Annotated in this window: 53 protein-coding genes (2 of these 53 only partly in view); 22 read left to right on the forward strand and 31 right to left on the reverse strand. The window is 69.0% G+C overall.

Features of this window, described 5'->3' with window-relative positions; translation table 11 throughout:
• The 6 genes in view from HUA75_RS29445 to HUA75_RS29470 are tightly spaced (at most 45 nt apart) and all read right to left on the reverse strand, a layout consistent with a single transcriptional unit that may run on beyond the window.
• Window positions 1-23 carry the 5' portion of a phosphotransferase gene (locus tag HUA75_RS29445; protein ID WP_174488259.1) on the reverse strand. Its footprint begins 1,030 nt before the window's first position, so only the first 23 of its 1,053 coding nucleotides appear in the window; it begins with the start codon at window positions 21-23; the stop codon falls past the left edge of the window.
• Window positions 20-895 (reverse strand): SDR family oxidoreductase, encoded by an 876-nt coding sequence (locus HUA75_RS29450; protein ID WP_141641860.1) that lies wholly within the window; start codon window positions 893-895, stop codon window positions 20-22. The genes HUA75_RS29445 and HUA75_RS29450 overlap by 4 nt, the downstream gene beginning before the upstream one ends.
• Before the next feature lie 27 nt (window positions 896-922).
• Window positions 923-1,861 (reverse strand): carbohydrate kinase family protein, encoded by a 939-nt coding sequence (locus tag HUA75_RS29455; RefSeq protein WP_174488260.1) that lies wholly within the window; start codon window positions 1,859-1,861, stop codon window positions 923-925.
• Between the two features lie 45 nt (window positions 1,862-1,906).
• Entirely contained in the window at window positions 1,907-2,551 is a 645-nt protein-coding gene (locus HUA75_RS29460) for a hypothetical protein (protein ID WP_174488261.1), read from the reverse strand.
• 18 nt (window positions 2,552-2,569) lie between these two features.
• Entirely contained in the window at window positions 2,570-3,607 is a 1,038-nt protein-coding gene (locus tag HUA75_RS29465) for a zinc-binding dehydrogenase (RefSeq protein WP_174488262.1), read from the reverse strand.
• Window positions 3,608-3,629: 22 nt separating this feature from the next.
• Window positions 3,630-4,943 (reverse strand): aspartate aminotransferase family protein, encoded by a 1,314-nt coding sequence (locus HUA75_RS29470; RefSeq protein ID WP_217439248.1) that lies wholly within the window; start codon window positions 4,941-4,943, stop codon window positions 3,630-3,632.
• A gap of 144 nt (window positions 4,944-5,087) precedes the next feature.
• Here HUA75_RS29470 and HUA75_RS29475 point away from each other — a divergent pair, with 144 nt between their 5' ends.
• Window positions 5,088-5,864, forward strand: a complete 777-nt coding sequence (locus tag HUA75_RS29475; RefSeq protein ID WP_174488263.1) for an HAD family phosphatase — start codon at window positions 5,088-5,090, stop codon at window positions 5,862-5,864.
• 114 nt (window positions 5,865-5,978) lie between these two features.
• Entirely contained in the window at window positions 5,979-7,073 is a 1,095-nt protein-coding gene (gene fba / locus HUA75_RS29480) for a class II fructose-bisphosphate aldolase (protein WP_141641855.1), read from the forward strand.
• A gap of 78 nt (window positions 7,074-7,151) precedes the next feature.
• On the opposite strand, the gene HUA75_RS29485 is transcribed toward fba, so the two are convergent.
• Window positions 7,152-7,637: a hypothetical protein gene (locus HUA75_RS29485; RefSeq protein ID WP_174488264.1), complete on the reverse strand. Its 486-nt coding sequence runs from the start codon at window positions 7,635-7,637 to the stop codon at window positions 7,152-7,154.
• A 289-nt stretch (window positions 7,638-7,926) separates the two neighbouring features.
• Here HUA75_RS29485 and HUA75_RS29490 point away from each other — a divergent pair, with 289 nt between their 5' ends.
• The 3 genes from HUA75_RS29490 to HUA75_RS29500 all read left to right on the forward strand — a co-directional run bounded on the left by HUA75_RS29490 (window position 7,927) and on the right by HUA75_RS29500 (window position 12,257).
• Window positions 7,927-8,904, forward strand: a complete 978-nt coding sequence (locus tag HUA75_RS29490; RefSeq protein WP_174460333.1) for an NYN domain-containing protein — start codon at window positions 7,927-7,929, stop codon at window positions 8,902-8,904.
• Between the two features lie 6 nt (window positions 8,905-8,910).
• A complete protein-coding gene (locus tag HUA75_RS29495) occupies window positions 8,911-9,129 on the forward strand; it encodes a hypothetical protein (protein WP_174488265.1) in 219 nt (72 codons plus the stop codon).
• A gap of 164 nt (window positions 9,130-9,293) precedes the next feature.
• Window positions 9,294-12,257 carry a M36 family metallopeptidase gene (locus HUA75_RS29500; protein ID WP_254627809.1) on the forward strand — a complete coding sequence of 988 codons (2,964 nt, stop codon included), beginning with the start codon at window positions 9,294-9,296 and terminating at the stop codon, window positions 12,255-12,257.
• Between the two features lie 109 nt (window positions 12,258-12,366).
• Here HUA75_RS29500 and HUA75_RS29505 read toward each other — a convergent pair whose 3' ends face one another.
• Both HUA75_RS29505 and HUA75_RS29510 read right to left on the reverse strand, forming a co-directional pair.
• Window positions 12,367-14,409 (reverse strand): PilZ domain-containing protein, encoded by a 2,043-nt coding sequence (locus HUA75_RS29505; RefSeq protein WP_141641851.1) that lies wholly within the window; start codon window positions 14,407-14,409, stop codon window positions 12,367-12,369.
• Between the two features lie 183 nt (window positions 14,410-14,592).
• Entirely contained in the window at window positions 14,593-16,158 is a 1,566-nt protein-coding gene (locus tag HUA75_RS29510; RefSeq protein ID WP_174488266.1) for a hypothetical protein, read from the reverse strand.
• 355 nt (window positions 16,159-16,513) lie between these two features.
• On the opposite strand from HUA75_RS29510, the gene HUA75_RS29515 reads away from it, so the two are divergent.
• Together HUA75_RS29515 and HUA75_RS29520 are read left to right on the forward strand one after the other, a co-directional pair.
• Entirely contained in the window at window positions 16,514-17,008 is a 495-nt protein-coding gene (locus tag HUA75_RS29515; protein ID WP_141641849.1) for a YkgJ family cysteine cluster protein, read from the forward strand.
• Between the two features lie 115 nt (window positions 17,009-17,123).
• On the forward strand, window positions 17,124-17,858 hold the full coding sequence (locus tag HUA75_RS29520; protein ID WP_174460335.1) for a hypothetical protein: 735 nt from the start codon (window positions 17,124-17,126) through the stop codon (window positions 17,856-17,858).
• Between the two features lie 6 nt (window positions 17,859-17,864).
• On the opposite strand, the gene HUA75_RS29525 is transcribed toward HUA75_RS29520, so the two are convergent.
• From HUA75_RS29525 to HUA75_RS29535, 3 genes are all read right to left on the reverse strand, one after another.
• A complete protein-coding gene (locus HUA75_RS29525; RefSeq protein WP_174488267.1) occupies window positions 17,865-19,793 on the reverse strand; it encodes a tetratricopeptide repeat protein in 1,929 nt (642 codons plus the stop codon).
• Between the two features lie 85 nt (window positions 19,794-19,878).
• A complete protein-coding gene (locus HUA75_RS29530; RefSeq protein ID WP_141641846.1) occupies window positions 19,879-21,777 on the reverse strand; it encodes a ribonuclease R family protein in 1,899 nt (632 codons plus the stop codon).
• Window positions 21,778-21,961: 184 nt separating this feature from the next.
• A complete protein-coding gene (locus tag HUA75_RS29535; protein ID WP_174488268.1) occupies window positions 21,962-22,372 on the reverse strand; it encodes a hypothetical protein in 411 nt (136 codons plus the stop codon).
• Between the two features lie 195 nt (window positions 22,373-22,567).
• On the opposite strand from HUA75_RS29535, the gene HUA75_RS29540 reads away from it, so the two are divergent.
• The 6 genes from HUA75_RS29540 (at window position 22,568) to HUA75_RS29565 (ending at window position 31,406) form a co-directional block, all read left to right on the forward strand.
• Complete coding sequence (locus tag HUA75_RS29540) at window positions 22,568-22,966, forward strand: helix-turn-helix transcriptional regulator (protein WP_174456071.1); 399 nt, start codon at window positions 22,568-22,570, stop codon at window positions 22,964-22,966.
• Between the two features lie 105 nt (window positions 22,967-23,071).
• Window positions 23,072-25,555 carry a serine/threonine-protein kinase gene (locus HUA75_RS29545; protein WP_174488269.1) on the forward strand — a complete coding sequence of 828 codons (2,484 nt, stop codon included), beginning with the start codon at window positions 23,072-23,074 and terminating at the stop codon, window positions 25,553-25,555.
• An 87-nt stretch (window positions 25,556-25,642) separates the two neighbouring features.
• A complete protein-coding gene (locus tag HUA75_RS29550; RefSeq protein WP_141647146.1) occupies window positions 25,643-26,356 on the forward strand; it encodes a head GIN domain-containing protein in 714 nt (237 codons plus the stop codon).
• 153 nt (window positions 26,357-26,509) lie between these two features.
• Window positions 26,510-27,946: a lipopolysaccharide assembly protein LapB gene (locus tag HUA75_RS29555; protein ID WP_174488270.1), complete on the forward strand. Its 1,437-nt coding sequence runs from the start codon at window positions 26,510-26,512 to the stop codon at window positions 27,944-27,946.
• 641 nt (window positions 27,947-28,587) lie between these two features.
• Window positions 28,588-29,769, forward strand: a complete 1,182-nt coding sequence (locus tag HUA75_RS29560) for an SRPBCC family protein (RefSeq protein WP_174488271.1) — start codon at window positions 28,588-28,590, stop codon at window positions 29,767-29,769.
• Window positions 29,766-31,406: a DUF4166 domain-containing protein gene (locus HUA75_RS29565; protein WP_174488272.1), complete on the forward strand. Its 1,641-nt coding sequence runs from the start codon at window positions 29,766-29,768 to the stop codon at window positions 31,404-31,406. The genes HUA75_RS29560 and HUA75_RS29565 overlap by 4 nt, the downstream gene beginning before the upstream one ends.
• A 7-nt stretch (window positions 31,407-31,413) precedes the next feature.
• Here HUA75_RS29565 and HUA75_RS29570 read toward each other — a convergent pair whose 3' ends face one another.
• Together HUA75_RS29570 and HUA75_RS29575 are read right to left on the reverse strand one after the other, a co-directional pair.
• Window positions 31,414-31,872, reverse strand: a complete 459-nt coding sequence (locus HUA75_RS29570; RefSeq protein ID WP_141647150.1) for a VOC family protein — start codon at window positions 31,870-31,872, stop codon at window positions 31,414-31,416.
• Window positions 31,873-31,996: 124 nt separating this feature from the next.
• A complete protein-coding gene (locus HUA75_RS29575) occupies window positions 31,997-34,186 on the reverse strand; it encodes a tenascin-X (protein WP_174488273.1) in 2,190 nt (729 codons plus the stop codon).
• 179 nt (window positions 34,187-34,365) lie between these two features.
• Between HUA75_RS29575 and HUA75_RS29580 the strand changes: the two genes are divergently transcribed.
• The 3 genes from HUA75_RS29580 to HUA75_RS29590 all read left to right on the forward strand — a co-directional run bounded on the left by HUA75_RS29580 (window position 34,366) and on the right by HUA75_RS29590 (window position 36,169).
• Complete coding sequence (locus HUA75_RS29580) at window positions 34,366-35,280, forward strand: hypothetical protein (protein WP_174456078.1); 915 nt, start codon at window positions 34,366-34,368, stop codon at window positions 35,278-35,280.
• Window positions 35,281-35,559: 279 nt separating this feature from the next.
• Window positions 35,560-35,850 (forward strand): hypothetical protein, encoded by a 291-nt coding sequence (locus HUA75_RS29585; RefSeq protein ID WP_174488274.1) that lies wholly within the window; start codon window positions 35,560-35,562, stop codon window positions 35,848-35,850.
• Between the two features lie 22 nt (window positions 35,851-35,872).
• Complete coding sequence (locus HUA75_RS29590; protein ID WP_141647154.1) at window positions 35,873-36,169, forward strand: hypothetical protein; 297 nt, start codon at window positions 35,873-35,875, stop codon at window positions 36,167-36,169.
• A 10-nt stretch (window positions 36,170-36,179) separates the two neighbouring features.
• Here the strand turns inward: HUA75_RS29590 and HUA75_RS29595 are convergent, their stop codons facing one another.
• On the reverse strand, window positions 36,180-37,076 hold the full coding sequence (locus HUA75_RS29595) for a hypothetical protein (RefSeq protein WP_174488275.1): 897 nt from the start codon (window positions 37,074-37,076) through the stop codon (window positions 36,180-36,182).
• Window positions 37,073-37,891: a hypothetical protein gene (locus HUA75_RS29600; protein ID WP_174460343.1), complete on the reverse strand. Its 819-nt coding sequence runs from the start codon at window positions 37,889-37,891 to the stop codon at window positions 37,073-37,075. Before HUA75_RS29600 ends, HUA75_RS29595 begins: the two co-directional genes overlap by 4 nt.
• 389 nt (window positions 37,892-38,280) lie before the next feature.
• Here HUA75_RS29600 and HUA75_RS29605 point away from each other — a divergent pair, with 389 nt between their 5' ends.
• From HUA75_RS29605 to HUA75_RS29615, 3 genes are all read left to right on the forward strand, one after another.
• Window positions 38,281-39,990, forward strand: coding sequence for a serine/threonine-protein kinase (locus HUA75_RS29605; protein WP_281291550.1), 1,710 nt, complete (start codon window positions 38,281-38,283; stop codon window positions 39,988-39,990).
• Between the two features lie 96 nt (window positions 39,991-40,086).
• Complete coding sequence (gene gshB, locus HUA75_RS29610) at window positions 40,087-41,052, forward strand: glutathione synthase (RefSeq protein WP_174488276.1); 966 nt, start codon at window positions 40,087-40,089, stop codon at window positions 41,050-41,052.
• Between the two features lie 433 nt (window positions 41,053-41,485).
• A complete protein-coding gene (locus HUA75_RS29615; protein WP_174488277.1) occupies window positions 41,486-43,366 on the forward strand; it encodes a PHB depolymerase family esterase in 1,881 nt (626 codons plus the stop codon).
• Between the two features lie 53 nt (window positions 43,367-43,419).
• Here the strand turns inward: HUA75_RS29615 and HUA75_RS29620 are convergent, their stop codons facing one another.
• Both HUA75_RS29620 and HUA75_RS29625 read right to left on the reverse strand, forming a co-directional pair.
• On the reverse strand, window positions 43,420-44,733 hold the full coding sequence (locus HUA75_RS29620; protein WP_174488278.1) for a TIGR02270 family protein: 1,314 nt from the start codon (window positions 44,731-44,733) through the stop codon (window positions 43,420-43,422).
• Window positions 44,730-45,194 (reverse strand): DUF4150 domain-containing protein, encoded by a 465-nt coding sequence (locus HUA75_RS29625; protein WP_174456084.1) that lies wholly within the window; start codon window positions 45,192-45,194, stop codon window positions 44,730-44,732. Before HUA75_RS29625 ends, HUA75_RS29620 begins: the two co-directional genes overlap by 4 nt.
• Before the next feature lie 145 nt (window positions 45,195-45,339).
• On the opposite strand from HUA75_RS29625, the gene HUA75_RS29630 reads away from it, so the two are divergent.
• On the forward strand, window positions 45,340-46,446 hold the full coding sequence (locus HUA75_RS29630; RefSeq protein ID WP_174488279.1) for a hypothetical protein: 1,107 nt from the start codon (window positions 45,340-45,342) through the stop codon (window positions 46,444-46,446).
• 7 nt (window positions 46,447-46,453) lie between these two features.
• Here the strand turns inward: HUA75_RS29630 and HUA75_RS29635 are convergent, their stop codons facing one another.
• The 7 genes from HUA75_RS29635 to HUA75_RS47025 form a co-directional block, all read right to left on the reverse strand.
• Entirely contained in the window at window positions 46,454-47,038 is a 585-nt protein-coding gene (locus tag HUA75_RS29635; protein WP_174460348.1) for an imm11 family protein, read from the reverse strand.
• A 25-nt stretch (window positions 47,039-47,063) separates the two neighbouring features.
• Window positions 47,064-47,411 carry a hypothetical protein gene (locus HUA75_RS29640; RefSeq protein WP_174488280.1) on the reverse strand — a complete coding sequence of 116 codons (348 nt, stop codon included), beginning with the start codon at window positions 47,409-47,411 and terminating at the stop codon, window positions 47,064-47,066.
• A 6-nt stretch (window positions 47,412-47,417) separates the two neighbouring features.
• Entirely contained in the window at window positions 47,418-48,002 is a 585-nt protein-coding gene (locus tag HUA75_RS29645) for an imm11 family protein (RefSeq protein WP_174488281.1), read from the reverse strand.
• Between the two features lie 26 nt (window positions 48,003-48,028).
• On the reverse strand, window positions 48,029-48,613 hold the full coding sequence (locus HUA75_RS29650) for an imm11 family protein (protein ID WP_174488282.1): 585 nt from the start codon (window positions 48,611-48,613) through the stop codon (window positions 48,029-48,031).
• 30 nt (window positions 48,614-48,643) lie between these two features.
• Window positions 48,644-49,228: an imm11 family protein gene (locus tag HUA75_RS29655; RefSeq protein ID WP_174488283.1), complete on the reverse strand. Its 585-nt coding sequence runs from the start codon at window positions 49,226-49,228 to the stop codon at window positions 48,644-48,646.
• A gap of 16 nt (window positions 49,229-49,244) precedes the next feature.
• Entirely contained in the window at window positions 49,245-50,117 is an 873-nt protein-coding gene (locus HUA75_RS29660; protein WP_174488284.1) for an AHH domain-containing protein, read from the reverse strand.
• 141 nt (window positions 50,118-50,258) lie between these two features.
• Window positions 50,259-50,471, reverse strand: coding sequence for a hypothetical protein (locus tag HUA75_RS47025; protein ID WP_254627811.1), 213 nt, complete (start codon window positions 50,469-50,471; stop codon window positions 50,259-50,261).
• A gap of 27 nt (window positions 50,472-50,498) precedes the next feature.
• On the opposite strand from HUA75_RS47025, the gene HUA75_RS47030 reads away from it, so the two are divergent.
• Entirely contained in the window at window positions 50,499-51,014 is a 516-nt protein-coding gene (locus HUA75_RS47030) for a hypothetical protein (RefSeq protein ID WP_254627812.1), read from the forward strand.
• A 261-nt stretch (window positions 51,015-51,275) separates the two neighbouring features.
• On the opposite strand, the gene HUA75_RS29670 is transcribed toward HUA75_RS47030, so the two are convergent.
• Complete coding sequence (locus tag HUA75_RS29670; RefSeq protein WP_174488286.1) at window positions 51,276-52,340, reverse strand: DUF2169 domain-containing protein; 1,065 nt, start codon at window positions 52,338-52,340, stop codon at window positions 51,276-51,278.
• Window positions 52,341-52,415: 75 nt separating this feature from the next.
• Between HUA75_RS29670 and HUA75_RS29675 the strand changes: the two genes are divergently transcribed.
• Window positions 52,416-53,240, forward strand: coding sequence for a methyltransferase (locus HUA75_RS29675; protein WP_174488287.1), 825 nt, complete (start codon window positions 52,416-52,418; stop codon window positions 53,238-53,240).
• Window positions 53,241-53,244: 4 nt separating this feature from the next.
• On the opposite strand, the gene arsN2 is transcribed toward HUA75_RS29675, so the two are convergent.
• The 5 genes from arsN2 to HUA75_RS29700 form a co-directional block, all read right to left on the reverse strand.
• Window positions 53,245-53,691 (reverse strand): arsenic resistance N-acetyltransferase ArsN2, encoded by a 447-nt coding sequence (arsN2, locus tag HUA75_RS29680; RefSeq protein WP_174488288.1) that lies wholly within the window; start codon window positions 53,689-53,691, stop codon window positions 53,245-53,247.
• On the reverse strand, window positions 53,688-54,089 hold the full coding sequence (locus HUA75_RS29685; RefSeq protein WP_174477475.1) for an arsenate reductase ArsC: 402 nt from the start codon (window positions 54,087-54,089) through the stop codon (window positions 53,688-53,690). Before HUA75_RS29685 ends, arsN2 begins: the two co-directional genes overlap by 4 nt.
• Window positions 54,086-55,156, reverse strand: coding sequence for an ACR3 family arsenite efflux transporter (gene arsB / locus HUA75_RS29690; RefSeq protein WP_217446307.1), 1,071 nt, complete (start codon window positions 55,154-55,156; stop codon window positions 54,086-54,088). Before arsB ends, HUA75_RS29685 begins: the two co-directional genes overlap by 4 nt.
• A 7-nt stretch (window positions 55,157-55,163) precedes the next feature.
• Complete coding sequence (locus HUA75_RS29695; RefSeq protein ID WP_174488290.1) at window positions 55,164-55,529, reverse strand: metalloregulator ArsR/SmtB family transcription factor; 366 nt, start codon at window positions 55,527-55,529, stop codon at window positions 55,164-55,166.
• Window positions 55,530-55,625: 96 nt separating this feature from the next.
• Window positions 55,626-56,297, reverse strand: the 3' portion of a protein-coding gene (locus HUA75_RS29700; protein ID WP_174488291.1) for a hypothetical protein. 285 nt of this gene lie beyond the right edge of the window; the window shows 672 of its 957 coding nt (coding positions 286-957); its start codon lies off the right edge, out of view; its stop codon occupies window positions 55,626-55,628.

The raw sequence follows: 56,297 nt of genomic DNA on the forward strand, positions 1-56,297 counted from the left end.
CCCTCGGCTCGCGCGCCGCTCACAGGCCCGCCTCCCGCTGGTGCCGGAGGACATCCAGTCCCTCGGAGAGCGAAAACGGCGTCTTCAGTCCCAGCGCCGTCAGTCGCGTGGACACCAGGCGGTTGTCCCGAGGCCGCACCGCGAGCGACGACTCCTTGCGCGCGCGCACCAGCGACACATCCAGGTTGAAGGCATGGGCCAGCCTCCGGGCCCACGCGTACTTGGTGGTGGCCTCGGCGCCGCTGAAGTGCAGCACGCCGCGCACGCCGCCGCCCGCGAGCCGCGCCAGCAGTCCCGCCACCTCGTCCACCAGCACCGGGTAGCGCACCTGCTCGCCGTCCACGTACACGGGCAGGCCCGTTGACAGCTGCTCCAGCGTGGACGTGACGAAGGTGGACTTCTCGTCCGGGCCGGTGAGGCCGTAGAGCAACGGCACGCGCAGCACCAGCGCGTCCTCCAGCGTCAGCGCCAGCAATTCCCCCTCGCGCTTGGTGACGCCGTAGTGCTGGAGCGGCCGGGGTGCGTCCGTCTCCACGTACGTGCGAGCGGGGGCACCGTCGAAGACATGGTCGGTGGACACGTAGAGCAGCCGCGTGCGCGTGCGTCGGCACGCCTCCACCACGTGGCCCGTGCCTCCCACGTTGATGCTCGTCGCGGCGGACCGGTGACGCTCGCAGTCGTCCAGGTTGCAGCGCGCCGCCGCGTGGATGCACACGTCGAAGCCGCCCTCCACGAAGGCCGCGTCCACGGCGCGTGCGTCGGTGATGTCCAGGCGCATGAGCCCCTGGCGCGGCGTCGTGCTCCAGGTCCCCTGGGCCTGGACGCCCTCCATCAACAGCGCGCGCATCACCCTGCGCCCCAGAAATCCGCTCGCCCCCGTGACGATGACCTTCATGGCCAGTCCCCCGTGTCCCCGCCGCCGCTAGAGCAGCGACAGAGACGCGCCCCCGCTCGTGCCCAGTCCCACGCCCAGCAGCGCCAGCCGGTCCACTCCCGCGCGCGGCCCCGGGACTCCGCACTTCACCGCCGCCACCTTCGTCGCGAAGCGCAGCGCCTCACCAAAGCCATGCCCCGCCTGCACCGCCGCGATGTAGCCCGCGTGGAACGCGTCCCCCGCCCCCGTCGTGTCCACCACCTCGCAGCGCTCCGCCGCGACGCGGTGGTGCTCACCCTGCGCCGTCCAGCCCTCGCAGCCCTCCGCGCCCAGCGTCCCCACCACCACGCGCAGTCCCCCGGCCAGCAGCGTGCGCGCGGCGGCGGACAGCTCGCGCTCCCCCGTCAGCTCGCGCAGCACCTTGCCCGGCGCGACCAGGCTCGTGAGGTACGGCAAGAGCGGCCGTGCCTCCTCCGCCACCTCCGCGTCCGCCAGCACCGGCAGCCCCTGGGCCCGCGCGCGCTTCGCCAGCGCCCGCGAGAAGGCGGGCTCGTGCCCGTCCAGGTACACCAGCCCGCACTGCTCCAGCGGCGCGGCGTCCGCGGGGATGCCGTCCATGCGCAGCCGCGCGTCCTTGTGCATCACCAGCGAGCGCGTGCCGTGCGTGGTGTCCACGATGATGGCGGCCGAGTGCTGCGGACAGTCCGCCACCGTGAGGCTGCCCTCCACCACCACGCCGGACTCCACCAGCGAGCCACGCGCCAGCCGCCCGAAGTCCCCGCCCCCGAAGACGCCGAAGTAGCGCGTGCGTACGCCCAGCGCGCCCAGCATCGCCGCGACGTTGGCGCCCTGCCCGCCGCCGAAGAAGCGCAGCCCGTCCGCCTGCACCTTGCCGTCCGTCACCAGCGCGTCGCGCGTGGAGAAGACGATGTCCACCGTGTTGTTGCCGATGACGAGCACTTCCATGGTGCCTTCCCGTGCCTGCATTGCCTGTCCTTTCCTGGCGCTGCGCCGCTCCCCCGCCCTGGCCACCTAGCGAGCCACCACCGGCCGCACCTGCGCCGGGGCCTCCGCATGCAGTCGGCGCAGCACGTCCGTCGCGATGCGCTCCGCCACCTGCTCCGGCCGCAGCTCGCTGGTGTCCACCACCGTCCAGCGCTCCTCCGCGGGCAGCAGCGACACGAGGTACTCGTCGTAGGCCTGGTGCCGCTCCGGGTTGTCGCGCAGGTACGTGTCACGCACCGACTTGGAGGGACGCAGCAGCGCCCGCTCCCGCTTCGCCTTCGGCGTGGACGTCAGGTAGTAGTTGAACGCGAACGGCAGGTGCTCATCCCAGATGAGCTGGCTGGGCAGCCCCGGCACATCTGGATGGAAGAAGCGGTTGCGCCCCACCTGGCTGAGCCAGTGTCTGTCCTGGACGAGGAAGCCCGACGGCAACCCTCGGTGACAGCGCGCCAGGTCGAGCAGGATGTTCGCCGAGTAGAACCAGTCAATCTCAAGCAGGTCCGGCGTGCGCTTCGCCTCGGCCAGGAAGTGGTCGAGGATGGGCATGTCGAACACGTAGCAATGCCCCAGCCGCGCCGGCAGTCCCGCCGCCGACAGGCGCGCACCCAACAGCTTGCACACCGTCGTCTTGCCCGCGTAGTCCGTGCCTTCAATCAGCAGTCCGTGAATCATGTGCGCCTCGCTCGGGCTTCAGGGTTGGAGGACGACCTTTAGAGCGCCGGCGGGAGGGCCCTGACGCCGGGCGCCCACGTCACAGCCCACCAGCGCCAGTCCCTCGCGGAACGACGCCAGCGGCAGGCGGTGCGACACCAGCCGACGCGCGGGCACCACGCCCGAGGCGATGAGGTGCAACGCGGTGGCGAAGCTGCCATCCAGCGAATCGATGGAGCCCTGCACGGACAGGCTGCGGTCCGCGATTCCACCCACGTCCAGCGCCACCTCGTGTCGCTTGAGGCCCACCAGCAACAGCTGCCCGCCGCGCGACAGCTTCGTCAGCGCCTCACCGGCCAGTCGCCCCGTGGTGTCCACCACCACGTCGAGCGGCGTCGCATCCGAGGCGTGGCGCGCGCAGACCTCGTCCAGTGACTCCGCCACCGTCCAGCGCCGGTCCACCACTTCGCGACACAGCTCCCGCCGCGCGGCCGAGCGCTCCACCAACGTGCCCGTCAACCCCAGGCCCGCCAGCACCCACGCGTACAACACGCCCATGGGCCCACCACCGAGCACCACCGTGCGCAGCGACGGACGCAGGCGCAGTTGGTTGGCGCCCGTGACGGCGCAGCTCAGCGGCTCGGTGAGGCTGGCCTCCTCGAAGCCCACGTGCGCGGGCAGCGTGTAGAGGAAGCGCTCCGTCGTCTTGTGCAGCGGCGCCATGGTGCCGTCGGCGCTGACGCCCGTCTCCGTCTCACCCTTGCGCTGGCAGTGGTTCTGCCGTCCGGTGCGGCACAGCCGGCACTGGCCGCAGTGGAAGGTCGGGTCGATGACGACGCGGTCCCCCACCTGGACATGGCGCACGGTGGGGCCCACGGCGACGACTTCGCCCGCGGACTCGTGGCCCAGCACCACGCCGGGCTTCGCCGCGTACTCGCCGCCGATGATGCCCAGGTCCGTGCCGCAGATGCCGGTGGCGCGAACGCGCACCATCACCTCGTCGTGCACGGGCGCGGACGGCTCGGCACGCTCGCGCAGCTCCAGCTCCCAGGCTGTCGTGTACACCACTGCCCTCATGTGCTCCCCCTCGAGTCCCGACTCAGCCCACGTCCGCGAGCGCGCGTGACAGCCGCGCGACGATTTCTTCCAGGTCGTCCTGCGTCGCGATGAGCGGAGGCCGCACCTTCACCACGTTGCCGAAGCTGTAGCGGGAGCCGCGCAGCACCAACTGGTGTCGCTCACCCGCCACGCGGATGAGCGCCAGCGTCTTCTCCACGTCCGGCGAGCCATCCGCGCGCACGATTTCCAGGCCCCACATGTACCCAAGGCCCCGCACGTCGCCGATGCACGGGTAGCGCGTGGCGAGCTGCCCCAGCAGCTCTCCCAACACGATTCCGTTGCGCCGCACGTTGGCCAGCAGGTGGCCGGACGTCATCGCCTTCAACGTCGCGGACGCCGCGGTGAGCGCCAGCGGATTGCACCCCGAGGTGAAGGAGTGCTCGTGGCTCTCCATCACATCCAGCGCGCCCTCGAAGAGCACCGCCGCCACGGGGATGCCGATGCCGCCCAGGCCCTTGGCCAGCGTGACGATGTTCGGCTTGAAGCCGAGCGCCTCCGACGCGAACAGGTGCCCGGTGCGCCCCATCCCCGTCTGCACCTCGTCCGCGATGAGGAGGATGCCCTTCTCTTCACAGAGCTTGTTGAGCGCCTGGAAGTAGCCGGGGGGAGGCACCACGTTGCCGCCGTTGCCCAGCACGGGCTCCACCAGCATGCACGCCACCGAGCCGCTGCTCGCGTACTCGACGAAGTCGCTGATGCGCTCCACGCACAGCATCCCGCAGCCGGGGTACTTCGCCTTGTAGAAGCAGCGATAACAGTACGGCGCCGGCACCTTCACCGAGTGCGGTGACACCGACTCCGGGAAGCCCTTGCGACGAAACGCGTTGCCCGAAATCGCCGTGGTGAACTGCGTCTGTCCATGATGGGAGAGAAAGAGGCTGAGGATGTCCGTCTTCCCCGTGGCCTTCTGCGCCACCTGCACCGCGCACTCGTTGGCGGTGGAGCCGGTGATGTCTCGCATCCACCCGGCCGTCAGGTGCGCGGGCGCATGCGCGAGCAGCTCCGAGAGCACCTGCTTCGCCTGCCCCGCCATCAACGAGGAGCTGGCGTGCGCCATGCGCCGCAGCTGCTCCATGACGGCGTTCGTCACCTCCGGATGGTCGTAACCCAGAGGCACGTTGAAGGTGCCGGAGGCCGCGTCGAGGAAGGCCGTGCCATCCTCGCGGATCAACCGGATGCCCCGCCCCCGGACGAACTCCTCCCCCGAGCGAGCCCCTCCTGACGCGACTTCGGACGCACCCTCTCGTACATCCGGCCCTTCCCCAGAAAGGACCTTCAGGTTGAGATTGGACAAGCGTGTTCCCCCAACGGCGTGAAACGTCCCCCCTTGGACGTTTCAATTCCCCGCGCTGCTGGAGAGTGAACGGAGCCTCGAAAAATCCTTCGGTGAATCAACGGGGGTTGGCCACGCGAAGGCGTCCGGCCAGGATGTCACGCCATGAAGATGGAGCACGTGGAGCAGACGCTGGAGCGCATCGCTCGCGAGGCGCGGGCCACGCCGGGGGGCCTCCTGGCGTTCGACGGAGACGGCACGCTGTGGAGCGGTGACGTCGGGGACGACTTGTTCATGGCCGTGACGGGACGCGACGCCGTGCGCGACGCGGCCCGCCCCCGGATGGAGCAGGTGGCCGCCGCGCACGGCCTGGAGCGGGAGGGCAGCAACAGCACGCTGGCCCGCAGGCTGTTCACCGCCTTCCAGGCCGGCCGCATCGCCGAGCACGACATCTGCGAGATGGCGACGTGGCTGTTCGCCGGCTGGGAGGTGGAGGAGCTGCGCGCCTTCGCTCGCGGCGTGGTGGAGTCACACGGCGTGGCCGAGCGCGTCCACCCGGAGGTGCGCCGCGTGGTGGACTGGGCCCGTGAGAACGACATCCCCTGTTACGTGGTGAGCGCCTCGCCGTTCGCCGTCGTGGAGGCCGCCGCGCGCGTGGTGGGCATCCCCTCCGAGCACGTCATCGCCAGCACCCCCCAGTCCTCGGGCGGCACGGTGCTGCCGGACGTCATCGCCCCCATCCCCTACGGCCCCGGGAAGGTGACGTGTCTGAGGGCGCGCACCGAGCGGCCCCTGTATGCCGCCTTCGGGGACAACGTGTTCGATTTGGAGCTGCTCACCGAGTCCCGGGTGCCTGTCGCGGTGCGTCCCAAGCCCCGCCTGCTGGAGCGCGCGGACCGCCTGCCCCCGCTGGTCCAATTGCACCCGGTGACCGCCCGCTGACAGCGTCGGCTGGGGAACGCGTCCGGCGAGCTTTTGGCGGCGCCCTCGGGCGCGTCCGTGCTAACTGGAGGCGCCTTCACTTACTCGAAACAACCGCCACGGAGAGACACAGTCATGCCGCTCATCGCCCTGCGTCCCCTGCTCGACTACGCCGCCGCCAACAACTTCGGGGTCGCCGCGCTCAACGTCAACAACATGGAGCAGATCCAGGCCATCATGGAGGCCGCTCGCGCCACCCAGAGCCCGGCCATCATCCAGGCGTCGCGCGGGGCGCGGAAGTACACCAACGACTTGTTCCTGCGCAACCTGATGCAGGCCGCGGTGGAGCTCTACCCGGAGATTCCGGTGGTCATGCACCAGGACCACGGCAACTCGCCGGAGACCTGCATCAGCGCCATCCGCATGGGCTTCACCAGCGTGATGATGGACGGCTCGCTGGAAGATGACGGCAAGACGCCCTCCAGCTACGAGTACAACGTCGCCGTCACGCGTGAAGTCGTGAACGTGGCGCACCGCTTCGGCGTGTCGGTGGAAGGTGAGCTGGGCGTGCTGGGCTCGCTGGAGCACGGCATGGGCGAGAAGGAAGATGGCCACGGCGCCGAGGGCAAGCTCACGCTGGACCAGCTGCTCACGGACCCGGACCAGGCGGTGGACTTCGTCAACCGCACGGGCATCGACGCGCTCGCCGTCGCCATGGGCACCAGCCACGGCGCCTACAAGTTCTCCCGCAAGCCCAGCGGCGACGTGCTCGCCATGAGCCGCATCGAGGAGATCCACAAGAAGATCCCCAACTGCCACCTGGTGATGCACGGCTCCAGCTCCGTGCCCAAGGAGCTGTGCGACATCATCAACGCCAACGGCGGTCGCATCAAGGAGACCTACGGCGTGCCGGTGGAGGAGATTCAGCGCGGCATCCGCGCGGGCGTGCGCAAAATCAACGTCGACACCGACAACCGGCTCGCCATCACCGGCGCCATCCGCAAGGCCTTCTTCGCCAAGCCGGAGGAGTTCGACCCGCGCTACTACCTGACCCCCGCGCGCGCGGCGATGCAGGCCATCTGCGAGGAGCGGATGAAGCAGTTCGGCCAGGCCGGCCACGCGAAGAAGGTGCCGCACGTCACGCTGGAGCAGATGGCGCGCGACTACACGGCCGGCAAGTTCGGCGAGAACGCGCGGCCCGACACCGTCGTCGGCGCCCAGAAGAAGTAGTTCAACGCGTCGGGAGCTTCGGGGGAGGACCGCCTGCCGTGGCGGCTCCCCCGAGCTGCTTCATGAGGCGACCGAGGCTCACTTCTTCTCGCCCGCGAGCGCCGTCGCCATGTTCTGCGTCTCGTTCTCCACCTGGTAGTCGGCAATCACACGCCGGCCCTCCTCGGGAGTCTGCTTCAGCCTGAGTGCCTCCAGGCTCAGGGGCACCACCGCGCCCTCGTCGGGTTGGACGTAGAGGACGCTGCCCTCCAGCGCCACGACGTCGCCCTCAATCTGACGGGTGCGCTTGGGGTCTGGCGTCAGGTCCACGTCGGGCCCCTGGACGATGCGGGTCATGCCCTGGGTGGGCGTGACGTCGGCGCCAATCATGCCGCCCACGTTGAGCGGGGGGACGTTGCCGGCGAGGTTGCCCGTGCGGTCCAAATCTATCTCCAACCGCTCCTGTTCCGCCGTGTTCTGCTGGGGGTCCCTCGCCAGACCCGCGGTGGGCGCCGCCAGTGCCGCCAACACCGGGGCGGCCAGGGCGATGCGCTTCCACCGGCTGGACATCGTTCTTCGCGTCATGACTCGTACTCCGGCTGGGGGTCCTTGGACCCGTCTCCCCCGAAGGTAGGCCACGACGTGACGCTCACGCCTGGACCGTGCCCCGGCCACCTCCCAGCGAGGCGGGCCACCGCTCCCGCCGAGTGTTCAGCCGTCGAACGCCACCGCCCCAGGGGGCCGGGAACAGGCTAGGGTGCACCCGCAGGGCCCGGCGGGCGCCCTCCTGACGGAGGAAGCGCCGGGGCTCCATCCGCGCCGCACATCGGCGCCCTATCGCGCCGTACACCGGCGCCTATCGCAGAGGCCGCACGTGAACGGTCGCACCAACGAGCACCGCATCGCCCTTTTTCTCGACTTCGAGAACCTCGTCACCAACACCGGTATCAGCGCTTCCAACTTCGACCTCCAGCCCTCGCTCGACCGGCTGCTGGAGAAGGGGAAGGTGGTCTTCCGTCGCGCCTACTGCGACTGGTCCCGCTTCAACGAAGCGAAGATGGGCCTGCACCGGTTCGGCGTGGAGCTCATCGACGTGCCCCCCTCCACCCGCGCGGGGAAGAACGGCGCGGACATGCGCCTGGTCATCGACGCGCTGGAGCTGTGCTACGCGCGCGAGAGCATCGACACGTTCGTCATCGCCTCCGGCGACAGCGACTTCTGCCCGCTCGCCTACAAGCTGCGTGAGAACGGGCGCACCGTCATCGGGTTGGCGGTGAAGGAGTCCACCTCCCCCCTCTTCGTCAACGCGTGCGACGAGTTCATCTACCTGCGCACCACGCGCCAGCGCTCGGAGAAGGGCGACAAGGGCCGTCATGGCGCGGCGGCCGAGGAAGCGGGGCATGGCAAGCGGGGCCGCCATGGCCGCGATGCGACGGGCAAGGCCGGCAAGGCCGAGGTGGAGAAGGCCGCGCCCTCGGGTGGCAAGGGCCACTCCAAGACGGAGGTCCCCGAGATTGCCCGCGAGGTGGTGCAGAACCTGATTGCCCGCGCCACCGGCCCGGTCAATCCCTCGCTCATCAAGGAGACCATCGTCCGCAAGGAGCCGGACTTCGACGAGCGCGAGCACGGCTTCCCCACGTTCGCCAAGCTGCTCGCCGCGCTGGAGACGGAAGGCGTGCTGCGCCGCATCCAGCAGGGCCGCCAGTGGTACGTCGTCGGTCCAGACGCGGACCTCGCGGGTGGCAGCGAAGCCAAGAGCGAAGGCAAAGGCAAGAAGCACGGCCGGGGCCGCACCGAGGAGGAAGACGAGCTCGAGTCGTACCCGGACCCCGAAGAGGACGACGGGCTCTAGTCGTCGTTGCTTCGTCGCCCCCGCTCCGCCTCCCCTGAGTCAAACCTCGGGGAGGCGAGAGCCCAGGGTGAAGACACCGGGCCCGCGCTGCCCCAGGACCTGCTGGAGCACATGCGGGCCCAGGACTGGCACTGTCCCGTGCTCACCCAGCAGCAGTTGATTGAGGTCTCCGAGGAGCTCTTCAAGGAGCTGAAGAAATCCAAGAAGTTACGCCGACGTTCCTGACGTCGCCTGTAACACGCGACGCTACAAGCGCCCCGCCGTTGTAACGGCCGGCGCTACAGCGCTTCCGACTCTTGCTCGGAAGACTTCATTGGCACGTCCACTGCTCTGTGCGGGGTAGCCGGTTCTCTGTCCCCGCCGGCTTCATCCCCAGAGCAGGAGTACACATGTCACAGGGTTATTTCCGCCGCCGCCTCACCCAGGCGTTGGTGCTGATGGGAGCGCTGAGCGCTCCCTCCGCCTTCGCCGTCGTGCAGGACTCTCACGGCGCTCGCAACCACGACGCCCGCATCGCCCACAACGTCGGCGTGAAGAAGGCCGTGAGCGCGCTGCAGAAGGACCGGGAAGCCTCGCTGCGCCGCAACGTGCCCGAGCTGCGCGTGGAGCATGACGCCTCCACGGGTCTGGTCCGCTCGCTCGTCAACCCGGTGGGCGCGCTGTCCGGCCGCAGCAGCGGTGACGCGCTCGCCATCGGCCTCTCCTTCGTCCAGTCGCAGCGGGAGCTCCTGGGTCTGGAGCTGACGGACCTGGCGAACCTGGAGGTCACCGACCGCGTCTACTCGCGGCAGAGCGGTGTCACCCACCTGTACCTGCGCCAGACGCACCAGGGCCTGCCGCTCTACAACGGCCAGCTGCAAATCAACGTGGACGGCGAAGGCCGCGTGGTCAGCGTGCACAGCGACTTCCTGCCCTCGCTGGCTCGCGCCGTGCCGAGCACCCAGCCCCGCCTGGACGCCGCCGCCGCCGTCTCCGGGGCCGCGCGTCACCTGGGTCTGAAGCCGCTCACGGCGCCTCGCGCGCTGGAGAAGGACACAGGCCCGCGCCAGCGCACCCGCGTGGAGCAGTCCGGTGTGTCCACCGAGCCCATCGAAGCGCAGCTGGCGCTCCTGCCCGTCAATCAGGGCGACGCCCGGCTGGTGTGGAACTTCCAGGTACACACGCCCGACCGGCGCCACGTCTACGACCTCACGGTGGACGCCACCACGGGCGAGGTGTGGACGCGCTTCGACTGGATTGCCTCGGACGCCTACTCCGTCTATCCGCGCCCCGTGGAGAGCCCCATCCACACCACGCCGCTGCCGCCCATGGACGCGCGGTTCAGCCTCCTCAACCCCGCCAACACCACGGCGTCGCCGTTCGGCTGGCATGACACCGACGGCGTCGTCGGCGCCGAGTACACCCTCCACCGCGGCAACAACGTCCATGCCTACGACGACATCGACGACAACAACCTGCCGCCCGCCGTGGAGCCCGACTGCGGGACGGCGCTCACCTGCAGCTTCCTGTTGGACTTGAGCCTCGGCCCGAGCGCGTACACGTCGGCGGCCGTCACCAACCTGTTCTACTGGAACAACATCATCCACGACATCCAGTACCAGTACGGCTTCGACGAGGCGGGCGGCAACTTCCAGGTCAACAACTACGGCAACCCCGGCCTGGGCAACGACTACGTGCGCGCCGAGGCGCAGGACGGCGAGGACGTCAACAACGCCAACTTCTACACCCCGCCGGATGGCCAGCGTCCGCGCATGCAGATGTACACGTGGACCACCACCTCCCCGGGCCGGGACGGTGATTTGGACAGCGGCATCATCGTCCACGAGGCCGGCCACGGCATCTCCAACCGCCTGGTCGGCGGACCCAGCAACGTGTCCTGCCTCAACAACAACCAGGCGCCGGGCGAGGGCATCAGCGACTTCCTCGCGCTCGTCTACACCGCGCGCCCCACGCACACCGGCCCGCAGGGGCGCGGCATGGGCACCTACGCGCTGGGCCAGCCCACCACCGGCCTGGGTATCCGCGCGAAGCGCTACAGCACGAACCAGACGGTGAACAACTGGACGTACGCGAGCATCAGCGGCATGGCCGTTCCGCACGGCGTGGGCTCCGTCTTCGCCCAGGCGGCGTGGGAGGCGTACTGGGCCCTGGTGGACCGCTGGGGCTTCAACAGCAACCTCTACAACGCGACGGGCAGCGCCGGTAACCAGCGCATGATGCTGTACCTGACCGAGGGCCTGAAGAACACGCCCTGCAGCCCCACCTTCACCCAGGTGCGCGACGGCATCATCGCCGCGGCGACGACGCTGCACGGCGGCGAGGACGTGTGCCGGCTGTGGACGGCGTTCGCCGGCTTCGGACTCGGCTCGAACGCGGTGTCGGGCACCGCCAACAGCACCTCGCCCACCAACGGCTTCGCCGTGCCCGCCGCCTGCGAGACGGACGTGTGGGGCAAGGACAAGCCGTGGGACACGGGCAACGAGCCGGACGCCGCCACCGCGTCCAACGGCATGTGGGAGAGCGAGGACATCTGGGTCCGCAACTCGACCACCAACGGTCCGCACGAGAACCCGGAGTTCGGTCAGACGAACTACGTCCACGTGAAGGTGCGCAACCGCAGCACGGTGGCCGCGCACAACGTGGTGGTGAAGGTGTACGGCACCAACGCGGCCACCAGCACCTCGTGGCCGGCCGGTTGGACGGAGCTGGGCCAGGCGACGGTGGTGTACCTGCCGGGCGGCGCGGATGACGAAGTCGTCGTCGAGTGGAACCCGGCAGTCCAGGGCCACTACTGCCTGCTGGCGCGGCTGGTGACGCCGGCCGACCCGATGACGACCGTGGAGATTGGCAACCCGGACTACAACACCCGCCAGAACAACAACATCATCTGGCGCAACACCAACGTGGTGAACATGGTGCCGTTCGGCTTCTCCAACGCCACGTTCATCCTGCGCAACACGCTGCGAGAGGCGCGCCAGTTCAACGTGCGCTTCCGTGAGCTGAACGTGGACGTGAAGCGGCCGTTCATCGGGCGCGGCACCATCGTCGTGGACCTGGGCCAGGAGCTGACGGCGCTGTGGGAGAAGAACGGCGGCAAGGCCGAGGGCATCGAGCGCGTGGGTGAGACGCAGTTCCGCGTCGCCGACCCGACCCGCGCGGTGTTCCAGATTCCCCTGCAGCCGCTGCAGGAGTTCAACGTCGGCCTGGAGTTCAAGGACAACGAGTTCACCGGCAAGCAGACGGAGGACTTCGAGCAGTTCGACTTCGCGGCGGTGCTGGAAGACCCGGCGGCCGAGGGGAAGACCCGCGATATCGGCGGCGTGACGTACTACCTGCGCGTGGCGAAGCAGTAGGCGCCTCGCCAGCCGCTTGAAATGAATGAGGCCGGGTGGAGCCGTTCGGGCCACCCGGCCTCTTCATGTCCGCCGACCCAGGTCCGCGGTCAGCGTTCCGTCGGCCCGCTCAGGACGCGGCGCGGGGCGTGGTCGCCTCGCACAGGTGCTCCAGGAACTCGGGCAGCAGGGCGGAGGAGATGATCCACAGCTTGCCCTCGCCCAGGTCGGCCAGGGCGGCGCGCTCGACGTACTCCACGCACGTGGACTCCACGTAGTGGACGAACACGCGGCGACCGCGCGGCCGGTACCACTCCGCCGCGTGCGCCAGGAGCGCCAGCATGGCCCGCTGCGCCTCCGGCAGCGCGTCATCCACCAGCGGGAACAGGCGCACGCCGTCCAGCACGTTGAAGAGGTTGAGGCCCGGCTGCGCGGACTCCAGCACCGCCAGCGCCACCGCGCGGCCGTCGACGCGGGCCACGCGCAGCTCGCGCTCGCGGCCCAGGCCGGCCTCGCCCCACTTCGTCCGCGCGCGAGACAGGTCGAAGCGCTCCTCCACCAAATCGAGCGCCTCGCGGTAGGCCACCGGACGGGTGCGCTCCACTTCCTGGAAGAAGCGCGCGCGCTCGGCGTCGGTGGGCACCCCGACGTCGACGTCCGCGGGCACCTCCCACTGGCGCTCCACCTCCGCCTCCATCAGCCGGAAGGGCGTGAGGGACGCCTGGCCGGTGTGCTCGTACCAGTGGGCGAAGTCGAACTTGGTGAAGCGCACCCAGCGCACGTTCGCCTCGCAGAAGGCGATGAACCACTTCACGTCCGGGTCCACCTGCGTGGGCTCGTAGCCGCGCAGGTAGATGTCGCGCAGCGCCTCGCGCGCCGAGGAGCGCTGACCGGGCACGGCCTGGCGCGCGAGCTGATGCGCCATCCACGTCCCCTCGTACGGCTTCACCACCGACAGCGTGGCCTCCAGCGAGTCACCCGACGGGCGCACCACCCGGTAGCCCAACTTGGTGCGGCCTTCGAGCCGCTCCTGCGTGGCGTCGAACCAGGGACGCTCCTCCACGAAGTCCTCGGGCGACTTGCCCGGCAGGCCGAAGTAGCCGGAGCCCTGGAAGAGCTTCCACGTCGCGTCGCCCCAGTCGCCCTCCACGCGGGTGGATGGGTGCATCTGCGCCTCCACCAGCGCGCGCCACGCCCGAGCGCCCTCCGCGTCCAGCGGCCGCACGGACATGCCGCACCGACGTCCCGCCGCGGTGCCGGAGATGTTGCGCACCTCCGCGCGCAGGCGCACCGGCGCCAGGCCCTCCATGGCCACCTCGAGCACCGGCTGACGCAGGCCCGGGTACAGGAGGTCCTCGCCCGGCTCCGTCATGAAGGCCAGGCCCTCATAGGACAAGTCGAGCACGGGCCGCTTCACATGCACTTGCGGCCACATGGGGTGGTTGAAGGACAGCGTGCACGGGCTGCTCGGCGGCGCGCGACGCAGCCAGCGGTGGCGGTAGCGCACCAGCTCCGAGGGCACCGGCATCACCACCCAGCCGTCCTCCTCGCGCGCCTCGCTCACGTCCAGGTGCACCACGCTGCTGTAGCCGAACGCCTCCAGCACGAAGGGGCCCTGGAGCATGGGGCCATCGAAGCGCCAGCCCATGCGGTTGTTGAGCGCGTCGAAGAAGACCGCCGTGACGGAGACCTTCTGCCCGTCCGCGGTGCGCGCCATGCCTCGCGCCTGACGACCCGCGAGCGCCTCGCAGATGCGCGCGACGCGCTCCTTGCGGTCGATGCGCTCCTTCCACACCGGCCGCGTCTCCGGCGGCAACAAGAGACCGTTGTCGCGCAGCGCCTCCAGCACCGTGACGATGCGACGGCCCGCGTCCAGCGGCGGCGACACGAAGCGAAGGCTGACCTCCGGCCTTGTGCCGCGCACCTCCATCACCTCCGCGTCCAGCGACGTCGCCCAGCGCTCACCCTGGCCCAGCACCACCGACGCGGCCTGCCCCGGACGCGGCAGCGCGTTCGAGTCCAGGTGCAGCGTCAGGTGCTCCAGCGAGAGCTGAATCAGCCGGCCCGGCGTGTCGCTGTTGCCGAACGAAGCCACCGCGGTCAGCTCCGTCCCCACCCGGTAGCCGAGCACCGACTCCCGGCCGCGCGTCCCGTCCCGTGTGTCCGCCTGCATGCCAGCTCCGTTGTGTGAATGGAGACGAGTGTACGACTTCGGGCGAAAGGAAGCAGTCCCCCGGTATGGGTACCACCAGGGTGAACCGGGGTTCATATAGCCTGACCATTCTCAACAGGCCGGAAACTTGTTCCTCGGTACAGGCGTGGCGGAACCACATTGGGTGCGGGCCACCCCTGGGATTCAAGGACAGCGCGGCTCGATGAACGAGGACAGACCGTCCGGACCGGCGTCGGGTCTGCTTCCACCCACGGCATAAACGCGTCCGTCAGCGCCTCCCACGAGGGTATGGCCCAGACGGGGCGTCGACATTGACGCAGCAGGAGTAAAGCGCTCCGACGCGGGGTCGAACCATGCGGCAGAAGCCCCTTCCCTGTCCTCGACGTACACCCAACCGTTGCCCGCGAGAACCGCGCGCGGCGCGGCGCGAGGTGCGTCCATGGAGGACAGCTCCCGCGCCCTCACCACCCCGGCATTCCGCTCCAGGAGGAATGCGCGCGAGGACGGGACGATGCCGCCTTCGCGTCCGCCGAGGATGAGCGCCCGTCCCGACTTCAGCTCCACCACCGCGGGCGACATCAGTGAGGTGGGCAGGAGCGGCCCGGCGCCGAGCAGTCCTGGGGGTGCCACGACATCCGTCCGCTCGGAGGGGGTGAGGCTGGTACAGCCTCCCGCGAGCACGAAGGCGTCTCCCAGCACCGCGCCTCCCGTGGGGCATTTCAGGGAGAGCCTGCCCAGACCCTCCCAGGCCCCCGCGTTCTCGCCGCGCAGCGTCATGCGGATCGCCGAGTCCGTCGTGGGCCTGCCGAGCCCCGCGGTGAGCTCTCCTCCGGCGATCACCCCTTCCGCTCCGAGCCGGCCCGCGAGCACGCGGCGAAAGCCCAGGGGTGGGGAGAAGGGGATGAGGGTGGTGCCGCCATCGGTGTCGAGCCACTCGGCGCTCGGCTCGAGCACGTCTCCCTCTCGCACGCCGCCGAGCACCACCACGGCGCCGTCATCCAGCACCAGCGCGGCGGCCTCCGCGCGGCCCACGGCGAGGTCGCTCGCGATGAAGCGGCCGGTTTCGGGGAAGAAGATCTCCACGGTGGAGACGGGTTTGCCCGCGCCATCGCGGCCTCCCAGCATCACCAGCGCTCCAGCATGGGGGCCTGTGGAGGGAGCGACGACCAGGGGGTCCGAGCGACGCGCGAAGCCCGGGCGTTCGGTGATGACGCCCGTGACGCCACCGGGACAGGCGCACACGCTGTTCGCGCAGACGAGTCCTCCGGGCTGACAGCTGGCGCCGACACAGTCGGGGTCCGCGCAGTCACCGAGCCCGTCACCGTCGTCGTCCACGCCGTTGTCGCAGGACTCCACGGGAGGACCGGCGTCTGGCGGCTCGGGGACGGCGGGCAGGGTGAGTGACAGCCTGGCGCCGGAGCCGGGAGTGAGCGCGGCTTCGCCAGAGGCGGTGGACTGGATGATGCCGGAGCGCTCGGCGGTGGCGCGCACGAAGACGCGGGTGCCTTCGGGCGTGGCGGGGCCGGACTCGAAGTTGAAGGTGGCGGGGAGGCGGAGTGCGGCGCCCTCCAGCGTGGCCACGGCGAGGGGCGTGCCATCTGGAAGGGAGGCGATGACGGACAGACGGTCGAAGTCCACGACAGGCGTCAGCGGACCGTCGACCACCACATGGACGCCACCGGGCGTCTTCTCGCACGCGAGCAGCGTCGACAGCAGAGCGAGCGTCAGGACTCGGAACGCGGCACGCATTTGCCCCACTGTAGTGCAGCCCGGCGCGCGAGCGAGGGCCCCCCTTGAGAGAGGGTCGTGCCTCTCGGGACAGCACAGGCTCTCTCACAAGAGTATCTGCCTCATCGGGCCGGTAGCTGGCCCCCACGAGAGTGCCGCCCTCGAACCCGGTGCGACTCCGCTCGACAAAGCATCTGCCTCCTCGAGCCAGGACCGGACCGGCCCCCACGAGAGTGCCGCCTTGCGGCCGGTACGACTCATCTGACGTGCGGGCGCCTCGCGGACGAGGGAGCGTGCGTGCCTTCCCCGCCTCGCCGCGATGGAACGTCGTCGCGCGACGGGTTAGTGGAGGGATTCCTTCCCGTTCCGAGGCCCCATGCCCCTGTCCACCCTCTGCCTGCGCTGCGGCATGTGCTGCGACGGAACCCTCTTCACCCACGTCTCGCTCCAACCAGAGGAAGCCCAGGCACTGGAGCGGCGCGGAGTGCCCCTCGACCGGCGCGAGGACGGAGTTCCCGCGCTCGCGCAGCACTGCTCCGCGCTGGATGGGCGCACGTGCACCGTCTACGCGGACCGCCCGGGGAGCTGCCGCCGCTACCACTGCCAGCTCTTCGCCGCGCTGTCGGAGAAGGAAGTCACGCTCGACGAGGCGCTCGGCATCGTCGACCAGGCCCACGCATGGGTGGACGCCATCGCACGCGAGCTGCCTCCCGCCACCGAAGGCGAGCCTCGCTCGGTGATGCAGCGAGCCCGCCGCGCCGCCAAGGCCCACCCCGAGCAACCCCTGTCCTCCAAGGCCCAGGACGCCTACGCGAGCGCCGAGTACTACCTCGACAAGCACTTCCGCGGACGCTTCGGCCGTCGCGGCTGACGTCGGTGGGAATCCAGGTGCCTGGTGGGCCCGCGTGGATACGATGCGCTTCCGCGCCCGGGACTGTCACGCGCTCGCATGCATGCGGCACCCGCGCCCTCACGAGGTCCCTTTCATGAAGACGCAGCTTCCCGCCCTCGCCGTGACGACCTTCGCGCTGCTCGGCGCGCCGCTGGCCCAGGCCGGTGACGAGCTCCCCACGCAGTCCGCGTCCGCCGACCTGAATGGCGACGGCAAGCCGGAGGCCATCGCCGTGAAGTGGAAGGAGGGCGACGAGGAGTTCGTCCTCACCGCCGGCACCGCCACGCTCCGCGGCAAGACGGACTCGGAGGTCCTCGGCCTCTCCATCATCGACGTGGACAGCGGCGACAAGCGCAAGGAAGTCGCCGTGCACACGGGCATGACGGACAACGACCGGCTCACCACCGTCTACGCCTTCGATGGCAAGAGCCTCAAGGCACTGGGCAGCGTCCACGCCCTCACCGAGGTGAAGGGCAACGGCATCATCCTCTCCGACAGCTGGGAGCAGTTCTGGAACCGGCGCGACAAGTTCGCCCTGGATGCCAAGGCCGGCAAGCTCTCCCTGGTGCCGCAGGAGCTGTACTACGTCGGCCAGGAAGCCACCGTGCGAGAGGGCTTCCCCATCACCCACTCACGCACCGACAAGAAGCCCGTGGCCACCCTCGCGGCGGCGTCGAAGATTCTCGTGCTCGCCGCCGCGCCCGTCTCCGTGCAGGGCGGACGCTCCACGTCGTTCGTCTACCTCGTGAAGTCCTCCACCGGGCTGCTCGGCTGGGTGAGCCACGACACGCTGCTGGCGAAGACCGAGGGACTGACGGTCGCCGGGTAGTCCCGCTCACCGTGACGCGTCGAGCGACGCGCGCGAGAGCAGGGCCTCTTCCAGCAGGGGCAGGCGCTCATCCTCGGGCCGGGCCTGACGCAGCCACTCCAGCGCGCGCTTCGCCCGGCCCAGGTCTCCCTCGAACACGAGGAAGCCCGTCGCCTGCAAGCGCTGCTCGGCCGTCGCATCCTTCGCGCCCAGCACCGCCTCCCAGCTCAGCGCCGCCTCATGGGGCGCGCCCAGCTCCTGGAACAACTTCGCCCGTGTCTCCGCCACCGACGCGGCCTCCACCCCACCCGGCGTCCCGCGCGGGAGCCGGGCCAGGGTGTCACGCGAGCGCTCGAACAACGCGCGCAGCTCCGGGATGACGGTGTCACCCGGGGACATCGACTCCAGGCGCTGAAGCTGCGTGAGCGCGGAGTCGAAGCGCCCCGCGCGCGCGAAGGCCATGGCCAGATTGAGATGCCCTCTCCGGTAACCGGGCTGCTGTCGCACCATGTCTTCAAAAAGGGTGATGGCCTCCGTGTGCTGGCCCAGCTTCGTCAGGCACAGCGCCAGGTTGTTGTAGCCCTTGATGCCGGTGAAGCGACTCTTCTGGCGCACCGACTGGCGCAGGTGTCCGAGCGCCTCCTCGTACCGGTGCGCCTCCATGTAGAGCCCGCCCAGTTGCTGCTGGACGAAGGCGTCATCGGGGCCAGACACCTGCTCCGCCACCCGCCACAGCCGAAGCTCGTCCATCCAGTCGCGGTTGCGCAGGTGCGTCGCCCCGGCGAAGGCCGTGAGCGTCACGACGGCCACGGCCAGCCCCGCCCTCGGACGCAACCGGGCGGCTCGCTCGAGCGGTGCCACCAGCGCCACCACGCCCATCGCCACGGGCACGTAGAGGAAGCGGTCCGAGGCCAACGTGTGCAGGCCCAGGGGAATGGCATGGAGCACCAGCGCCAGCGCGCACGCGGCCGTCGCCAGCGCGGCCTTCTCCAGCGGCGTGAGCCGGCCTCCCCACTTCCACAGGGACAGCCCCAGCGCGACGAGGACCCCCGCGCCCAAGAGGACCCAGGCGAGGGGATGCTCGCCCAGGACGCCCTGCTGGAGACGCGGGCGCAGCGCATCCACGAGCATCACCGCGTAGTGCCCCAGCGCGGCGAGCCCGGCCTCGGCGCGCTCGAGCAGCGACAACCCCGACGAGGCCCCCGCATCCAGCTCCCGCACGTCCGAGCGCAGCGCGTTCAGCCGCAGGCCGCCATACAGCACGAGCGCCACGCCCATGGGCAGCAGGTTTCGCACGGCCTGTCCGAAGCGGCGCTCCCGCGCGCGCACGGCGGTGAGCTCCAGCACGACGAGCCCCACCACGCCGGCCACCGCCACCTCCTTGCAGAGCAGGCCCGTCAGCACCAGCGCCGCCGCGCCCCAGCGCCGCGAGGCCGTGTCCGCGCGGTACACGAGCAGCGCCCCCAACGTGAAGACCGCCGCCAGCACATCCGTGCGTCCGGCAATCCACGCCACCGACTCCGTCAACCGGGGGAAGACACCAAACGCCGCGGCGCCCACCGCCGCGCCCCAGGGCGAGGCACCCGCTCGTCGGCACAGCAGGAACACCCACGCCACCACCACCAGGTGGAAGAGCAGGTTCATCAGGTGGAAGCCCTCGGGCGCGCTTCCAAAGAGCGCGTACTCCACCGCGTAGCCAAGCGTCACCAGCGGCCGGTAGTAGCCGCGAGAGACGCCCATCGGGTCGCTCCAGAACATCCGCGTGAAGTAGTCCGGCAGCGGCGCCAGCTCGCGCACCACCTCCTGCTCCTCGATGAGCGAGTGGTCATCCCAGACGAAGCCGCCTCGCACCGCGTTGCCGTACGCGAGCGCCACCAGCAGCAACGGCAGCAGCACGGCCCGGCGCCGCAAGCGGGCGCGCGCGTCCTCGACGACGGGAGGGGAGGGTTCGCTCATGAAGAGGGCGGGAGTCTATCGCCCCCCGCTCGAAGGGCGGCGACCTTCCCTTGGGGAGCGAGCGGGAAGCCCGCCGTGCGTCCGCCTACTCGACCAGGGACAGCTCCACGCGGCCAAGCTGCTCGTCGGTGGCGGCCACCTTCACCTTCACTGGCATGCCCACGGTGAAGGTCCGCTCCTTGCCCACGAGGGACAGCTCGCGCGCATCCGGACGGAAGGGTCCGCCGCCCGGCAGTCCTTCCGCCGGCAACATCCCCTCCACCAACATGCCGTCCAACTGCGCCACCAGCCCGAAGGGCCGCACCCGGACGATGCGCGCGGAGAACTCCCTGCCCACGTGCCCCGCCAGCCACCGCGCTTCCAGCACGTGGTGCCGGTCCGCCTCGGCGCGATTCGCGGCGCGGGCCCGCGCGTTGATGTGCACCGCCAGCGCCTCCATCGCCGGGTCCTCGTCCAGGTAGTCGCGGCGGCCGTGCAGGTAGCCCTTCAGTGTGCGGTGCACCGCGAGGTCCGCGTACCGACGGATGGGCGACGTGAAGTGCAGGTACAGCGGCGCCGCCAGTCCGAAGTGCGGCCCCGGCTTCACGGTGTAGCGAGACGGGCCCAGCGAGCGCCGCAACACCGAGCGCAGCGCGGGCTCCGCCGCCGCGCCCGCGATTTGCCGGTCGAACGCCGTCAGCGCCAGCGGCGTCAGCTCGCGTCCGAAGCCCGCCGCGAAGCCCGAGTGTTCCGCGAACGCATTCAGGTCCGCCACGCGCAGCGGGTCCGGCTGCTCATGCACGCGGAACACGCCCGGCAGGCCGCGCACCAGCATCCACATGGCGATGGCCTCGTTCGCCGCCACCATGAAGCGCTCAATCATCCCGTGCGCGGACGTGGGCTGCTCGTTCACCAGTCCGGAGAGTTCGCCCGTCGCCGCGTCGAAGGTGAACCGCGCTTCATCTCGCGCGAACTCCATGCCGCCACGAGCGCCGCGCGCCACCGCCAGTCGCGCCGCCGCCAGCCGGAACCACGGCATGACGTCCCGCACCGGCTCCATGGGCGCGGACACCTCGCCCCGGTCCAGGAAGGCCGCGACTTCTTCGTAGTTCAGCCGCGCCCAGGAGCGGATGACGCTCTCGTACACGTCCGCCGCCGTCACCCGGCCCTGTGGGTCGATGCGCAGCTCCACCGTGAGGCAGCGTCGCTCCTTGCCCGGCACCAGGCTCAGCCAGTCCGAGGACAGCGACTCCGGCAACATCGGCAGCACGCGCCCCGCCATGTACACACTGGTGGCCCGCTCGCGCGCCTGCGAATCCAGCGCGGTGCCCTCCTTCACCAGCTCGCTCACGTCCGCGATGGACACCAGCAGTCGCAGCGCTCCATCCGGCCCCGCGGGCAGCACGGAAATCGCGTCGTCGATGTCTCGCGTGGACGGCGCATCCACCGTCACCGTCGGCACGTCGCGCAAGTCACGTCGCGCGCCCACCTCGTGCGGCACCTCGCGGGCGACTCGCGCGTCCTCCAGCGACTCGGGGGAGAAGTCCTTGCTCAGCGCGTGCCGGGCGATGATGCGCTCCAGCGAGCGGTCCTCTCCAGGCTCGATGCGGTAGAGCAGCGAGAGCTTGCCGTCGGTGATGCTCGCCACCACCGCGTCGCCGTGCTGGACGCGGGTGGTGCCCGGGTCGAGCACCCAATCCGCGTTGCCCACCTCGCGGTCGATGCGCAGGTAGAACAGGCCCTTGCGGGCGACGACTTCGCCGTAGACGCGGGTGCGAGGCCGCTCCACCAGCGTCAGCCCGCTGGCCGTCCAGCGCCCGTCCGCGCCCGCCGTCACGGTGCCGGTGACGATGTCTCCGGCCAGCAGCGGGTTGAGGTCGGGGGGAGGAATGAAGGCGGACAGCACCTCTTGCGTGCCGGGCGCCTGCACGGTGAGGAAGCCGAAGCCCCGAGGGTGAACGTCGATACGGCCGGTGACAGCGCGGGGAGAAACAGAAGTATCCATGGAACCTTGGGAGCGCGTCTTAGCCCAGGTCCACCGAGGGACGGGCAGGAGGGACGCGCGGAGTGTGAAGTGAGAGGGGGGCAGCTCCGGGGCCGACTCTCGTAAGGAGCCTGTGCTCGCCGGGGCGCGGAAACCTGAGATGAACGCCGGCCAGGACGCGCGGCCACCGTCTCACCTGACGCCCCTACTCCTTGGGCTTGTCGAGCATCGCCTGTCGATTCTCGAGCGGGCCGAACAGCGTCTCCACCATCTGCTTCATGGAGACACCCCGAGGAAGGGGCGGGGCGCGCATCCCCTCCTCCGTGTAGACCACGCGTCCCTCCTCGACGACCCGGAACCACGCGCCCCACCAGGCGTACAGGGTGACGTGGCCCTCGGGGTGACGCTCCACCTCGAGCTCTCCCCCTTCCGGTCCCTCGCAGATGACGTCGAGGCGGCCTCCCGGCGGGATTTTGAACGGCATCCCCGAGGGCTCGAACCAGACGTCGACCGACGTATCCCGCGTGTTCTCGAAGTCGAACCGCACCGTCTTCACACCCATCGCCGAGCCCTCTTCCCGGGCCACTCCCTCCAGCGGCCGTCGGCCCGTTCTCACACAGGTGTTCCCCAAGGTGCCACCGAGGCCTCGGACCACGAGCCCCGGCCCTCGTCCACGGCGTCACGGGTACACCTCCGTCACACATGGCGCCGCGACAGAGTCTTCACGGAGGGTGCGTCCCGCGAGGAGCGCGGAGTAGGGTGCCCCTTTGCGGTGGCGAGCGAGCCCCGCGTCCTTCCCGACGGGCGACGAATGAAGACCGAGCTTGGAGTCCACCTGGGCCTGTCCGCGCGGATGGCCCGAAGGAACCTGGGACTGACCCAGGCCGCCGTCGCCGAGCGCCTCGGTGTGGCCCGTGAGGTGTACGCCCGCCTGGAGCGCGGCCACATGCTCCCGAGCATCCACACCCTGCGCGGCCTGTGCACCGTGCTCCACGTCCCACCCCACGCGCTGCTCGCCCTGGACGCCACCATCGAAACGCCCCCCGGCCGCAAGCGCCCACCCCAGCCCGCCCGCACCGAGCCCACCGCCCTGGTCGACCTCCGCAAGAACCTCCGCGGCCTGTCCCGCTCCGACTTGCGCCTCCTCAACGCCCTCGCCGTCACCCTCCCCGCCTCCCCCGCACGCCGCCGCTCCCCACCCGAGGAGTGACATCAGGAATTCACAGAAAAGTCAGAGATGTCGATATTCGTGGACTTTTCTTCGACCCTGACTTTCGCGTCCGTCCGGGTGCCAGTGTAGATTGGGCACCTTCCGATGAGTGGGACGACGCTGCCGCTCGCGCCGGATGCCTCCAAGGGCCGGTCGCTGGGTAAGTATGAGGTTCTCAGCCGCCTATCCACGGGCGGGATGGCGGAGATCTTCCTAGCGTCGCAGCGGGGACTCGCCGGCTTCCGCAAGTTGGTGGTGCTCAAGCAGATTCTGCCGGACATCCGAGGCGAGGAAGAGTTCATCCGGATGTTCCTGGACGAGGCCAAGGTGACGGCCGCGTTCAACCACCCGCACATCGCCCAGGTGTTCGACCTGGACATCGCCGAGGGCGAGCTGTTCCTGGCCATGGAGTTCGTGCCGGGGGCCACGCTGGTGGAGGTGGCGCGCGCGTGTCGGCAGGCCAGCCACCCCATCCCCGTGGGCTTCAGCCTGATGGCGGTGCGGGACACGGCCGTGGCGCTGCACTACGCGCACACCTTCACGGACCCGCTCGGTCACCCCTCGCCCGTCATCCACCGGGATGTGGCCGAGAAGAACATCATGGTGACGTACGAGGGCGTCACCAAGCTGTTGGACTTCGGCATCGCCAAGAGCCTGGCGCGCGCCAGCCGCACCGCGGTGGGCATGGTGAAGGGCACCAGCGGCTACATGTCGCCCGAGCAGATCATGGGCGAGCCCCTGGATGCCCGCAGCGACTTGTTCAGCCTGGGCGTGGTGCTGCACGAACTGCTCACCGGCATGCGGTTGTTCTACGCGAAGCAGGCCGAGGCGATGATGAACGCGGTGCTGAAGTGCGAGGTGACGCCGCCTTCACGCGCCAACAAGCAGATACCGCCGGAGCTGGACGCCATCGTCCTGCGCGCGCTGTCGAAGCGCCGTGAGGACCGCTACGCCTCCACGCTGGAGTTCGCCCGCGCCCTGGAGCGCGCGGTGGGCCCGCTCATCTGGCACCCCGAGCAGAGCAGCGAGGTGATGCGCCGCCTCTTCGCCGACCGGCGCGAGCAGACGCGCCAGCTGCTCATCGCGGGCCCCACGGGTGACACCACGGGCGAGACGAGCGTGGCGGCGATGCTGGCCATGGGCGGCTCCAACAGCGTCCCCGAGGCCCCCGAGCCGCCCACCGTCAACACCAACTCCGGCCCCCCGGACTCCCCGCCATCCCGTCGCTCCGCCGTGACGACGGCGGCGAAGCAGCCCGCTCCGGCGGCGACGCCTCGGCGCGCCACCAGCATGCAGCCAGCGGCGACGCCTCCCCCGCCGCCGCCGCCCGACCCGCAGCCGCGCAAGGCCGTGCTCCAGGCGCCGCCCCACAAGCGCCTGGCGGGACGCGGCGCCCCCTCGGAGTCCGCGCGTCCACCACCGCCGCCCCCACCGGACGCCCTGCCGCCGCCGCAGGAAGCGCCGCACCTGGCCCGCACCCTGCCGGGGCGGCCCGCGCTTCCTCCTTCGGGGCACACCGTCCGCGCTCCCGCGCCGGCCCCGCGCGCCGTGCCCGTGTCGGAGGAGCCCGCGCCCCGGAGCGAGGCACGCCCTCGCACCGGCCGCACCGTGGACACGCTGCGCGCCGTGGCCCCTCCCCCGCAGCCTCCCGAGCGCAACGAGGAGACGGCGATGGTCCGCGTGCCCTCGCTCTCCGCGGAGCCCGGCAGCCACGCGGGTGTTCCCTCCCGACGCGCCGCCGGAGCCGCCCGACGCCGGCCCCAGCCCCAGCTTCCCGCCGCCTTCCCCGACGCCGAGGTCACCACCCGACCCTCGCGCGGCTTCCAGGAGAACCGCCGCAAACCCGAGGACGAGGTCCCCGACGACGAGGACTCCCACGTCCACACCCTGCGCGGAGTCCCCGCCGTGGGCTCCGAATCCCGAGGCGGGCGCAAGGTCCTCGCCGGCGTGCTCGTCCTCGTCGCGGTGGCCGCCGCGGTGGTGGGACTGGGGCTCGATGGAGGCGTGGTGTCCGCCTGGGCCGCTCCCCTGCTGGGGCTCGAGCAGAAGCCGCCGCCGCCGGCGCCTCTTGGAGACACGGACAGGCAACGCGTCCCGCTCCCTCGGGAGCAGACGAAGGCCCCACCCGTCATCGTCCCACCCGTCGTCGTGGAGAAGGTCCCACCCCCACCCGAAGTGCTGGCGGAGACCGTCGACCCCGACCCGGAGCCCTCCAACGCCCCTCCCACCCTGGACGAGGTGGAGGACAAGCCCGCGCGCAAGCCGGGTCGCTCCACGGGCAAGCGGACCACCAAGGAGTCGACGACCCGGAACGGCAAGCGCGCGACGTTCGACTCGGGTGAGGACAGTGCGGCCACGCCCACCGGAGAGCCGGGCTTCCTCACCCTGGTCACCGAGCCCTACGCCAAGGTGTATCTGGGCGGACAGTCCCTGGGTGATACCCCGCTCTTCAAGGTGAGCCTGCCCTCCGGCAAGCACACGCTGAAGCTCGTGGACGGCGACGGGAAGGCACTCAAGCTGTCGGTCGACATCAAGCCCGGCGACACCACCGCCGTGCGAGTCCCGCTGGAGATGCTCTCCCGCCAGTAGTTGCCCCAGGGGTGGCAATCGCTCGGAGCGCCGCGCGTAGCCGCCATGACGGGGCCCCTGCCGGGTCCCATGCCTTGGGAGCGCGCCATGAAGACCGCCCGGATGTCCCTGCTCGTCCCGCTGTTGATGTTCGCGGGAACCTCCTTCGCGGAGGGCGCCCAGAAGGGTGAGGCGCGAGATGTCCCCGACTTCGAGAGCCTCGCGGTGGGCCACGGCATCAAGGCCCAGGTGAAGGTCGGCCCCAAGTCGGTCCGCGTCGAGGGGCCCTCGGAGCTGCTGTCCCGCCTGCGACTCGTGGTGAAGGACGGACAGCTCACCACCCAGGTGGAGCGCGACGGCCTCTTCAGCCAATTCCAGGGCGGCAAGGTGCGCCTGTACGTCTCCAACCCCCACCTGGACGGCGTGGACGTCAGCGGAGGCGGGAATGTCGAGGCGGAGGTCTCCCCCTCCGGAGACGAATTCTCCGCCGAGGCCAGCGGCGGCGCGGCCCTCACGGTCCGGGGCGTGGACACGAAGAAGGTGGAGGTCGAGGCCAGCGGCGGGGCCGCCGTCAACCTGGCGGGGCGGGCCCAGGAGCTGGACATCGAGGCCAGCGGCGGCGCCGTCATCAAGGCCATGGACCTCAAGGGCGTGAAGTCCCTGGAGGTCGAAGCCAGCGGAGGAGTCCACGTGGAAGCGGACCCCTCGGAGAGCCTCTCCGTCAACGCGACGGGCGGCACCACCGTCCAGTGCGTCTCCCGTCCTCCCCGCACCGAGGTGAAGGCGCGCGGTGGCACCCGCGTCGTCTACCTGAAGGACTGAGCGCGGCGCTCCAGGCGTCCGGGCACGTCCCGGACGCGGGTGGGGGCCCCCCTGGGTAGGGACGGACACTGTCCCCCAGGGCGCGGGCCACCTTGCTCCAGTCGTCGCGGACGATTGGAATGCGGCTCCCCCACCCGCCGGAGACGCCACACCATGACGGACCCGATTCCTCCTCCTTCCACGCAGGGCTCATCGGGACGCAAGGCAGCACTGTGGAGTGGCGTGGGACTGGTGGTGGCCCTGGTCGCCGGAGGTGCCCTGTTCTTCCGGGGCAGGCAGTCGCCTCCAGGCCATGACGCGCATGACCACGGCGAGCACTCCCCCAAGAAACAGGGCGCCGCGAAGCCCACCGCGTCCCCGGAGGTGCTGCGCCACACGGACCGCGCCGCGCGCGCCGCCGCCACGGGTGAGTTGAAGAAGGCCCGCGAGTCGCTCGGCGAGGCGCTGATGCTGGCGCCCAGGCACGCACCCGCCCTGCTCGTGCACGCCTGTCTGGCGCTCGAGGAAGGCAACGACGCGGAGGCCGCCACCGTGCTGGGCCAGCTCGAGGCCGTGGCGCCGGGGAGTCCGGAGCTGAAGTTGCTGGAGACGCTGCGCGAGCTGCGGCGCGCGCCGGGTGTCTCCTGGCAGCAGGCCTTCCGGGACGCGTGGGTGACGCTGGGCCGCCCCAACCTCGGCAAGAGCGAGCTGCTTCCAGGCGCCACGCCCCTGCCGCCGGACCCCACCGCCTCCGACTGGGAGAAGCTCGCGTGGGAGCGGGCCCCCTCGGACGACGTCAAGCTGAGGCTCGCGCTCGCCTCTCGCAAGCTGGACGCGGACAAGTCCCTCTTCCTGCTGGCGCAGGTGCCCCGACTGGAGAACCCGGACCTCTACCTCGCGGTGCGGGACGCGCTGAGGGGCGAGTCCCTGCCGGAGTCCGAGCACGAGCGGGCGCGCAAGACGTTCCGCCAGAAGCTGGAGTCGCTGGCCGCGGCGCACCCGCGCTCGATGCAGCTTCAGTTGCTCCTGCTACTGGGTGACACCGAGTCCGGTACGGAGCTGACGGCCGCGGAAATCGACGCGCTGGAGCGCGTGGCCACGTTGCCCGCGTGGCGGGAGACCTCGTTTCACGAAGGCTACCGGGAGACTCGCCGGCTCTTGAAGGAAGCAGGCGTGCCGGACGCCAGCGCGCTGGCGATGGCGGTGTCCCTGCGAGGCATCAACGAGCGGGGGACGTGGATTCTGCGCACGCGCAACGTGGCCACGCGCGGCTCGCTCTCTCCGGAGGGACGTCAGCGCCTGGGTCGCATCACCCGGGACATCGGCGCCAGCCTGGTCCAGCAGACCACCGTGGTGGAGCGGATGACGGGCCTGCAGTTGGTGCGTGGCGGCTCGCAGGACCTGGAGGACGACGCGGGCCGGACGCTGGCGATGAATCAAATCCAGGAGCTGGAGCAGGCCATCGCCGTGTTCCAGCAGACGGCGATGGAGCGGTGGCCGCTGAACTCGCTCACGGAGGAGCTGCTGGAGGAGAGCACCCGGGACGAGCCGCGCTACCTGCAATCCTTCGGGGCGAAGGCGCCCGCGGGCGCGGCCCGGATGGGGCCCTAGTCAGCGACGAGGTGACTCGGGCCCCAGGGAACGCGCTTCTCCCCGGGGCCCGAGCGGGCCCCCCACGATGCAACGGAGCCGCCGCACGCCGGACCTCCAAGGTCGTCCGGGCAACCGCACTCCTTCCACACAAGCGCCGGGACCAAGGGGTGCATCCCGGGCAGGCCTCGCGTGGGCAATGTGGAACACGTCTACGTCTTTCAACGCAACGATGGCCGAAGAATATCGGGTACGCGGGGCATGTCCACCCGCAGGGTCGGTGACGCGGGGTGTGCCGTGTCAGGCCGGGTTTCTCCAGGTTCCAGGGCGGGTCGCGTTCACCACCCGTCCTGGAAATCTTTCAGGAAAATTCGAGGACGACCGATTGACAGCGCGCCCGAGCGCCGTTTTGAGCCGGTGCGCGACGCCCGTCATGACACCTGACGCGTGATTCATGACGCACCGAGGCCGCCGACTCAGAGGCCCGGTGAAACCCACTCGCACGCAGAAGCCCTGTGGAGAAGTTGGGGACGACAACCCGGGTTGTCGGCGCTGTCCACGGAGTTGACGGGAGGCTCGCGTCGAATCCGCTGAATCCCTGGCGTTCCAAAGGCTTGCATCCCCGGAAGGCGCTGGCCGTGCCGTTGCACTGAGGCCCGGCCATGCACGTCGCCTTCTACCTGTTGCTCGCCATCGGCCTCCTGGGGGCCTTCGACGTCCTCTACTTCCACCTCTGGCGCGGCCGGCTCCACGAGCGCCTTGAGTGTCAGCGCGAGGTGCTCTGGCACACCGCGCGCCACCTCATCTACGCGCTCCAGTTTCTCTGGGTGCCGCACGTGCGCTTCCAGGGGTGGGCGCTGGGGGTGCTCGGGGTGTTGTACGCCGCGGATGTCTTCGTCGCCCTCGCGGATGTCTGGGAGGAGCGCGACAGCCGAGCGTCCCAGGGCGGTGTCCCCCGGGGTGAGTACTTCATGCACGTGGTGCTGAGCGTGCTGGTGGGGCTCTACCTGATGGCGACCTTCCACGCGGTGTGGGCGGACAGGCTGCTGCCCACGGGGCTTCGCGTGGACCCGCCCTTGGTGCCCGTGGCCTTGCGCGCGCTGATGACGGTGATGGGCGTGACGGCGCTCATCGTCTTCGCGAAGGACCTGGCGCGGTGGTTCGCGTTCCGGAGGCGGCCGGTGGCCACTCCATTCCGACAACCCCAGCTCCAAAGGATTGTCGCGGAGGTGTTCATCCCCGCGCCCGTCGAGGTGGTGTGGGAGCGCACGCAGGACCCCGCGCTGCACACGGCGTGGGACGTGCGCTTCACGTCCATCCGCTACCTGCCGGAGGCCGATGCCCGGGGGTTCCACCTGATGGACTACCGGACGCACCTGGGCTTCGGGCTCGAAATCGTCGGCTGGGGTCGCTACCTGGCGAACACGCCGCACGTGCGCTCGACGTTCGAGTTCGGCTCGGAGGACTGGCGGAGCATCATCCTGCGCGGTCGCGGCGTATGGCTCTACGAGCAGCGGCCCGAGGGGACGTTCTTCAAGACGGTGTTCGACTACCGCGCGCGGTACGGGGTGGTGGGGGAGGTGCTCGACGCGGTGCTGTTCCGTCCCGTCATGCGGCTGGGCACGGAGTGGGGCTTCGAGACGCTGCGCCAGTGGTGCGCCGGGGATGAACACGCTCCGACGCGAGGGCGCTCACGGTGGCGCTTCGGGCTGTTCATCCTCGCGCGGGTGCTCGGACGGACGCCGGCGCCGGGTGCGGCGAGGAGCTGGCTTGGCCGAGGCGTCGAGGACCGCGAGTCCGCCACGGCGTATCCCTGTGGAGAACTTGTGGAGGTCTCTTCATGAGCGCCGAAGCCGTGGAGACGCATCCGCGACGGAAGCCGCCGCGGACCCGCTTCGAGACGCGAGTGGAGAACACCGTGTTCCAACTGAACTCGATGGCCTCACCGCACCAGGATGCGCGACTGAAGGCCTTGCTCCGTTCGGAAGGCTCCCCGCTGGCGGACGCGCAGTTGGAGGCCCTGCGGCGGTCGGGAGAGCTGCACCCGGGAGACTCCCAATTGGAGGCCCTGCTCCCGATGGACGCGAAGCGGGAGGCCCGGCTCCACCCGGAAGAGCTCGACGAAGCGCGGACGGCCCTGCCTGATGCGCCGCTCGGGGAGCTGCGGGACTTCGCCATCCGTCACCGCGCCTGCCGACTCTCCTTGAGCCTGCTCGCGGACTTCTACCGCGCGCATCCGTGCCGCATGGCGAAGGTGCACCTGCTGGCCGCGAGCGCGGTGACACTCGGCCGCTTCTGGGGAGTGTCGGAGCCCTTCGCGCGACTGGGCGCCGCGGTGATGCCGGTGGATGAGCGTGGATTTCCCCGCACCCGGGAGTGGGCGTCCTACGCGCGCGCCTGCGAGGACCAGCTCCCGCTCGAAGTCCGCGACGAGCGCTGGATTGAAGCCCACATGCGAGACGTGGCCCGGGCCCGTGACGTCGGGTACGAGGCCGCCTTTCTCGAAGAGGCCCGCGTCCACGGGCACGAGCCGCTGTGGCGCCTGCTGGTGCAGCACGTGGAGATGACGCTCGGCGCGCGCCTCTTCGACCAGCCCGCCCTCGCGGGCGCCGTGCCGGGTGAGACGGCCATCGCCCACGGACTGGCGCTGTCCCTGTCACGCATGCTGAGCGCGAGTTGGAGCCTGCTGCGCCACTACGCCTTCGCCACCGTGCGCGCGCTGTGCCTGCCGCGCTGGCGCCACGACACCGGCCTCGTCGATGAGCGGCGTACGGCGTGGCTGTTGCTCACGAGCTTCATCACCGCGTGGACGGCGGCCAGTGTCTACCGTCGCGGTGTGAAGGCCGTGCACCGGGGCCAGCGCGCGAGGCCCTCGGATGTCTGGCCCCTGCTCGCCACCGTGCTGGGCCCGGACATGTCCCGCGTGGACCCTCGCGTCATGCGCTTCTACGCGAACCCCGGTGCGTGGGGCGCCCGAGCCTCCGTCACCTTCGCCTCGCGCACGGCCCGGCTGCTGGCCTGGATGGCCACGCGCCTGTCCGGCCAGGGCCTCTCCGAGCACGGGGCACGCACCTTCCCCGGACGCTTCCTCACCTTCCGCCGCGCGGATGGCTCCATGCACTTCGTCCGGGAGCTGTACTGCGACGGCGTGCTGCGCAGGTTCGACTCGGACTTCATCCTGCGCGACGGCCGACTCCACGAGGTCTTCGTCGAGCACGGCCTGGATTTGGAGCTGGACGTGTCCGTCCTCGAGGACGGCGGCATCCGCTTGCGAGGTGGGACGCTGCGCTGGCACGGCCTGGTGCTGCCACCGTTCGGCCGAGGCGTGGAGTTCCGCATCCATCCCGTCTCGGATGCCACCGAGCGCGTGGACATCATCGGCACGTTTGGCGGGGGACCCACGGCTGGAGCCCCCCTGGGCCGCATCCACTACGAGGCCTGGAGGCACAGCGACGCCGTGCCTCCGGTGACGACGGACTGAGGACCGCTCAGCTTCCCTGGTAGGCGCGCTCCAGGGCGGCGATGTCAATCTTCTGCATCCCGAGCATCGCCTGCACCACGCGTCCCGCCTTCGCCGGGTCCTTGTCTCCCATCAGTCGCATCAACGTGGTGGGGATGATCTGCCAGGACACCCCGAACCGGTCCTCCAGCCAGCCGCACTTGCTGTCCTTTCCGCCCCCCGCCGTGAGCTGTTCCCAGAGCGAGTCCACCTCCGGCTGCGTCTCACAACTGACGAACAGCGAAATCGCCTCGGTGAACTTGAACCGCGGCCCGCCGTTGAACGCCATGAACGGCTGACCTTCCAGCTCGAAGGTGACGGACATGGCCGCGCCGTCAGGGCCCCGCGCAACCGAGGTGATTTTCGAGTTCTTGAACACCGACGTGTAGAGCTTCGCCGCCTCTTCCGCCTGGTTGTTGAACATCAGGAACGGGGTGATTTTCTGCATGGGGAAGTCCTTGGTGGGTGCGACACCTGGATGGCGCCGGCCTTGCCCTACGTCGGAACCGCGCCCGGCACTTCGACACGCCCCCCGTGTTTTCTTCAAGAAAAGGGCGCTCCCCGTCCCAACCTCAGTGGTCGGCCCCCTCGTGGTGGTCATGGCCCGGCCCGCCGAAAGTCCCCGGCCACGGCTCCTTCGCGGGCAGCAGGCCCGGCATGGGGAAGCGCTGGAAGCGCGACTGGCTGTAGGCAAACGGTGGGTCACACTCGCCACAGGTGGTGGCCCCGTCCATCAGCAGCAGGGCCCCGGGTGCCAGCTCCAGCAACTGCGGAATCGAGCGGGGCGCGTAGTCGAGCTCGCACTGGAACGCCTCGCCGCCGTCCGTCATGCGCACGCCCACCAGCAACTGCCTGTCGTCGCCGTCCGTGGCCGTCGTGAGCACCAGCGTCCGGGGAGGAAACCCGGGCGCATCCGGCCAGGACGCGAGCCGCAGCTCCTTCGAGGTGAGGAGCTGTCCCGAGCGCAGGGAGTACGTCCACGCGGGACTCAGCGCGGGCAGGCCGTAGCCCTTCAGCTCCGTGGCCACGGGCAGCACGCCACCCTCGTTCACGTTCACCGTGGTCCCCGGTGCGCTGGGCACCAGTCGCTCGCGCGTGGCCACCGCGCGGCCGAACTGCTGGGGAAGAGTCCCAGCCACCGAGCCGTCCGCCGTGCTCAGCGCCTGCGTGCCCCGCTCGGGGAACAAAAGCCCGTTCACCACGGCCAGCTCACCAGCGCGCTGCGCCTGTGACTTGCGCCAGCGCGGTACGCCGTCCGACGAGAAGGCCATCAGCAGCGAAGGGGCCCCCGCCTGGAGTGGAGCCCCCACGTTCAACGTCTGTGAGAAGGAGACATACAAATCCCCCACCGCGTCGGAGACGACTCCGAAGGGGTGCGGGTGGTTGCACTCGGACAGCAGGGGGTCGGTGAGCTCCTGCGCGGACACCATCTGTCCATACGCATCCAGCACCACCAGGAAATACATGCGACACAACGTCTCGCGGTTCAGGCCCACGGGGTAGGCCTCGAAGAGGGCCGCCAGTCGGTCCGGGGCCATCACCGCCAGCCGCGCCAGGAAGAGACTGGACGTGCGCTGCGCGATATCCGGCCGCGCGCTCGCCAGGGTGAAGGTCCACCGGGGCGCGCCCGTGTAGCGCTCCACCAGGGACACGGTGCCGTCATCCGGCAGGTCCATGCACAGCAGCCTGTCGTTCCACAGCATGCAGCGCCGGGCCGCGTCACCGCTGAGCATGGGCACGGGCGCCGCGGCGTCCAGCAGCGCTGACTCGTAGAAGCCCGCCAGCGTCACGTCACCTTCCGGCCCCACCAGCAGGTCATGCAGGTTCATGCTCCGCACCCGCGCGTCCAGCACCCAGTCCGGCGCGAGCGACACCGCGTCGGGCCGCTCGCACACGGGCCCCTTGCAGCGTCCCTCCGCCTGACACGGGCTGGCCGCCGCGCAGACGAAGCCATCCGGCAGGTTGCGCCGCGCGCACGCGCCTTCCACGCACACGTCGGCGGCATCGCAGCCGCGCTCCGTTCCACAGAAGGTGCCATCGGGCGCATCCGCCAGGCCGCAGCCGAGCTTCGGATCGCACGTGCCCACCTGACAGGCGCCCGCTCCGGGACACGGCGGCGCGGGCACGGCGCGACAGCCGTCCAGCGCGTGGCACACGTCCGTGGTGCAGGCGTTGGCGTCGTCACAGGGACGCTCCAGTCCCTTGCACCGTCCCTGCTGACACATGGCCGTGGTGAGACAGGCATTGCCTGGGTCACACCCGGTGCCATCCGGGAGCACCGTCTCCACACAGCGCTCGGACACGGGGTCGAACACCGCGGTGGAGCACGTCACCGCCCGACACTCCGGCGTCTGTCGCGCCTCGCCCGCGAGCACCAGCTCCGCGCGGCCTCCATCCGACGCGGTGCCGACGAGACGGGCCTCGTATGTGCCCATGGCCTGGGGGCTGAAGCGCAGCCGCACCGGCACCTCACCCGCGCCCACGCGAGAGGGCAACGCATCCACCAGCGAGAAGGGCGCTTCCACCGAGGTCCAGGTGACGTCCAGCGGAGCGCGCCCCGCGTTGAGCACCCGCACCTCCGCCTCGCGGACACCGCCGGGGAAGGCCGGGGGGAAATCCAGCCGCGACAGCGACAACCTCAGTCGGCCCTCGGCACCCACCAGGGGAGGGTCCTCGCGGCACGCCGTCAGACAGGCGCCGAGCACCGTCGCCCACAGGATGAATGCCCACCCCACCCCGCCTGCTCTCGTCGCGCGTGCCATGGGTGCCTCCCGTGCTCCAGCCCTGGCGTATAGTCCTCGCGCCCGGAGGATGCGAGGGGTGCGCCTCGCCGCGCTGTCGGCCACCCTCCCTCCCGAGACCCTCCGGGAATGCTTGCGTTTCGGCTGCTGAACGCTCGCGCCTGTAGACTCCCGGCGTCCGTTCTCCACTGGAGTCCTCCATGTCCCCGCGTCCCACCTTCGTGCTCGTCCTGGCCGTGCTCGCGCAGTGGGCCCTTCCCGCCGCCGCGCAGGACGTGCCGCGCACGATGACCTTCCAGGGGCGCCTGGTGCGCGCGGACGGCACGCCCGAGAACTCTCCCCAGGACCTCGCCTTCGCCCTCTACGCCACGCCCACCGGCGGCTCCCCGCTGTGGCAGGAGAACCACCTGGCCGTGCCGGTGACGAATGGGTACTACGCGGTGGTGCTGGGCTCCTCGGCGCCGCTGGGGGACGACCTGGTGCGACGCTCGGAGATGCACCTGGGCGTCGCGCTCGCCAGTCAGTCGGAGCTGACGCCGCGCTTCCGCCTGGCCTCGGTGCCCTTCGCCCTGCGCGCCAGCGACAGCATCCGACTGGAGGGCCGCGCCGCCTCCACCTTCGCGCCCACGAGCCACACCCATACAAACGCCACCACCACGGCCCCCGGCTTCATGTCCGCGGCCGACAAGGTGAAGCTGGACGCGCCCGCGCCCACGTATGGAGACGGGCTCATCGCCTCCGGCACCCCCCTCGCCGTGCGCGTCAGCTTCCCGACGGCGGGCGGCACCAATGGCTCGGCGCGCATCGCGGCCCGCTCCGACCACACCCACGCCAGGCCCCCGCTGACATGTAGTTACAAGAGTGCCACGGGCAACGATACGCTCGACCCTCGCGCCGCCACCGCGTGGTGCGGCATGGGGGAGACGCTGATGGGCGGCGGCTGCAGTGGACTCGAGGACGGACCCGCGCCCGTGAGCGTCGCCTTCCAGCCCGCGGGCGTCACTTTCGAGAACGGCCTCACGCAGACCCCGGGCGTGCCCGGCTATCGCTGCCGAGGCCACCTCACCAGCAGCACCGCCCCCACCGCCTACGCCATCTGCTGTCGCATCCCCTGATGACAAGCCGAGCGTCAGCACGTCGAACACGACGGCGCGTTTGACCTCATCCACCCGCGCGAAATCGCAGTCTCGTCAGAGAGCTGAACGTCAAACGGAATCCCCATCCGCTCGGGTAAGGGAGCCAAACGAGCACACGAAGCCCTCGCCTCCTCGCGAACCCTTCAGGCGTCGGGTGACGAAACCCTGTGATTTTTTCAGACGGTCTCTTCGGCCCCACTGCAACCGCGCGGAATGGTTGGATCCGAGAAGGGTACGGTTCTGGCAATCGGAGACGGCATGACCTCCGTCTCCACCACGGGCTCACCATCGTCACAGGCCTTCACCGTGCTCATCCCACGCAGCCTGCAGGGCAGCGTGGATGGACTGTCTCCGGAGACGCGACAGGCCCTGCTCTCGGAGCTGTTCCGCATGGCCGCGCTGGCGCATCAGGAGCGCGGCCTGCTGCCCATGTCGGAGCCCTATGCGTTGAACCTGGACCTGGATGGATGCCACGTCGTCGTGGAGATGGATCCATCCCGCTCGCGGCTGACCCTCTCGGGGCTCACGCGCGCTCGAGCGCTGGGCTGAGCCCGGCGATACGTGAAAAGCGATGTCTCGACGGGCCGGCTACGAAGAATCCTGGGACCTCACCTACCTGGTGGAGCAGTTGCGCGAGCTCATCAGCCGCGACCTCCAACTGGATGAGGCGCTCGCGGAGGAGCTGGAGGACACCCTGGCCCGGCTCGTCCTGCGCAACCAGCGTCTGCGGGGACTGCAGCGCATGGTGAACGCGGAGCGTGACGCGGAGGACCTCGAAATCCTCCGCAACGCGCTGGAGCGCACGGACCGCGAGCTGCTCGCGGGACTGCCAGCACTCCTCGAACGCCTGCGTGAAGCGCACGCCTGAGCCGTCCGCTCTACGGCGTGGCCCCTGGATAGAGCGTGTGCGTGGGCCCCCGCGCGGGAGTGCCCCCCAGGCCCATGCCCACCGAGCCAGGCCCGGGAGGAAGCACGCCTCCCGCGGGCACCAGGTTTCCCAGCTCGGCGCGCACCGGTCCCTCGCAGACCCCCGCGCGACAACCCTCCAGCCCCTGACACGGCTTGCCCGCGCCACACACCACCGCCTGACACACGCCCGCGCGGCACACCTGTCCGGAGGCACACGGGCCCACCGCCGCGCAGGCCTCCGTGGCGGACAGGCATCCACCGGCGCGGCACACCTCGCCCGGGCCGCACTGCTCCCCGGTGGTGCAGGACAGCGCCAGGCACGCGCCCTCGCGACACACGCGCTGCGCGGGGCAACTCACCGCGGCGCAACCCGCGCTCGACACACAGCGGCCTTCCGCGCCACAGCGCTCATCGGACGCGCAGGCGAAGTCCGCCGAGCACGCGACACTCCGGCACTGTCCTCCGGACCGGCACACCGTGCCTTGGGGACAGGCGACGCCGAGACATCCGTCCCTCACGCACTCCGAGCCCACACAGCGCTCCGTGGGGAAACACGTCGCGGTGCCACCACAACTCACGCGCCGGCACGTGCCCTCGCGACACACCTCGCCCGCCGTGCAGCTCGTCCCCAGACACGACGGATCCACGCACGCGCCGCGCTCGCACACGCGCCCCGCGCCACAGGCCACGCCCTGACATGTGGTGGCCAGACACCGGCCCTCCACGCAGGCCTGGCTGTCCGGGCACACCACGCTCGCGCACAACTCGGGCGGCACCAGTGGGGTGCTCTGCTCGCAGCCGCCTGGCATGACGAGCGCGCCCAGCGCCACGAGGAGAAGCCCCCACCGCGACGTCCCCAGGCTCATGGCAAACGCTCCGTGCGGTCCGCCGCCGGCAGCGCCAGGGACTCCGGCCGCGTCAGCACCACGCCCAGCACCACCCCGGCCGCCGCCAGTCCCACGCCCCCCACGACATAGGGCCAGAACGCGCGCCGGGGAGCCTCCTCCAGCGACGGCTCGGCCGCGGGGGATGTCGCCGCGTCACGCGCCGAGGCCACCGCCGGTGGCAGGTGCTCGGTGGCCTCCAGCCGCAGCGGCGCGCGCGGACTGCCCTGCTCGAAGAGGACGAAGCCTCCGGCATCCCGAGCCAGCGCATAGGCCTCCACGGCCCGCGCCGCGGGCGCCTTCACCGCCACGGGCCCCGAAGGCGGGCCCACCGCCGCGGAGAAGCCCGCCGCGCCCGGCAGGCGCACCGCCACCATCACCTCCGTGGCCACCTTCCGGGGCTGCTCCAGCACGGCCACCACCCGGCCATCCGCCAGCCGCGTCACCGTGAGTGTGGGCCGCTGGCCCTCCACCGCCGCCCGCGCCGCGAGGAACGGCACCTGGACCTTGGGCCCCAGCGAGTCCTTCACCTGGGCGGAGGGCTCCAGGACGAGCAAGGACTCGAAGGCCGCCTGAGCCTCCTGGCGCTGTCCCATGAAGGCGCGAGCCATGGCCAGCCCCCGCCATGCCCGCAGACGCTCCACGCGCGTCCCAGGGCCCTCCAGGGCCTCCAGGAAGGACGTGGCCGCGGCATCGAACTCCAGGGCGTCGAATTGTTGTTCGGCGCGCACCAGCGGCGGCTCCGCGCCCCAGGCCTGGGAGGCGAACAGCCAGAACATGAAGGTCCACGCGCGCACGGCCCATCAGTCTACAACCGTGTTGCACCCGTCCACAGGTGTTGTCCCCAGCGGCCTGCTGCTTCTAGAAAAGCTTTATGTAGGTATTGATCAAATAGTGGAAGCAGTAGAGGGCTCGGATTTGGGGATAAGTCAGCAAGCTCGCGGGATGACTGACGAATTCGGCCGATGCTACATGTGGGTAAACTGGCGGTTTCCCCCGGCTTCCCACAGGCGCTGATCCACGCCACCGTTTCTCCACAACCCACCCCCCGCTATCCACAGGCCATCCACAGGTCGCCGGTGGATGAGGGGGCGACCGTGCGTGACGGTGCATTCTCACCGCACGTCCGCGCCCTACAAGCCTGTTATCCTCCGTTGCGGTGCTGCTCCGGTGTCGGGGCGCTGTCGTGGAGGTTGCACCCATCGATTTCTATCGGGGCGAGCGCATCGGGAAGTACGAGGTCGTCACACAACTGTCCGTGGGTGGCATGGCCGAGCTGTTCCTCGGCTTCACCTCGGGTCCGGGTGGCTTCCGTAAATACGTCGTCGTCAAGCGCATCCTGCCGGACGCTCGGGACAACGAGCAGTTCGAGCGGATGTTCCTGGACGAGGCGCGCATCACCGCGGCCTTCAACCACCCGAACATCGCGCAGGTGTTCGACCTGGGGCAGGAGGAGGACGGCCTCTACCTGGCGATGGAGTTCATCGCCGGGCAGAACCTGAACCAGATTACGAGCGCGTGTCTGCGAAGCCAGCAGCCGGTGCCGCTGGGCTTCACGCTGTCGGTGGCGCGCGACGTCTGCATGGCGCTGCACTACGCGCACACCTTCACCGCGCCCTCGGGCGAGCCCAGCCCCGTCATCCACCGCGACGTCGCCCAGAAGAACATCATGGTGACGTACGACGGCATGGTGAAGCTGCTCGACTTCGGCATCGCCAAGGCGAAGGGCAGCCTGGAGCGCACGCACGCGGGCACGGTGAAGGGCACCACCGGGTACATGTCCCCGGAGCAGGTGCGCGGCGACAAGCTGGATGGCCGCAGCGACCTGTTCTCGGTGGGCGTGATGATGCACGAGATGCTCACCGGCGCGCGCCTGTTCGCGGGCAAGACGGAGCGCGACGAGATGATGAAGATTCTCGAGGCGCCCATCCCCTGGCCCTCGCACGTCACGCCGCACGTGTCGGAGCAGGTCTCCAAGGTGGTGATGCAGTCCCTGGAGCGCAGCCGTGAGAAGCGCTTCGCCAACGGCCGGGACATGGCGCGGGCGATTGAAGCGGCGGCGGGCTCGCTGATTCAGGACGCGGACCACCGCGGCTCGCTGATGAAGGAGCTGTTCACGGAGCGGATGGCGGCCACGCGCGCCCTGCTGGAGAGCGCGGATGGTACCGCCAACAGCCTCATGCTGGAGGCCGCCAAGCGCGCCCTGCGTGGGGACGACGGGCCGTACCTGCCGGTGCGCGAGAACCAGGCCACGCCGAAGACGGGCAACCCCTCCGTGCCGGGTGCCAAGAAGGTCTCTCGTAAGGTGTCGACGGTGAAGCCCCGGGCAGGTCAGCCCCCGGCGGACACGGACCTCACGCCTGGGCAGCGCCGGGGCTCGAACATCCTGTGGGGCCTGGTGCTGCTCGGCATCCTCGGGGGCGGTGGCTACGGCGCCCTGCGCTTGAGCAGCGCGCTGGACGCGACGATGGAGCCCGTCGTGGAGCTGAAGCCGTACAACTCGGGGCTGCCCATCTTTCCGGAGCCGGGAGATGGGGGCGCGCTGGCGAAGGCGCCGGAGCCGGTGAAGAAGCCGGAGCCGGTGAAGAAGCCGGAGAAGGTCCGGACGACCTCATCGCGTGAGGACGAAGACGAGGACAGGAAGCCGGAGCCCGCCGTCGTGAAGTCCTCGCGGGGGATGGGCAAGCTGACGTTCAGCGTGCATGGCGACAAGGCGCCCCTCAAGGTGGACGGCAAGGATGCGGGAGAAATCCCCGTGTTGGGTCTGTCCCTGCCGGCGGGCACGCGCACCCTGAAGGTTCGCGACCCTCAGGGGAAGTGGCGCACCCTCAGGGTGGACATCGTCGCGGGAGAAGCGACGACCCGCAGATTCGATAGCTGGCAGGATTTGCCGTAGGGCGACGCGGGCTCGCTCGCGCCCCCCATGAAGCTGGGGATGTGACACGCGGTCCTGTTATCTTCGCGCACCCTTTCAATCACCTTCGACGAGACTATGGCCGCGCTCACCATTGGCTTCCTGATGGACCCGCTCGAGACCGTGCGAGTGGACCATGACTCCACCTTCGCGCTGATGCTGGAGGCCCAGAAGCGCGGCCACCGGGTGCTCTACTTCGAGCAGGGCTGGCTGCGGTTCAACGGGCGCTGCGCGGAGGCGCGCATGCGCCATGTCACCGTGCGACGGGAGCTGGGCCGGCACTTCGACGTGCTCGACGAGGCGACGCATCCGCTGTCGAACCTGGACGTGCTCTTCCTGCGCAAGGACCCGCCCGTCGACTCTGAATTTCTCCATGCGACACAGCTGGTGGAGCTATGTCAGGGCCGCAAGCCCGTCTACCTCAACGACCCGGCGGGCATCCGGGATGCGAATGAGAAGCTCTTCGCCCTGCGCTATCCGGACCTGATGCCGGACACCCGCATCACTCGCGAGCTGCCGGTGCTGCTGGACTTCATCGCGCGCAACGAGACGGGCACCATCCTCAAGCCCATCGACGGCTTTGGCGGCAAGGGCATCCTCTTCCTGTCGCGGGGTGACAGGAACGCGCGCTCGGCCGTGGAGCTGCTCACCCAGGGAGGCCGCGAGGCCGTCGTCGCGCAGGCGTACATCCCGGAGAGCCGCCTGGGCGACAAGCGCATCCTCCTGGTGGATGGCGAGCCGGTGGGCGGCGTCTTGCGAGTGCCGTCCGGAGACGACCACCGCGGGAACATGGCCGCCGGTGGGACGCCTCACAAGGCGGTGCTCACGGCGCGCGACTTGGAAATCTGCGAGCGGCTCAAGCCCGAGCTGCGCAAGCGCGGCCTCCTGCTCGTGGGCATCGACGTGCTCGGCGACTACCTCACCGAGGTGAACGTGACGAGCCCCACGGGCCTGGTGGAAGCCAACCACCTGGATGGCGTGTGCGTGGAGGCCCGAGTCATCGACGTGGCCGAACGCCTCGCCGCCGAGCGCCCCGCGTCCTGAGTCCGAGCTCGGTGCTCGGTGCTCGGTGCTCGGCGCCTGGTGCTCTGACGAAGGGCGCCGTGCATGAGGTGCCCTTCCCCGCCGGACCGTGGACCCCAGGGGTCCGCGCGCTCGGCTGGGGAAAGGCGGTCCTGTCACCGGGTGGCGCGCCGAGAGGCTCCGGAGTCGTCCTCGTGGAGGTCGGCTGCCGTGGGCCTGACGGAGGACGTTGTCTCGGTGTTTCGCGGGTGACGGCGGCCAGGGTCGGATTCCCGAGCGGAACGTGAACTGAAGAATGGTTCATGTTTCATGGAAATTCGACGCAGTGCATAAAATGAATCCTGGTTCATATTTCACCGTCGAGGCGACGCGGCGCGCCTTGAACCCGGGAGATGCGGGGGAGTCACGTTGCGGCCCGTGGCCGTCTTTTCCCCCCGGCGGCCCGGGAGGCACCATGTCCTCGCAGCGTTCCCGATTCACTTCGACGTGTTCTCGATTCACCCTCGCCGCGTTGTTGTTCGCGGGAGCCGTGGGCTGTGGAGGGCTCGACGCCGAGCCCTCCGTGCAGGCCGAGCCGGAGCTGGGACAGTCCGAGCTAGGGCTGACGCAGGTGACGGGCTTTGGCAGCAACCCGGGCAACCTGGCGATGTATCGCCACGTGCCGACGGGTGTGGCGGCGAACGCGCCGCTGGTGGTGGTGCTCCACGGCTGCACGCAGAACGCGACGGGCATGGAGCTGAGTGGTTGGACGGCGGCGGCCAACGTCTACAAGTTCTACGTGGTGTATCCGCAGCAGGCGAGCGGCAACAACGCGACCAGTTGTTTCAACTGGTTCGAGCCGGGTGACATCGCGCGTGGCTCGGGCGAGGCGCTGTCCATCAAGCAGATGGTGGACGCGATGAAGGCGGCGTACTCCATCGACGCGTCGCGGGTGTACGTCGTCGGCTTCTCGGCCGGTGGGTACATGGCTCCGGCGCTGCTCTCCGTGTATCCGGACGTCTTCTCCGCGGGGGCCATCAACGCGGGAGGGCCGTACAAGTGCGCCACGTCGATGAACGCGGCGTTCTCGTGCATGAGTCCGGGCACGGACAAGACGCCCGCGGTGTGGGGGGATTTGGCGCGGAGTGGCTACGCGGGCTACACGGGGCCGCGTCCGCCGGTGTCCATCTGGTACGGGACGAGCGACTTCACCGTCCGGCCGATGAACGGCACGGAGGCGATGGAGCAGTGGACCAACGTTCACGGCATCGACCAGACGCCGGACACGACGGAGACGGTGTCGGGCTTCCCGCACAAGGTCTACCGCGACGGCGCGGGCCGGGCGCTCGTCGAGACGTGGGAAATCACCGGCATGGGTCACGCGGTGGCGTTCGACGCGCAGTACAACTTCCCCGGGAGCACCACGGCGTGTGGCTCCACGGGCGCGTACGTGACGGACGCGAACATCTGCGCGGTGTATCACCAGGCGAAGTTCTTCGGCCTCACCGGAGGCGGTGGCGAGCCGAGCGGTGACACCACGCCGCCCACGGTGAACGTGACGTCTCCGGCGAGTGGGACGATGGTGAGCGGCGCGGTGAAGGTGGTGGTGAGTGCCTCGGACGCGGTGGGTGTCGCGCGGGTGGAGCTGCTGGTGGATGGCAGCCCGGTGGCGACGGCCTCGTCGGCGCCGTACGAATTCACATGGAACAGCCAGGGCGTGGGGAACGGGGCGCACACGCTGGGGGCTCGGGCGTATGACGCTGCGGGGAACCAGGCGACGGACAGCGATACCAGCGTCACGGTGAACAACACGGGGACGCCGACGCCCACGACGGCGACCTTCACGAGCATCGCGGCGGAGGATGGCTACCTGAAGGCGAACGCGGACGGCAGCGCGGCGGTGCTGGGGACGCTGACGAACCTGGCGCTGGGGCGTGGGACGGATGGGAAATACAACCGCTCCTTCGTCTCGTTCGACACGTCGAGCCTGCCGGACGGGGCGACGGTGACGCGGGCGTATCTCACGGTGAGCTACTCGTCGGGCTCGGGAGACGCGTGGTCGACGCCGGCGGGGAACACGGTGGTCATCGATGTGAAGGCGGGGACGTTCAACGCCGCGTCCACGGAAGTCGCGGACTGGGCGGCGGCGGCCGATGCGAGCGCGGTGGCGAGCATCGACAAGTTCGCGAGTGGGGCGAAGGCTTCGGCGGACTTCAGCGGCGCGGGCCTGGCCTCCATCAACCGGACGGGGAGGACGCAGCTTCGGCTGCGCTTCAGCCTGGAGCAGACGGCGACGCAGTACCTGTTCGTGAAGGACTCGACGAACGCGGTGCTCACCGTCGTGTACACGCCGTAGCGTGAAACGGAGGGGACGGTGGTGTGCCCACTGTCCCCTCTTCCACCGTGGATTCAGCGGCTCTGCAGGCGGTTCCAGCCGCGTGTGAGCTGTGCCACCAGCGTCCGCGCCTGCTGTCGTTGCGAGAGGCTCCACAGGCGGGGCTCGATGAACAGCGCACCGCCGCTGCGCAGGGCGACCTCCCAGGCGAGCGCGGGACGGCGTCGCATCGGCTCTGTCTCCAGGGCCGTGGCCAGTCCCTCCGCCGTGAGACGAGTACCCCGCAGGTAGCGCTCCGTCTGAATCAGGCTCGCACGTCGCCCCGCCCACCAGTGCTCCACGGCGTGCGCATCCACGCGCCCAGGGAGGACTCGGGGCCCGGGTAGCGTCTCTCGCAGGTCCTCTGGTGCGGGAGCCTCGGCGTCCTCTTCCTCCTCGGCCGCGTCTTCCTCGGAGAGTTCTTCCAGGATGAAGGGCGGTGCGAGCGGAAGGCCGGTGATGGCCGCGAACGACGAGGCGGCGAGCAGTCCCCAGTCTTCGTCATGAAGCAGGGGGAGCAAGGCCTCCGCCGCGGCGGGCTTGCCGCTGAAGCCCAGTGCCCAGATGACCTCCTCGCGGACCTGCTCATCCGCGAGCCGACCCACCAGGTCCGCGAGGTCCTTCGAGTCTCCCGCCACGGCCAGCGAGAGCAGCGCCGCGCGCGGAGAGGGTTCCTGGGACATGGCCCGCTCACGAGCCACTGTCCAGGCGTCACGTGAGCCGAACAGCAGGCCCACTTCCAGCGCGGCGTCGCGCACAAGGGCGCTGTCGTGTCCGAGTCCGCGCTTCACCTGTGTGTCGCCCAGGGCGGTCCGAGGCACGTAAGGCAGGGCGCGGAGGACCTCGGCCTGAAGGGCGTCATCTCCGTTCAACGTGTCGGGCAAGGCGAGCCGCTGGAGTCGTCTTGCTCGGACGATTCCCGCCTGGACCTCCGGTGGAAGTCCCGGCAGTCGCTTCAGGAAGGCCGCGTGGAGGTCATCACGCGCGAGCAGCTCCAGCGCGCGAAGGATGCCGGGACCCGCTTCATCGGGAGTGGCTTCGAGGGACTTGAAGACGGCTTCGTGCCCGCTCGGGTCTTCGGAGGAGAGCAGCACCCAGGTGGCCACGGCGATGCGAGCGGGCTCCTCGGAGGCGAGGGCGGGCACGAGGAAGCGTCGGGCCGCGGGAGGACCGCCCAGGACGAGCGCATCCAGATGGGCGAGCAGCCGCCCCTCGTCTCCGTCCGAGACTTCCGAGAGGGTGAGCTCCGGACTCCAGAGGGCCTGTTCCCACTGCGTCCAGAGGAACTCGGCCTCTTCGAGGTGATGTTCGAGCAGCTCCCAGCGAACGGTGGGCCGGCGAATCTTCACAGCTCCTTTTCGCAGACCAGGCACTTGGCCTTCATCTCGTCCTGGCCGAGCGCGACGACAGGCCCCTGGAGCAGCGGCGCGGGCGGGGTGTTCTTGTCATTGTGGAGCATGAGGTCGAAGGTCCGGGCCACGCTCTTGCCTTCGAACTTCACGTCGAAGGAGTAGTTGACGAACTCGGCCTTGCCCTTGGTCTTGCTGGAGGCGACGCCGCCGCCTGCGGAGCCAGCCTCGTCACCGCTGCTGGTGCTGAAGTTGGAGTCCTCGACGCAGACGGGCTTGCCGTCCACGGAGACCTTCTTCGTGCCCTTCGCGGTGTCGGAGGACATGGCGATGTTGGGGTACGGGATGGGGACGGGGCCGGCGGGGCTGGGCGTCTTGCACACGTCCGGGAAGGCGATGGTGTTCCCGTTGGTATCCTTGTGGACGACGGACAGCTTGTTGACACCGACGGTCGCGCTCATGACGGGTGACTCCTGACGAGGCCGGGGCCTCGTGTGTCTCAAGCCGAGTGTATCGCTCCCGGAGCGCTGGTACGAGCGGGGGTGGTGGTTCGTGGTGACGCCTCGTGGAAGACTCTGTTTTCAGGCGATGGAGGCCGAGGCGCGCATGGTGGGATGGGTCCAGGTGATGGGAATGTCGTCGTCGTTGGGGGGGCTGGTGCCCGCCTCGGCGGCGTTTCGAGCGGGGATGGCCTGGCCATCGGCGGCGCCCGACTTCGAGGTCTTCCTGAAGGGCGACGAGGAGCCGAGCCCCGTCACGGTGCACGCGGCGGGAGACGCCACCCTGGGTTTCTCCGGAGTGGGGCGACTGGTGGCGTTGCTGGCGGAGGCGCTGGTGGACCTGGGAGCGCGGGAGGACCTCCGGGCGCTGGGGCCGCACGTGGGGCTCTACCTGGTGTTGCCGGATCCGGAGGCTCGGGGTTTCACGACCCAGAAGGACCCGTTCGAGGAGGACCCGGACGAGGCATCGGAGCGCATCGCGTTGCTGGTGGACCGGCTGGTGAAGGGGACATGGCAGGCGTTGGGCCTGCCGGCGTGGAGGGGCTCCGTGAAGGCGTTCCACGCGGGGAACGTGGCCTTCGCGCAGGCGTTGGCGGCGGCGGGAGAGGACCTGCGAGGTTCGAAGGTGGAGCGTGCGCTCTTGTGCGCGGTGGACAGCTTCGTCTCGCCGGAGACGCTGACGTTGTTGCACCAGCGGGAGCGGCTCAAGACGCCGGGGATGGCCACGGGGCTGATGGCGGGAGAGGCCGCGGTGGCGCTGTTGCTGGTGCGTGAGCCGCCGGTGGAGCCGAGCCTGGCCGTCGTGAGGGTGACGCAGGGGCGTGATGCGGCGACGCTGGATGGGGAGCAGCCGCCGGACGGTCAGGAGCTGACGCGGCAGGTGCTCGCGGCGCTGGGGCCATGGGGGGCGGAGGTGTCCGCGCCGTTGCTCGTGTCGGACCATGATGGCCAGTACGCGAGGGCGTTCGAGTGGGGGATGCTCCAGGTGCGCCTGAGGGACACGGATGCCCGCTTCGAGCGAAGCGCGGTCTGGATGCCCGCGAAGAGCTTCGGACACACGGGAGTGGCATCAGGGGCCGTGGCGACGGCGCTGACGTTTCGGGCACTGGAGCGGGGTTACGCGCCGGCGCCGATGGTGCTGGTGCTCTCCTCGGCGGATGCGGGAGAGCGAGCCGTCATCCACCTGACGGCGGGGCGCAAGCGGGGCACGTAGGCGGGGCTCAGAGCTCCAGGCCATCCCAGCCTTCGGCCTCATAGGTCCTGAAGCCCGTCAGCCCCGCCTGTTCGAAGGCGGCGAGGACGTCTTCGCGAATGAGGATGAGGCGGAGATACGTGGTGCAGCGGAACATCTTGGCCTGAGGGTTGATGGCGTCGTACTTGAGCACCAGATTCTTGACGCGGCCGACCTGGTCCTTGGCGATGGCATTCATCCTGTAGACCGAGCGGTCCATGTCGATGGCATCTTCGGCGCCGAGCAGATTGAGGAAGGCATAGTCAGGACCGACGACGTTGCCCTCTTGGTCCTTGAGCACGACGGGGAGCCACTCTGCGTTGGTGACCTCCAGCGACTCGATGAGCTTGCGTGCCCGCCCTGAAACCAGGAGGCCGCTCATCAGGTTGGGCTGGAAGTCGTAGAGGTTCCGGTCGTCGGGGTAGTTACGGGAGAAGGAAACCTCCCCGCCCATCGGGAACGCCCTGGCGAGGCTGATGCCCTTGTCGAACTTCCAATCCGTCGGGCTGCCACGAGGGTACTCGTCGACGAATCCTGCTTCCTCGGCCATGACGGCGAAGGCGAAGTATTTCACAGCAGGTCCCGTGGTTGAGCGCGCTTCATGCTTCCTCTTCGGACTCTTCCATCCAACGAAGGAAGCGCATGGCGCCCACCAGTGCGAGGACGGGTTCCCCCTCTTCATCACTGAAGCGGATGGCGTCCTGTTCGTCCGACAGGCTGACCTGGATGCAGTACATGGCCATGTCCTTGCCGGGTCGGACCAGGTCCTTCATCCGCGCGTCGATGACGCGAGAGTGCAGTTCCAGGACCTCGGTGTAGACCTCGTCCAGGGGAAGCAGAACCCCACGGACTCCCTCGCGCGCCGTGACGAAGCACGGCACCTGCTCCTCGAGGATGCGAGCGACGATGTCAGCGGGCTGTTCTTCGATGCAGTTGGCTTCGAACATAGAGATTCAGAGCTCCAGGCCGTTCCAGCCTTCAGCGTTGTAGACCTTGAAACCAGTCAGTCCCGCCTCGACGAAGGCGGCATGGACATCCTCGCGAATAAGGATGAGGCGGCGCTGCAGGGTGCAGCGGAACATTTTGGCCTGGGGACTGATGGAATCTGGCTTGAGTGCCAGTTTCTTGATTCGACCAATCTGATCTTCCTCAAGATGGTCTTTCTTGTAGACCGAGCGCTCGAGGTCGATTGCATCTTCCCCTCCAATCAGATTGAGAAAGGCATAGTCAGGGCCGACAATGTTGCCCTTGTGGTCCTTGACCACTACGGGAAGCCACTCAGCGTTGGTGACTCCCAACGACTCGATGAGCTTGCGTGCCCGCCCCGAAGCCAAATGGCCGTTCATCAGGTTGGGTTGGAAGTCGTACAGGTTCCTATCATCGGGGTAGTTGTCTGAGAAAGACACTTCCCCTCCCATTGGGAAGTCCTTTGCGAGGCTGATGCCCTCAGCGAACTTCCACTCGGTAGGACTTCCACGTGGATAGCTCTCAATGAACCCTGCTTCTTCTGCCGTGATCTTGAAGACGAAGTAGTTCATGAGGGATGGCCTATTGCCTTCAAAGCTCAGAGTTCCAGGCCGTTCCATCCTTCTGCGTTGTAGACCTTGAAACCAGTCAGCCCCGCATGTTCGAAGGCCGCATGCACATCCTCTCGGATGAGGATGAGGCGTCGGTGCATGGCGCAGCGGAACATCTTGGCCTGGGGGCTGATGGCGTCATGCTTGAGTACCAGCTTCTTGACGCGACTGATCTGGTCCTTGGCAATGGCGTTCATTCGGAAGACCGACCGATCCAGATCGATGGCATCCTCGGCCCCTTGCAGGTTAAGGAATGCGTAGTCAGGACCAACAACGTTGCCTTTGTGGTCTTTGAGGACGACGGGGAGCCACTCGGCGTTAGTGACCTCCAGCAACTCGATGAGTTTGCGCGCCCGTCCGGAGACGAGCAGATCGCTCATCAGGTTGAACTGGAAGTCATACAAATTCCTATGGTCAGGATAGCTAGCGGAGAAGGAGACTTCGCCACCCATGGGAAATTCCCTGGCGAGGCTGATGCCTTCATCGAACTTCCATTCCGCCGGGCCTCCACGGGGATAGCTGTCGATGAAGCCTGCTTCTCCATTCGTGATCTTGAAGACGAAGTATTTCATGGAAGTGCTGGCCTTCGATCCTGGGCAGGCTTAGAGATCCAGACCGTTCCACCCTTCGGCATTGTAGACCTTGAAACCTGTCAATCCAGCCCGCACAAAAGCGTCGTGGACGTCTTCGCGGATGAGGATGAGGCGTCTCTGCATGGTGCAGCGAAACATCTTTGCTTGAGGACTGATGGAAGCTGGCTTAAGTGCTAGTTTCTTGATGCGACCAATTTGGTCTTCCTCAAGAGGGTCTTTCTTGTAGGTCGAGCGCTCGAGGTCGATGGCATCTTCGGCGCCTAGCAGGTTGAGAAAGGCATAGTCAGGGCCAACGATGTTGCCCTTGTGGTCCTTGACGACGACAGGAAGCCATTCGGCGTTGGTGAGTTCCAACGATTCGATGATCTTGCGTGCTCGACCCGAAACCAACTGTGCCCTCATCAGATTGGGTTGGAAATCGTATAGGTTTCGATTGTCAGGATGATTGTCTGAGAAAGACACCTCCCCACCTATTGGGAAGTTCTTGGCCAAGCTGATGCCTTCAGCGAACTTCCAGTCGGTCGGACTGTTGCGTGGATACTCATCGATATACCCTGCCTCGATGCCGCGAATCTTGAAGACGAAAAAATTCATAGCTTAAAATCATTCCTCAATAGAGAGAGCCCCACTCATAGCGACTCTTGGCTTTCTTGCCTTTGGGGGTGTAGCGCACAAATTCGTGCACGTATTGTTTTCCTTGAGTGACCGATTCGACCACGGCTCGACTCAATTCCACGAGCATGTCCCAGTATTGCTCTTCGAGGTCTTTTAGATACTCGAAAATCTTGGTGACCAGTGCTTTGTGGTCTTTTTGAGCATCGATTTCCTTCTGCAGTTTTTCGGCGATGGCCTTCATCTCTTCCATCACCTGCTGTGTATAGGTGGGATGGTCGCCCGGGTGTTGCAGGAGCGCGTGGACCGGCACTGCCCATGCCTGGTCCGGCAACATGATGATGTTGTGACCGTGATTCAGGTTGTACTCGGACTGGAGAATCAGCCGGAGTTGTTTGTGGTTGAAGGCGGGCCCGCTCTTCAGCTCGTAATAGAACGCCGAGCCCGGGAGGATGTGGTGGGCCTCCCATGCATACGGGTACTTCTGGAGCGCGGGCTTCTTCTCCTTGTCTTTCGCCCTCGGATTGAAGTTCTCCGGAGGTCCTCCCGGGAACTCCGCTGTCTGGCGCACCAGGTCCCGGATTTCATCCAGGTACGAATGGTCGAAGACCCGGTACACGCCGCGCCCGTCCAGTGACGCGATGTAGTCCGAGCCGTTCTGCGCATAGTAACCATCCTTGCCGAGCACCCCACGCGGCTGCGCGTTGCTGTCCACGTGGTCCGCGTCGTCCGCAGACTCCTCCGCTGGCTTCGGCTTCTTCTTATTCGCTTCCTTGGCCGCCGCGTACTTCCGGTCCCGGCTTCGCTCGAAGATGGACAAGAGTCGCTGCGACAGCGCCGTGTTCATCTCGTTCGCACTGAGGTTGCTCATGCGCACACCCACCTGGAGCGAGGATGGCGCAAGGTCGCCACCTCTTGACGTCAATGCTGCCCGAAGGCTCGTTTCCAGGCTACGCTCACCCGCACTTCTCCCATGGCTCGCCTGATTTCCCTTCGCGCTGACGCGGCTGACTCACTGGGTGAAAAACTGAGCCGGTTCGACCCCGGTGCCGACCGCCCCAGTCTCATTACCCGGCTCGATGGCATCACCCTTGACCTGCACCTCATCGCCGTCGCCACTCTGCTCGTCGACGGCAACCCCCAGGGGTTCTTCCTCAACCTCTGCCGGATGGCCGAGAACGCTCGCCGCCTCCACCTCCTCCTCGAGGCTCGCGGACTCCCTCATCCCCCCGCCCGGCGCAATACCCCCCTGTTGGGTGCCCTCGCCGCGGGCCACTTCCCCCTCGCGGAGGCCGTCGCCGCCAGCTCCAGCACCCAGTGGCAACAGGGCGCCGAGTACGAGGACGAGTTTCTCTGGGCCTCCACCCTCCAACTCCTCGCGCGCACCCCACCCGCCTCGTCTGTCGCCTTGGAGCGCGTGCTTGTTCCCCTGGAAAAGGTGGGCAAGGAGCCCTACGCCAGCCGCGTCGCCGTCGCTCGGGCCCTGGCCTCCGCCGACCGGACCGCCTTCGCCGAGGCCTTCGCCACCGCGTGTCTCGAGTACGGCCTCTCCACCGAGAAGCGTGCCCGCTCACTGTCGACGCCCGTGACGTCCTTCGCGCCACATCGGTTCATCTGGCTGGAAGGACTCGCCCTGCTGCGGCTGGCCGAGCGCGCGGGCATCGCTCCCGAGGACACCAGCTTCCGCTATTGCCCTCCCCTCGCCCGCGTTCCCATGACGGTGACCTACACAGGCGACTGGGCCCTTCAGACGACTCCGACGGAGTAGCCCGCGTCACTTCGGACAATGGGCTTGCCCGGCGACGCCCCGCCCTCGGTCGTCACCCCGGGCAGGCGTGATGGCGGGAACGAACCCCGCCGCGCCGTCGCACGTCACCCCAGCCCAACAGATTGCCTGCAAGGGATCTCTGCCGCGCCGTCGCGCGTCACCCAGTCCGACGGGTTGCCCGGGAACGACCCCTCCGCGCCGCTGGACGTCACCCCGTCCCGACGGATTGCCCGGAAACGAGCTCCTCCGCGCCGCTGGACGTCACCCCGTCCCGACGGCTTGCCCGGGAACGAGCCCCTCCGCGCCGTCACACGTCACCTGGATGGAACGCAGCTCTGTCGGCTCGCGCTGCAAGGTGAACGTCCCTCGCCACACGAGGAACAGCTTCATCGCATCCGTGTCGATGACGACCGTGTCCAACTTCAACTCCAGGTCCGCGTCATCCAATCCCCGTGCTCGCGGTGCCAGCACCCGTGGCGCCGCCAGCGCGGGCAGCTTGAAGCCCATCACCCCTCCAGGCGCCACGTGCGCGAGCAACACGGACTCACCGCCCCGCAGGTACTCCGTGACGAGCTGGTCCTTGGGCGCCCCATTCAGGAAGCGCCGGTCGAAGTCCTTCGGCAATAGCGGGCTGCGCGATTTGCGCCACGCGTCGTCATACGTCCCCGCATAGGACGCGCGCGGTTGCCAGTGCGGCTCGATGAAGCCGAACCCCATGGGCGTCGGGCACTGGCCCCACATTTTCAACACCTCCGTGGGCGACTCCAGATTGGGCAGCCGGAGCCCTTCCTCGAACCGACTCCCCTTGGCTCGAAAGCCCGTGCCCAGTGGATTGCGAGGCTCGAACGTGTGTTTCGCGGCGTCCTGCGCGCTCTTGTCCCAACCCCCGAAGGACCGCTCGTAGCGCAGGGGGATGCGCTCGAACGCCAGCGGCTGGGTGATGCCGATGCCACCCAGGCTCTTGAACCACGTCCTGTCTCCCACCACGCGCACCTGCTTGTGGATGGGCCCGACATGCAACTCCGCGAGCAACTCGCGAGTCCCCACCTTGGGCGCATGCGCGTGTCCCAGCAGCACCACGTCCGTGCCGACCTTGGTGAATGCGCTCTCGGGCTCCAGGCGCGGACTGGAGGTCTCTGCTCCGTCCCAGCGCTCGCCCGCGACCATCAAGGGCGCCTGCTCCTCCGCGAGCACCGGCGCACCGCGAGGCTTCAAGTCGAACGTGGCCTTCACCACGGGCACGAACAGGGGCCGCAACACCTCATCGGTGAGGAACAGGGGCTCGAAGATGAAGGGGGTGCGATTCTCGGTGGACGGGTGCCCCATGTTTCATCTCTATCAGTCCTCGTGAGCCCGTGACAGGACACCCGCGCCACCCCAGTGGACGCGTGTGCGACGCGGATGCAAGCTTGCAGAACCCGCCCCGTGACGCCCTCCCACCTCCAGCCCGGCCCGGACGAGACGCTCGACTCCATCGGCACGGCGGGCGTGCGCGTGTTTCAACGACGCAATGGCTACCGCTTCACGCTGGATGCCGTGCTGCTCGCGCACTTCGCGGCCACCGAGTCCACCCCGAGCCCCGCGAGTCCTGTCCTCGAACTGGGCGCGGGCAGCGGCGTGGTGTCATTGCTCCTGGTGAAACAATTCGGGCTGGGGCCCGTGGATGCCCTCGAACTCCAGCCCGCCGTGTTCGCTCGGCTCACGCGCGCGGTGGCGCTCAATGCCTGTGAGGCCCGGGTGCGGCCGATGCTCGGAGACCTGTGTCGCATCCGGGAGTTCGTCACCGGTGGTGCCTACGGCCATGTCGTGTCGAACCCTCCCTTCCGAGTCGCTGACGCGGGGGTCCGCAGCCCGGATGACGAGCGCGCCATCTCCAAGTCCGAGGTGGCCTGTGATGCCCAGGCCGTCATCACGGCGGCACGCTACGCACTCGCTCCCGGGGGCCTGGTGAGCCTGGTGTATCCCGCGGCGCGCGCGGCCGAGGTCCTTGGGTTCCTGGCCCAGGCGAAGCTGCATCCTCGCGTCCTGCGCTTCGTCCACTCGCGCGTGGATGCCCCCGCGACGCGGTTTCTCGTGCAGGCCGTGCGTGACAGGGACAGGGGCCTCACCGTGCGCCCACCGCTCGTCGTCCACGGTGAAGGACCCGGAGGCTACGCCCCCGAGGTCGCCGCGCTGATGGACCCGCCCCTCGCGGAGCAGGCACCGCCTCCGAACGAGAGCGACTGAGCGGCTACCCGACCGGAGGTGCGGTGCGGCGCATCACCACGGCGCTGGCGGGACACGCGCCTCGAAGCTCTTCGGAGGCCTGGAACTCGGGAGGGAGGTTGGCTCGCTCGATGCGAGTGAACCCGAAGCGCGGGAAGTAGTCCTCCGCCGTCGTGGTGAGCAGGAACACCGTGCCGATTCCCTCTGCCTCCGCCTTCTGGACCAGCCGGTGAATCAGCTTTGCGCCCAGCCCCTGTCCCTTCCGCGCGGGGGCGATGACGACGGAGCGGAGCAAGGCGCCGGTGGCGTACACCTCGAGACCGGCGGCCCCGACGATGGCGCCCTCGTGTTCGGCGACAAGGAACGCGGGCAGGTGGCGTGCGACTCCCTGAAGCGGAAGTCCCGCCGAGGTCAACAGGGCTTCGACAGGGTCCAGGTCCTCGGGTCGGGCAGGCCGCAGCGTGACAGTCATCGTGACCACTCCTCTCGGGACAGGAAGTCGACCACACGGGCACGGACTTCGTCTCGAATCTCGCGCACCCGCTCGACGGGCTTGCCCTTGGGGTCTTCCAGCGGCCAGTCGCCTCGCTTCAACCCCGGGACGACAGGACACGCATCGCCACACCCCATGGTGACGAGCCACTGGGCGTCTTGCGCCAGCGCGTCCGTGAGGAGCTGGGGCCGAGCCGTCGACAGGTCGATGCCTACCTCCGCCATGGCGGCGAGCACCTCGGGATGGACCTGCGTTCCCGGGTTCGTTCCCGCCGAGAGGGCCCGTGCCTTGGTGGGGTCCGCCATCGCGTTGAAGAAGGCCGCCGCCATCTGCGAGCGCCCCGCGTTGTGGACACAGGCGAAGATGACGAGGTTCATGTCGAGGCCTCCGGAAAGAATCCGCGCCGGAGCCACAGCGACAGATAGACGAGGGAGATGAGCGCGGGCACTTCAATCAAGGGCCCCACCACGCCCGCGAGCGCTTCGCCCGAGGCCATGCCGAAGACACCCACCGCGACGGCGATGGCCAGCTCGAAGTTGTTGCCCGCCGCGGTGAAGGAGAGCGAGGTCGTCTCCTCGTAGTTGAAGCCCAGCTTTCGCGAGACGAAGAAGGCGCTCGTGAACATGACGGCGAAGTAGACGAGCAGCGGCAGGGAGATGCGAACGACGTCCAGGGGAAGGCGCGTCATCTTCTCGCCCTGCATCGCGAACATGAGGACGATGGTGTACAGCAGCCCCAGCAGCGCCGTGGGCCCCAGTCGCGGGAGGAAGCGCTGCTCGTACCACGCCTCGCCCTTCCACTTCGTGAGCACCCCGCGAGTCAGCGCGCCCGCCACGAGTGGCACCCCGAGGAAGATGAGCACGCTCCGGGCGATGCTCCACATCGACACGTCGAACACCGCTCCCGTCTGGCCGAACCACCCCGGGATGACGGTGAGGAAGAGCCAGCCGAGCACCGAGTAGAAGAGAATCTGGAACACCGAGTTGAGCGCCACCAGGACGGCGGCCACCTCGTTGCTTCCACAGGCGAGCATGTTCCAGATGAGGACCATGGCGATGCAGCGAGCCAGTCCGATGAGGATGATGCCGTTGCGATAGTGGGGCAGGTCCGGGAGGAACAACCACGCCAGGGCGAACATCAGCACCGGGCCCACGACCCAGTTGAGCACCAGCGAGGTGGCGAAGAGCTTGCCCCGCGTCTTCAGTTGCCCGAACTCGCCGTAGCGCACCTTCGCCAGCACCGGGTACATCATCCACAGCAGCCCCAGGGCGATGGGCAGTGAGACGGTGTCCAGCTTCACCGTGTCGAGCCGCGTGCCCAGGTCCGGAAATGCTCGGCCCAGGCCGATGCCCAGGACCATGGCCGCGACAATCCATACGGGCAGCAGCCGGTCGAGAAGGGAGAGCTTTCTGGCGACACCGACGGGGACTGTTGGCGAACTCATGGGAGCCTCAGGTGCATGCATCGGGGCCACACGCTTTCAGGAGTCGCGCCACTTCACGGCGAATCGCCTCCCGTGAAGCGAAGGCCGCGACGAGGGCCTTCACCTGGGAGTCGCACAGCGCATCCAATTGAGGGGAGAGCCGGTAGTACACCCAGCTTCCTTCCCGTCGTGACTCGACGAGGCCCGCGGCCTTGAGGACGGCGAGCTGCCGAGAGGTGTTGGACTGCGGGAGTTCGAGCGCGCGCTCGAGGTGACAGACGCACAGCTCCGAATGCGACAGGAGCGCGATGATGCGCAGGCGCGTCTCGTCCCCCAGCGCCTTGAGGGTCCGACTCAGTGGACGGACTTCGAGAGTCGAGGCTGTGACTGGCATGATGACATGATAATATTCGAATATCGTCATGTCGGCAATCGAAACTCCCGTGTCAGGCGGGGGAGGCGTGCCTGGGTGCTCGGACAGGTGACTCGGCTATTCGGCGCCCAGGGGCTTCGTGTTCGTCACCTGGAGGCCGCCACCCTCCGACGCGGTGATGAACACCTCGCTCCTCGCCGGCACGTCGAGTGTCAGTCGGCGCTGCTGCTTGCCCAGGGTGAACATCACCTTCAATTCACGCCGCCCTGGTTTCACGTCCTGGATGACTCCACCCGAGCCTCCTTCGTCACCCTTGCGAGCGCCGTCCAGTGACACCTCACAGGACTTGAGACAGCGGACATGGAGACGCGAGGCGTCCGCGAGTCCCGCCTTCTCACGGGCCTCTTCGACGACCGCGAGCGCCCAGTGCTCCGTGAGGATGACCCGGCCCTTGGAGTCACCCTGATACCTGGCCTCCGTGCCCGCGGGCACGTCGATGTAGCTGGCGAAGAGCTTCCGCTGGAGCAACTCGGCCGTGCCCTCCACGCGGCGCTTGCCGGGCTCCACGTTCCGGAACTCCCAGGTCCGCTCGTCTCGACGCGTTCCCCTGCGCCCGTCGAGCATCACCGCGCAGTCTTCCAGACAGCGCACGATGGCCACGCTCTTCGCTGTGGAAGGTGGAGGCGGCGGCGGGCTCGGGGTGTGTTCGGAGACGCGTGCGACTCGCGAGCTCCCCTCCACCCACTCGGGAGTGCCGGGTGAGGAGGTGCTCTCCTTCCGCACGACGAT

The sequence above is a fragment of the Myxococcus sp. CA040A genome, from assembly GCF_013336725.1.
In the GTDB taxonomy this organism is placed as follows: Bacteria; Myxococcota; Myxococcia; order Myxococcales; family Myxococcaceae; genus Myxococcus; species Myxococcus llanfairpwllgwyngyllgogerychwyrndrobwllllantysiliogogogochensis.

Excerpts from the sequence above, each read along its gene's own strand:
- HUA75_RS29455 (WP_174488260.1), bottom strand. The coding sequence starts at position 1,861 with ATGCAGGCACGGGAAGGCACCATGGAAGTGCTCGTCATCGGCAACAAC.
- HUA75_RS29645 (WP_174488281.1), bottom strand. The coding sequence starts at position 48,002 with ATGAACTACTTCGTCTTCAAGATCACGGCAGAAGAAGCAGGGTTCATT.
- fba (WP_141641855.1), top strand. The coding sequence starts at position 5,979 with ATGCCGCTCATCGCCCTGCGTCCCCTGCTCGACTACGCCGCCGCCAAC.
- HUA75_RS47025 (WP_254627811.1), bottom strand. The coding sequence starts at position 50,471 with ATGAGGGAGTCCGCGAGCCTCGAGGAGGAGGTGGAGGCGGCGAGCGTT.
- HUA75_RS29590 (WP_141647154.1), top strand. The coding sequence starts at position 35,873 with ATGTCTCGACGGGCCGGCTACGAAGAATCCTGGGACCTCACCTACCTG.
- HUA75_RS29670 (WP_174488286.1), bottom strand. The coding sequence starts at position 52,340 with ATGGGGCACCCGTCCACCGAGAATCGCACCCCCTTCATCTTCGAGCCC.
- HUA75_RS29615 (WP_174488277.1), top strand. The coding sequence starts at position 41,486 with ATGTCCTCGCAGCGTTCCCGATTCACTTCGACGTGTTCTCGATTCACC.
- HUA75_RS29655 (WP_174488283.1), bottom strand. The coding sequence starts at position 49,228 with ATGAATTTTTTCGTCTTCAAGATTCGCGGCATCGAGGCAGGGTATATC.
- HUA75_RS29695 (WP_174488290.1), bottom strand. The coding sequence starts at position 55,529 with ATGCCAGTCACAGCCTCGACTCTCGAAGTCCGTCCACTGAGTCGGACC.
- HUA75_RS29585 (WP_174488274.1), top strand. The coding sequence starts at position 35,560 with ATGACCTCCGTCTCCACCACGGGCTCACCATCGTCACAGGCCTTCACC.
- HUA75_RS29540 (WP_174456071.1), top strand. The coding sequence starts at position 22,568 with ATGAAGACCGAGCTTGGAGTCCACCTGGGCCTGTCCGCGCGGATGGCC.
- HUA75_RS29560 (WP_174488271.1), top strand. The coding sequence starts at position 28,588 with ATGCACGTCGCCTTCTACCTGTTGCTCGCCATCGGCCTCCTGGGGGCC.
- HUA75_RS29550 (WP_141647146.1), top strand. The coding sequence starts at position 25,643 with ATGAAGACCGCCCGGATGTCCCTGCTCGTCCCGCTGTTGATGTTCGCG.
- HUA75_RS29650 (WP_174488282.1), bottom strand. The coding sequence starts at position 48,613 with ATGAAATACTTCGTCTTCAAGATCACGAATGGAGAAGCAGGCTTCATC.
- HUA75_RS29510 (WP_174488266.1), bottom strand. The coding sequence starts at position 16,158 with ATGCGTGCCGCGTTCCGAGTCCTGACGCTCGCTCTGCTGTCGACGCTG.
- HUA75_RS29685 (WP_174477475.1), bottom strand. The coding sequence starts at position 54,089 with ATGAACCTCGTCATCTTCGCCTGTGTCCACAACGCGGGGCGCTCGCAG.
- HUA75_RS29575 (WP_174488273.1), bottom strand. The coding sequence starts at position 34,186 with ATGGCACGCGCGACGAGAGCAGGCGGGGTGGGGTGGGCATTCATCCTG.
- HUA75_RS29630 (WP_174488279.1), top strand. The coding sequence starts at position 45,340 with ATGGTGGGATGGGTCCAGGTGATGGGAATGTCGTCGTCGTTGGGGGGG.
- HUA75_RS29555 (WP_174488270.1), top strand. The coding sequence starts at position 26,510 with ATGACGGACCCGATTCCTCCTCCTTCCACGCAGGGCTCATCGGGACGC.
- HUA75_RS29525 (WP_174488267.1), bottom strand. The coding sequence starts at position 19,793 with ATGAGCGAACCCTCCCCTCCCGTCGTCGAGGACGCGCGCGCCCGCTTG.
- HUA75_RS29660 (WP_174488284.1), bottom strand. The coding sequence starts at position 50,117 with ATGAGCAACCTCAGTGCGAACGAGATGAACACGGCGCTGTCGCAGCGA.
- gshB (WP_174488276.1), top strand. The coding sequence starts at position 40,087 with ATGGCCGCGCTCACCATTGGCTTCCTGATGGACCCGCTCGAGACCGTG.
- HUA75_RS29505 (WP_141641851.1), bottom strand. The coding sequence starts at position 14,409 with ATGCAGGCGGACACACGGGACGGGACGCGCGGCCGGGAGTCGGTGCTC.
- HUA75_RS29515 (WP_141641849.1), top strand. The coding sequence starts at position 16,514 with ATGCCCCTGTCCACCCTCTGCCTGCGCTGCGGCATGTGCTGCGACGGA.
- HUA75_RS29545 (WP_174488269.1), top strand. The coding sequence starts at position 23,072 with ATGAGTGGGACGACGCTGCCGCTCGCGCCGGATGCCTCCAAGGGCCGG.
- HUA75_RS29640 (WP_174488280.1), bottom strand. The coding sequence starts at position 47,411 with ATGTTCGAAGCCAACTGCATCGAAGAACAGCCCGCTGACATCGTCGCT.
- HUA75_RS29570 (WP_141647150.1), bottom strand. The coding sequence starts at position 31,872 with ATGCAGAAAATCACCCCGTTCCTGATGTTCAACAACCAGGCGGAAGAG.
- HUA75_RS29460 (WP_174488261.1), bottom strand. The coding sequence starts at position 2,551 with ATGATTCACGGACTGCTGATTGAAGGCACGGACTACGCGGGCAAGACG.
- HUA75_RS29530 (WP_141641846.1), bottom strand. The coding sequence starts at position 21,777 with ATGGATACTTCTGTTTCTCCCCGCGCTGTCACCGGCCGTATCGACGTT.
- HUA75_RS29595 (WP_174488275.1), bottom strand. The coding sequence starts at position 37,076 with ATGAGCCTGGGGACGTCGCGGTGGGGGCTTCTCCTCGTGGCGCTGGGC.
- HUA75_RS29520 (WP_174460335.1), top strand. The coding sequence starts at position 17,124 with ATGAAGACGCAGCTTCCCGCCCTCGCCGTGACGACCTTCGCGCTGCTC.
- HUA75_RS29485 (WP_174488264.1), bottom strand. The coding sequence starts at position 7,637 with ATGACGCGAAGAACGATGTCCAGCCGGTGGAAGCGCATCGCCCTGGCC.
- HUA75_RS29580 (WP_174456078.1), top strand. The coding sequence starts at position 34,366 with ATGTCCCCGCGTCCCACCTTCGTGCTCGTCCTGGCCGTGCTCGCGCAG.
- HUA75_RS29475 (WP_174488263.1), top strand. The coding sequence starts at position 5,088 with ATGAAGATGGAGCACGTGGAGCAGACGCTGGAGCGCATCGCTCGCGAG.
- HUA75_RS29450 (WP_141641860.1), bottom strand. The coding sequence starts at position 895 with ATGAAGGTCATCGTCACGGGGGCGAGCGGATTTCTGGGGCGCAGGGTG.
- arsB (WP_217446307.1), bottom strand. The coding sequence starts at position 55,156 with ATGAGTTCGCCAACAGTCCCCGTCGGTGTCGCCAGAAAGCTCTCCCTT.
- HUA75_RS29500 (WP_254627809.1), top strand. The coding sequence starts at position 9,294 with ATGTCACAGGGTTATTTCCGCCGCCGCCTCACCCAGGCGTTGGTGCTG.
- HUA75_RS29625 (WP_174456084.1), bottom strand. The coding sequence starts at position 45,194 with ATGAGCGCGACCGTCGGTGTCAACAAGCTGTCCGTCGTCCACAAGGAT.
- arsN2 (WP_174488288.1), bottom strand. The coding sequence starts at position 53,691 with ATGACTGTCACGCTGCGGCCTGCCCGACCCGAGGACCTGGACCCTGTC.
- HUA75_RS29565 (WP_174488272.1), top strand. The coding sequence starts at position 29,766 with ATGAGCGCCGAAGCCGTGGAGACGCATCCGCGACGGAAGCCGCCGCGG.
- HUA75_RS29465 (WP_174488262.1), bottom strand. The coding sequence starts at position 3,607 with ATGAGGGCAGTGGTGTACACGACAGCCTGGGAGCTGGAGCTGCGCGAG.
- HUA75_RS29675 (WP_174488287.1), top strand. The coding sequence starts at position 52,416 with ATGCAAGCTTGCAGAACCCGCCCCGTGACGCCCTCCCACCTCCAGCCC.